49 protein-coding genes are annotated in these 53,076 nt (G+C 59.4%); 33 read left to right on the forward strand and 16 right to left on the reverse strand.

Going from position 1 to position 53,076, the window contains the following annotated elements; translation table 11 throughout:
* Positions 1-201: 201 nt before the first annotated feature.
* The 7 genes from dnaA (at position 202) to gyrB (ending at position 9,022) form a co-directional block, all read left to right on the forward strand.
* Positions 202-1,704, forward strand: coding sequence for a chromosomal replication initiator protein DnaA (gene dnaA / locus GC177_01910; GenBank protein MBI1274709.1), 1,503 nt, complete (start codon positions 202-204; stop codon positions 1,702-1,704).
* A gap of 3 nt (positions 1,705-1,707) precedes the next feature.
* Positions 1,708-2,451 carry a hypothetical protein gene (locus tag GC177_01915; protein ID MBI1274710.1) on the forward strand — a complete coding sequence of 248 codons (744 nt, stop codon included), beginning with the start codon at positions 1,708-1,710 and terminating at the stop codon, positions 2,449-2,451.
* 51 nt (positions 2,452-2,502) lie between these two features.
* Positions 2,503-3,165, forward strand: coding sequence for a M48 family metalloprotease (locus GC177_01920; GenBank protein MBI1274711.1), 663 nt, complete (start codon positions 2,503-2,505; stop codon positions 3,163-3,165).
* A 38-nt stretch (positions 3,166-3,203) separates the two neighbouring features.
* Complete coding sequence (locus tag GC177_01925) at positions 3,204-3,872, forward strand: hypothetical protein (protein ID MBI1274712.1); 669 nt, start codon at positions 3,204-3,206, stop codon at positions 3,870-3,872.
* Positions 3,873-4,095: 223 nt separating this feature from the next.
* Complete coding sequence (locus GC177_01930; protein ID MBI1274713.1) at positions 4,096-5,193, forward strand: DNA polymerase III subunit beta; 1,098 nt, start codon at positions 4,096-4,098, stop codon at positions 5,191-5,193.
* A 9-nt stretch (positions 5,194-5,202) separates the two neighbouring features.
* Entirely contained in the window at positions 5,203-6,387 is a 1,185-nt protein-coding gene (gene recF / locus GC177_01935; protein MBI1274714.1) for a DNA replication/repair protein RecF, read from the forward strand.
* A gap of 193 nt (positions 6,388-6,580) precedes the next feature.
* Complete coding sequence (gyrB, locus tag GC177_01940; GenBank protein MBI1274715.1) at positions 6,581-9,022, forward strand: DNA topoisomerase (ATP-hydrolyzing) subunit B; 2,442 nt, start codon at positions 6,581-6,583, stop codon at positions 9,020-9,022.
* Here gyrB and GC177_01945 read toward each other — a convergent pair.
* Positions 9,019-10,491 (reverse strand): hypothetical protein, encoded by a 1,473-nt coding sequence (locus GC177_01945; GenBank protein ID MBI1274716.1) that lies wholly within the window; start codon positions 10,489-10,491, stop codon positions 9,019-9,021. The two genes, gyrB and GC177_01945, sit on opposite strands and share 4 nt — an antisense overlap.
* 105 nt (positions 10,492-10,596) lie before the next feature.
* On the opposite strand from GC177_01945, the gene GC177_01950 reads away from it, so the two are divergent.
* On the forward strand, positions 10,597-12,048 hold the full coding sequence (locus GC177_01950) for a S8 family serine peptidase (protein ID MBI1274717.1): 1,452 nt from the start codon (positions 10,597-10,599) through the stop codon (positions 12,046-12,048).
* On the opposite strand, the gene GC177_01955 is transcribed toward GC177_01950, so the two are convergent.
* A complete protein-coding gene (locus GC177_01955; protein MBI1274718.1) occupies positions 12,049-13,575 on the reverse strand; it encodes a hypothetical protein in 1,527 nt (508 codons plus the stop codon).
* A gap of 87 nt (positions 13,576-13,662) precedes the next feature.
* Between GC177_01955 and GC177_01960 the strand changes: the two genes are divergently transcribed.
* The 3 genes from GC177_01960 (at position 13,663) to GC177_01970 (ending at position 16,510) form a co-directional block, all read left to right on the forward strand.
* Positions 13,663-14,397: a hypothetical protein gene (locus GC177_01960; GenBank protein MBI1274719.1), complete on the forward strand. Its 735-nt coding sequence runs from the start codon at positions 13,663-13,665 to the stop codon at positions 14,395-14,397.
* 296 nt (positions 14,398-14,693) lie between these two features.
* Entirely contained in the window at positions 14,694-15,449 is a 756-nt protein-coding gene (locus GC177_01965) for a hypothetical protein (protein ID MBI1274720.1), read from the forward strand.
* A gap of 467 nt (positions 15,450-15,916) precedes the next feature.
* Positions 15,917-16,510, forward strand: coding sequence for a hypothetical protein (locus GC177_01970; GenBank protein MBI1274721.1), 594 nt, complete (start codon positions 15,917-15,919; stop codon positions 16,508-16,510).
* Here the strand turns inward: GC177_01970 and clpB are convergent.
* Positions 16,507-19,095 (reverse strand): ATP-dependent chaperone ClpB, encoded by a 2,589-nt coding sequence (gene clpB / locus GC177_01975; protein ID MBI1274722.1) that lies wholly within the window; start codon positions 19,093-19,095, stop codon positions 16,507-16,509. The two genes, GC177_01970 and clpB, sit on opposite strands and share 4 nt — an antisense overlap.
* Positions 19,096-19,233: 138 nt before the next feature.
* Here clpB and GC177_01980 point away from each other — a divergent pair, with 138 nt between their 5' ends.
* The 4 genes from GC177_01980 (at position 19,234) to GC177_01995 (ending at position 23,150) form a co-directional block, all read left to right on the forward strand.
* A complete protein-coding gene (locus GC177_01980) occupies positions 19,234-20,856 on the forward strand; it encodes a hypothetical protein (protein ID MBI1274723.1) in 1,623 nt (540 codons plus the stop codon).
* A gap of 87 nt (positions 20,857-20,943) precedes the next feature.
* Positions 20,944-21,726, forward strand: a complete 783-nt coding sequence (locus GC177_01985) for a hypothetical protein (GenBank protein MBI1274724.1) — start codon at positions 20,944-20,946, stop codon at positions 21,724-21,726.
* 30 nt (positions 21,727-21,756) lie between these two features.
* A complete protein-coding gene (locus GC177_01990; protein MBI1274725.1) occupies positions 21,757-22,368 on the forward strand; it encodes a hypothetical protein in 612 nt (203 codons plus the stop codon).
* Positions 22,308-23,150, forward strand: coding sequence for a DUF3108 domain-containing protein (locus tag GC177_01995; GenBank protein ID MBI1274726.1), 843 nt, complete (start codon positions 22,308-22,310; stop codon positions 23,148-23,150). Before GC177_01990 ends, GC177_01995 begins: the two co-directional genes overlap by 61 nt.
* Here GC177_01995 and GC177_02000 read toward each other — a convergent pair.
* The 3 genes from GC177_02000 to GC177_02010 are packed head-to-tail and all read right to left on the reverse strand — an operon-like array spanning position 23,134 to position 24,983.
* Positions 23,134-23,721, reverse strand: coding sequence for a phosphoribosylglycinamide formyltransferase (locus GC177_02000; protein ID MBI1274727.1), 588 nt, complete (start codon positions 23,719-23,721; stop codon positions 23,134-23,136). The genes GC177_01995 and GC177_02000 overlap by 17 nt on opposite strands.
* On the reverse strand, positions 23,718-23,924 hold the full coding sequence (locus tag GC177_02005) for a hypothetical protein (GenBank protein ID MBI1274728.1): 207 nt from the start codon (positions 23,922-23,924) through the stop codon (positions 23,718-23,720). Before GC177_02005 ends, GC177_02000 begins: the two co-directional genes overlap by 4 nt.
* A 15-nt stretch (positions 23,925-23,939) precedes the next feature.
* Positions 23,940-24,983: a phosphoribosylformylglycinamidine cyclo-ligase gene (locus GC177_02010; protein MBI1274729.1), complete on the reverse strand. Its 1,044-nt coding sequence runs from the start codon at positions 24,981-24,983 to the stop codon at positions 23,940-23,942.
* 263 nt (positions 24,984-25,246) lie between these two features.
* Between GC177_02010 and GC177_02015 the strand changes: the two genes are divergently transcribed.
* The 5 genes from GC177_02015 to GC177_02035 all read left to right on the forward strand — a co-directional run bounded on the left by GC177_02015 (position 25,247) and on the right by GC177_02035 (position 30,789).
* Complete coding sequence (locus GC177_02015; protein MBI1274730.1) at positions 25,247-26,854, forward strand: DUF2066 domain-containing protein; 1,608 nt, start codon at positions 25,247-25,249, stop codon at positions 26,852-26,854.
* A 21-nt stretch (positions 26,855-26,875) separates the two neighbouring features.
* Positions 26,876-27,991: an AI-2E family transporter gene (locus GC177_02020; protein MBI1274731.1), complete on the forward strand. Its 1,116-nt coding sequence runs from the start codon at positions 26,876-26,878 to the stop codon at positions 27,989-27,991.
* A gap of 147 nt (positions 27,992-28,138) precedes the next feature.
* Positions 28,139-28,831: a hypothetical protein gene (locus GC177_02025; GenBank protein MBI1274732.1), complete on the forward strand. Its 693-nt coding sequence runs from the start codon at positions 28,139-28,141 to the stop codon at positions 28,829-28,831.
* Entirely contained in the window at positions 28,816-29,352 is a 537-nt protein-coding gene (locus tag GC177_02030) for a hypothetical protein (GenBank protein ID MBI1274733.1), read from the forward strand. Before GC177_02025 ends, GC177_02030 begins: the two co-directional genes overlap by 16 nt.
* A gap of 111 nt (positions 29,353-29,463) precedes the next feature.
* Positions 29,464-30,789 carry an aminotransferase class I/II-fold pyridoxal phosphate-dependent enzyme gene (locus GC177_02035; protein ID MBI1274734.1) on the forward strand — a complete coding sequence of 442 codons (1,326 nt, stop codon included), beginning with the start codon at positions 29,464-29,466 and terminating at the stop codon, positions 30,787-30,789.
* A gap of 2 nt (positions 30,790-30,791) precedes the next feature.
* On the opposite strand, the gene GC177_02040 is transcribed toward GC177_02035, so the two are convergent.
* Genes GC177_02040 through GC177_02050 form a run of 3 tightly spaced genes read right to left on the reverse strand, consistent with a single transcriptional unit; the run spans position 30,792 to position 33,376 of the window.
* Entirely contained in the window at positions 30,792-31,193 is a 402-nt protein-coding gene (locus GC177_02040; protein ID MBI1274735.1) for a hypothetical protein, read from the reverse strand.
* 36 nt (positions 31,194-31,229) lie between these two features.
* A complete protein-coding gene (locus GC177_02045; GenBank protein ID MBI1274736.1) occupies positions 31,230-32,267 on the reverse strand; it encodes a hypothetical protein in 1,038 nt (345 codons plus the stop codon).
* Positions 32,268-32,272: 5 nt separating this feature from the next.
* The gene (locus GC177_02050; GenBank protein MBI1274737.1) at positions 32,273-33,376 is read right to left on the reverse strand and encodes a prepilin-type N-terminal cleavage/methylation domain-containing protein; all 1,104 of its coding nucleotides are present in this window, start codon (positions 33,374-33,376) and stop codon (positions 32,273-32,275) included.
* Between the two features lie 109 nt (positions 33,377-33,485).
* On the opposite strand from GC177_02050, the gene cpaB reads away from it, so the two are divergent.
* The 9 genes from cpaB to GC177_02095 all read left to right on the forward strand — a co-directional run bounded on the left by cpaB (position 33,486) and on the right by GC177_02095 (position 43,670).
* Complete coding sequence (gene cpaB, locus GC177_02055) at positions 33,486-34,709, forward strand: Flp pilus assembly protein CpaB (GenBank protein MBI1274738.1); 1,224 nt, start codon at positions 33,486-33,488, stop codon at positions 34,707-34,709.
* On the forward strand, positions 34,706-36,064 hold the full coding sequence (locus GC177_02060) for a hypothetical protein (protein ID MBI1274739.1): 1,359 nt from the start codon (positions 34,706-34,708) through the stop codon (positions 36,062-36,064). Before cpaB ends, GC177_02060 begins: the two co-directional genes overlap by 4 nt.
* Before the next feature lies 1 nt (position 36,065).
* Positions 36,066-36,653, forward strand: a complete 588-nt coding sequence (locus tag GC177_02065) for a hypothetical protein (protein MBI1274740.1) — start codon at positions 36,066-36,068, stop codon at positions 36,651-36,653.
* Between the two features lie 24 nt (positions 36,654-36,677).
* Positions 36,678-37,892, forward strand: a complete 1,215-nt coding sequence (locus tag GC177_02070) for an AAA family ATPase (protein MBI1274741.1) — start codon at positions 36,678-36,680, stop codon at positions 37,890-37,892.
* Positions 37,893-38,243: 351 nt separating this feature from the next.
* Positions 38,244-39,560, forward strand: a complete 1,317-nt coding sequence (locus tag GC177_02075; protein MBI1274742.1) for an ATP-binding cassette domain-containing protein — start codon at positions 38,244-38,246, stop codon at positions 39,558-39,560.
* A gap of 12 nt (positions 39,561-39,572) precedes the next feature.
* Positions 39,573-40,544, forward strand: a complete 972-nt coding sequence (locus GC177_02080) for a hypothetical protein (GenBank protein MBI1274743.1) — start codon at positions 39,573-39,575, stop codon at positions 40,542-40,544.
* Between the two features lie 9 nt (positions 40,545-40,553).
* Complete coding sequence (locus tag GC177_02085) at positions 40,554-41,537, forward strand: type II secretion system F family protein (GenBank protein ID MBI1274744.1); 984 nt, start codon at positions 40,554-40,556, stop codon at positions 41,535-41,537.
* Positions 41,538-41,607: 70 nt separating this feature from the next.
* The gene (locus tag GC177_02090) at positions 41,608-42,930 is read left to right on the forward strand and encodes an MFS transporter (protein MBI1274745.1); all 1,323 of its coding nucleotides are present in this window, start codon (positions 41,608-41,610) and stop codon (positions 42,928-42,930) included.
* Positions 42,931-42,974: 44 nt separating this feature from the next.
* The gene (locus GC177_02095) at positions 42,975-43,670 is read left to right on the forward strand and encodes a hypothetical protein (protein MBI1274746.1); all 696 of its coding nucleotides are present in this window, start codon (positions 42,975-42,977) and stop codon (positions 43,668-43,670) included.
* A 166-nt stretch (positions 43,671-43,836) separates the two neighbouring features.
* Here GC177_02095 and GC177_02100 read toward each other — a convergent pair whose 3' ends face one another.
* Both GC177_02100 and priA read right to left on the reverse strand, forming a co-directional pair.
* Complete coding sequence (locus GC177_02100) at positions 43,837-44,064, reverse strand: hypothetical protein (protein ID MBI1274747.1); 228 nt, start codon at positions 44,062-44,064, stop codon at positions 43,837-43,839.
* 66 nt (positions 44,065-44,130) lie between these two features.
* Positions 44,131-46,113, reverse strand: coding sequence for a primosomal protein N' (priA, locus tag GC177_02105; GenBank protein ID MBI1274748.1), 1,983 nt, complete (start codon positions 46,111-46,113; stop codon positions 44,131-44,133).
* Positions 46,114-46,193: 80 nt separating this feature from the next.
* On the opposite strand from priA, the gene fsa reads away from it, so the two are divergent.
* The 4 genes from fsa (at position 46,194) to GC177_02125 (ending at position 48,512) form a co-directional block, all read left to right on the forward strand.
* On the forward strand, positions 46,194-46,847 hold the full coding sequence (gene fsa / locus GC177_02110) for a fructose-6-phosphate aldolase (protein MBI1274749.1): 654 nt from the start codon (positions 46,194-46,196) through the stop codon (positions 46,845-46,847).
* 12 nt (positions 46,848-46,859) lie between these two features.
* Positions 46,860-47,549 (forward strand): DUF484 family protein, encoded by a 690-nt coding sequence (locus GC177_02115; GenBank protein MBI1274750.1) that lies wholly within the window; start codon positions 46,860-46,862, stop codon positions 47,547-47,549.
* Complete coding sequence (locus GC177_02120; GenBank protein MBI1274751.1) at positions 47,550-48,167, forward strand: hypothetical protein; 618 nt, start codon at positions 47,550-47,552, stop codon at positions 48,165-48,167.
* 96 nt (positions 48,168-48,263) lie between these two features.
* Positions 48,264-48,512: a hypothetical protein gene (locus tag GC177_02125; protein ID MBI1274752.1), complete on the forward strand. Its 249-nt coding sequence runs from the start codon at positions 48,264-48,266 to the stop codon at positions 48,510-48,512.
* A gap of 22 nt (positions 48,513-48,534) precedes the next feature.
* Here the strand turns inward: GC177_02125 and GC177_02130 are convergent, their stop codons facing one another.
* The 5 genes from GC177_02130 to rpoN all read right to left on the reverse strand — a co-directional run.
* Complete coding sequence (locus GC177_02130; GenBank protein MBI1274753.1) at positions 48,535-48,807, reverse strand: hypothetical protein; 273 nt, start codon at positions 48,805-48,807, stop codon at positions 48,535-48,537.
* Positions 48,808-48,820: 13 nt separating this feature from the next.
* Positions 48,821-49,483: a hypothetical protein gene (locus GC177_02135; GenBank protein MBI1274754.1), complete on the reverse strand. Its 663-nt coding sequence runs from the start codon at positions 49,481-49,483 to the stop codon at positions 48,821-48,823.
* A gap of 181 nt (positions 49,484-49,664) precedes the next feature.
* Positions 49,665-49,892: a hypothetical protein gene (locus tag GC177_02140; protein ID MBI1274755.1), complete on the reverse strand. Its 228-nt coding sequence runs from the start codon at positions 49,890-49,892 to the stop codon at positions 49,665-49,667.
* Positions 49,893-50,056: 164 nt separating this feature from the next.
* Complete coding sequence (recJ, locus tag GC177_02145) at positions 50,057-51,859, reverse strand: single-stranded-DNA-specific exonuclease RecJ (protein ID MBI1274756.1); 1,803 nt, start codon at positions 51,857-51,859, stop codon at positions 50,057-50,059.
* Positions 51,860-52,038: 179 nt separating this feature from the next.
* Positions 52,039-53,076 (reverse strand): RNA polymerase factor sigma-54 (gene rpoN / locus GC177_02150; protein ID MBI1274757.1); only part of this gene is annotated, 1,038 nt, incomplete at its 5' end.

Raw genomic sequence — 53,076 nt, forward strand, 5'->3', positions numbered from 1 at the left:
CCTCATTGCGTCGCAAGACGCAGGAGGCAAGAACATGGTGGCAGCCGTGAGCGCGGCGCGTACGCCGCTGCCTCATTGCGTCGCAAGACGCAGGAGGCGAATACAACAAAAGAGGAAGTGCCCATGCATGGCGCTTCCCGCATCGAATAAACATAATCCCTCAGGCGCCGCCTGTGGGTGGATGGGGAGGATAACAGACCAATGAATGCACAGGCCCTGGCTAAACGCGACGCAGTGGGTGAAACCGTGGAGGAAGCCATTTCGCACACCATCCCATCTCCTGCAGCCCCCATCAGCGGAAACAGCCAGTGGGAGAAAGTCGCCGGTCGCCTGCGCGCCCAGTTCGGCGAGGCCACCTTCCGCAGCTGGCTGAAACCGATTGAGTTCAGCGGCCTGCGCAGCGGCACCGTGTCGCTGGCCGTGCCCACCCGCTTCATGCGCGAATGGGTGCAAACCCATTATCAGGATGCGCTGCTCCGCGCCTGGCAGACCGAGGACGCCACCGTCCGCGCCGTGGATGTCTTCGTCAAGCCCGCCGCCTTCGACAAGGGGCGTCAGATTACCCCCAATGTCCCCCCTTCCTCTTCCGCCCCCATGGTGGAAGACATACCGGTTCAGCCCGCCACCTACGCGTCGCGCCCCGCCATCCATGTGGTTGATGCCGCCGACACGCCATCCTCCATCCAGCTCGATCCGCGCTTTACCTTCGACAATTTCGTCGTCGGCAAACCCAATGAGCTCGCCTACGCCGCCGCCCGCCGCGTGGCGGAATCCAACAGCGTTTCCCCGGGCGGCAACCCGCTCTTTCTCTATGGCGGTGTGGGCCTCGGCAAAACGCACCTCATGCACGCCATCGCGCAGCACATCCGCGTCACCAACCCGCGCCGCCGCGTGCTGTATCTCTCCGCCGAAAAATTCATGTACGAGTTCATCCGTTCCCTGCGTGACAAGAACACGATGGAATTCAAAGAGCAGTTCCGCTCCGTCGACGTGCTGATGGTGGACGATGTTCAGTTTATCAGCGGCAAGGATTCCACGCAGGAGGAATTCTTCCACACCTTCAACGCGCTGGTGGACCAGAACAAGCAGGTGGTCATCTCCGGCGACCGCTCCCCGTCTGATCTCGACGGCATCGAGGAGCGCGTGCGCTCCCGCCTCGGCTGGGGCCTGGTGGTGGATGTCCATGCCACGACCTACGAACTCCGCCTCGGCATCCTCCAGTCCAAGGTGGAAAAACTCGGCGCCTCCGTCCCGCGTGAGGTGCTGGAATTCCTCGCCCACCGCATCACCTCCAACGTGCGCGAGCTCGAAGGCGCGCTCAACCGCGTGGTGGCCCATTCCACCCTCGTCGGCCATGGCATCGATCTGGAATCCACCGGCCATGTGCTGCGCGATCTGATCCGCGCCAACGACCGCAAGGTGACCGTGGAAGACATCCAGCGCAAGGTTGCCGAGCATTTCAACATCAAACTGGCGGACATGTATTCCGCCCGCCGCAGCCGCATGGTCGCCCGCCCGCGTCAGGTCGCCATGTTTCTGGCCAAGCGCCTTACCACCCTCAGCCTGCCGGAAATCGGCCGCAAATTCGGCGGCAAGGACCACACCACGGTGATGCATGCCGTCAAGCGCATCGAGGAACTCTGCCTGGAGGACCCCCACATCCGCGAGGATGTCGATCTGCTTGAAAGGCTGATGCAGTCCTAAGCCATGAGCCTGACGCTGGCATCGCTGGCCGGGCGTGTAACGGAGCTTGGCACGAGAACGCCAGCCGAGTGGTTCGACCTTTTTCAGGCAGGCGCGGAAAATACCGCGGGCGATGAATGGGATGACCGCGCGCTCGATTACCTGGCCCTGCTGCACCTGTTGCCGGACGATCTCTTTCACGAATTCTGGGCGGAATTGCCCGCCACCCTCCAGGCCGCATTGTCCAACCCCGATCACCAGCTGGACCGCATGCTGAAAAACGCCCCGCGCGACATGGGCATCATTTTCAGCCGGATGGATGAGGAGGACCGCAACCAGTGCCGCCAGAGCATGAGCGCCATCACCGGCATGATCGAGTCGCGTCAGGATGCCGCTGCCATCATGACCACCTGCCGCGAGCTGCTGTTGCACGACATGGTCGATGATGAGGAAGACACCCCCGATAGTGACGATGATGAGGAAAAATACCCCGACGACCCCGAGGATTACCATTGGGGAGAATCCGAAAGCCTGGCCACCTTCTGGGTTGTGCTCGACAAGGAGGTGATCGACTACCTGCCCGCCCTCGCGCTGATAAAGGACTGGCTGCACGGCCGCCCCATCCCCGCCGATCTGGCGGAGGAAATCACCGGCAGCATCGATCTGGAGGAAATCGGCTCACCACCCGCAGGCGGCATGGAAGCCGCCCTGGTCGCCTCCAGCCTCCGCCATCTGAACGAAACCTGCCGGAATTACACTCAACCATAACTGTCACATAGCGCTGCTATAAGGCAGATTGAAACAATTCCGTGAGTGAACATGGCCGTTCGCATATCCCAGAATGTAATGACCGTGTTGCGGACGGTGGATGCCATGGCCCAGGCCATGGAACAACCTTGGCCGGACCAGATCGAAGTGGTGGAAAACGCATCCCCCATGGCCACCAGTTACGAAGTGTTCGGCTACACCCTGTCCGTGCCGGAAGTGCTGGTGGAAAATCTCCCCGAAGAGCATCTCGACGCCATCATCAGCCATGAAATGCAGCATCAGGAAGACGCGGATGCGATGCAGATGGTCAATGTCACCGTGCAGGAAACGCTCATCCCCATGGTGATGAAGGCGCAGGACCTGTTGAAGGAGGGCAGGGAAAAAGAGGCCCGCACCATTTTACGCGATGCAAGGTTTCTGGCCATCCACCTTATCGCCATCAACAATGAGGCGGAGGTCCGCGCCAGCACCAATGCCGCCGAATTATGCGGGTTTGATGCCATGAAAGGCGCCTATGCCAATATTTTTCGTCTGGCCTATCCGAAAATGGCGGGTTTCGACGATGACGAAATCATCCATCTAGTATCGATGGAAACGCTGGAAGTGAAGCGCTCCATACCCCCCTATTACCGGGCAGAATTTTACGATATGCCCTTTTTCCAGATATTGCACAGGGTGGCCGAGCGGCTCCCGCCCGATGACATATGCCTGTAACCATCCACGGTTAAGATGGTTCATCCGGAAAGATTCTTATGGCCAACACACAGCAATCCCTGCGCGATATCCAGACCGTTGCCGAACACCATGCCCATCAGCGCAGCATCGATATCCGTCCGCGGCTGATGCCCATGCGCGGTGCGCCGCTGCATGCCATCGGTGTCGATAGCCTTGATGAAGGGCGAATAGGTTATCCGGAAAGCTGCCTGGCACTTTCGCCGGATGAGCAGGGAAGCCTGGCGTTGCATGAGGTGGTGCATCTCGGCCAGCATGACCGCCTTATCGAGGCGCAAATGCATCTGGCCAATGCACGTGGGCTGATCAAGGCGATCACCCGAGCTCAAAAAGGCAAAAGCGACGAAGATCCAGCTGCATTGACCCGGCAGGCCAATGCATTCATTGATTCCGCTACGGCCATTTTCAATCAATGCGAACTGGAAGCCAACAGAGCTGAAATAGAAGTCTATGGATTTGAGGTGTTTTACTCCGCGGCATTGAAGGTCGTGCGTTCCGCCAACCCCGATCTGGCCGGGCAGGATGACGTAACCGTGCTTGCCCTGTCCATCGACCGTCATCGCGAGGAAATAACCCATCAGCGCGGTGATATTCAGATTGCTGCGAAAAACAGCGCGGGCGCCGATCTTTCCCTGCAGGAAATCGTGGTGATGCTTGCGCATGAGCAGGGCGTCGATATCGGCCTTTAAGAATTGTGCCGTTGCAGCAAACCAGCATTTGACGCCCCGTTTAATTCGGTTAAAATCAGGTTAAATCGTCATGGCGCGTGGGCAGAATACAGCCTTATAACCAAGCCGCGCCGGATTTGTTTCGCTTTCAGGAGGCCCTTTTGTTTTTAGGAGATTTTGCGTGAACACTGCCCAAGCCGTTAAGCCATCATCCAGCCAGGCTTTTCAAATCACCATTGAGCGCATGGCGCTGTTGCGCGCGCTGGGGCATGTTCAGGGCGTGGTGGAACGTCGCAACACCATCCCCATTCTCGGCAACGTGAAGCTGGATGCCAAAGGCGGCCAATTGACCCTGACCGGCACCGACCTTGATGTCGCCGTGATGGAAACCGTTCCCGCACAGACCCAGGCCGAAGGCCAGGTGACCGTGCCGGCCCACATGTTCTACGACATCGTGCGCAAGCTGCCCGATGGCTCGCAGATCAGCCTCACGCTGGATTCCGCCACCAGCCGCGTATCCGTGGTTGCCGGCCGCTCCAGCTTCTACCTGGCATGCCTGCCCGTGGAAGATTTCCCCGTGATGGATGCCGGTAATTTCGATGCGCGTTTCGTGCTCGCTTCCTCCGAATGCGCCGAGCTGGTGGACAAAACCCGCTTCGCCATTTCCACGGAGGAAACGCGCTATTACCTCAACGGTATTTACCTGCACAGCATGAAGGATAACGGTGTGGAGCTGCTCCGCGCGGTTGCAACCGACGGCCACCGTTTGGCCCGCATGGAAATCCCCTTGCCATCCGGCGCGTCCGATGTTCCGGGCATCATCATCCCGCGCAAGACGGTGGGCGAGCTGCGCAAGCTCATGGATGAATCCGACCAGGATGTGACCATCGAAGTGTCGGAAAACAAAATCCGCTTCTCCGCCGGTGCCATCACGCTGGTTTCCAAGCTTATCGACGGCACCTTCCCGGATTACGAGCGCGTGATCCCCAAGGAGAATGACCGCCTGCTGGAAATCAATGCCAAGGTGCTGCGTGAGGCCGTTGACCGTGTCTCCACCATCGCGTCCGACAAATCCCGCGCCATCAAGCTCATCTGCTCCAACAACGCGCTGACGCTTCTGGCCGACAGCCAGGACCATGGCGAAGCGCAGGAGGTGCTGGAAGTCGACTTTCAGGCCGAGGAAGTGCAGATAGGCTTCAACTCCCGCTACCTGCTCGAGATGCTGTCGCAAATCGAGGGTGAGACGGTACAGTTCGCCTTCTCCGATTCCGGCTCTCCCGCCGTCGTGCGGGACACCGGCACCATGGGCGCGCTCTATGTCATCATGCCGATGCGGGTCTGATAGGCACCTGTGACCCCGACGGAAACCACCAGTGACCATGCGGTAAAAGGGGAGGTTGCGCCCTCGGCGCTGGCTATTACCCGGCTCGTGATGGAGCAGTTCCGCAATTACGATAACCTCGACCTCCAGCTGGAGCCGTTGCCTGTGCTAATTGCCGGGCAAAACGGCATGGGCAAAACCAACCTGCTGGAGGCCGCCTCGCTCCTCGCACCCGGCAAGGGCCTGCGCAGCGCCAGCATCACCGAGCTTCAGCTTGCCAACAGCGCCGCCAAACCCTGGCAGGTGGCCGCCGAGGTCACGGATATCGACGGCAGCCACTGGGTTGCCACTGCCCGCAATGCGGAAGGTGAAAACGATACCCGCCGCGTGAAGATCAACGGCGCCTGGCAGCGCGGCCATGCCGGGCTTGCGGATATACTCGGCATTATCTGGCTGACGCCCTCGATGGATGGCATGCTTTCCGGCAGCGCCAGCCCCCGCCGCAAATATTACGACAAGCTGGTGGCGGGCTTCGTGCCCTCCCACAGCGCCGAAACCGGGCGTTATGATTACCTGATGCGCGAGCGCAACCAGCTTTTGTCTCAGCCCGGCAAGCCGGACCCAAGCTGGCTTTCCGCCATCGAGCAGAAAATGGCCGAATCCGCCGTCGCCATTGCCGACCACCGCCTTCAGGTCATGGAACGCCTCCAATCCGCCCTGCAAAACCTGGCCGATGCCTTCCCCAAAGCCATCCTTTCCATCGAAGGCGAGGTGGAGCAATCCCTCCTGACGGGTGAAAAGGCCCTGGCCGTGGAGCAAAAACTGCGGGAAACCCTGCAAAATCAACGTTCTGACGATGCCCGGAGCGGCCGCACCCTCTCCGGCACTCACCGCAGCGATATGCGGCTGAATTTTCCCGGCAAAAATCAGCCCATGGAGGCATGTTCCACTGGTGAACAAAAGGCGCTCATGCTATCACTGACCATGGCGGTGGCTGAGGCCCGGACAGTCTGGGACAACAGGCCGCCCCTGGTGCTGCTCGACGAGGTCGTCGCCCACCTGGATCGTCATCGGCGCGAAAGCCTGTTCACCACGCTTTCCACCCTCGGCGCCCAGGCATGGATGACCGCCACCGACGCCGAAACCTTCGCCCCCCTGAAAGACAGGGCGCAGCTTCTGCAAGTCGACCAGGCCAGCATCACCCGTCTGTGGTAAGCCACGGCGTTTCCATCGGGAATATGGGGCTTTGCCCCATGCCCCACCAAGGGCCCAGGCCCTTGGATCCCGGTATTTCTTTAGACCCCCATGAATGGGGGTCTAAAGAAATAATGGGGTTCTAGGGGCCTAGGCCCCTAGCAGGGTACGGGACGGAGTCCCGTATTCTTGACACAAACACGAGGGACTACCAATGGCGAGGGAAGCAGTGGCCAGGCAGGAAGATGCGGAATACGGCGCAGGTTCGATCAAGGTTCTGAAGGGCCTGGATGCGGTTCGCAAACGCCCGGGCATGTACATTGGCGATACGGATGACGGCTCCGGCCTGCACCACATGGTCTATGCGGTGATGGACAACGCCATCGACGAGGCGCTTGCCGGGCATTGCACGGAAGTGTTTGTGAGTTTGAACGCCGATGGTTCCGTGACGGTGCGCGACAATGGCCGCGGCATTCCGGTGGACATCCACAAGGAAGAAGGCGTCTCCGCAGCCGAGGTCATCATGACCCAGCTTCACGCGGGCGGTAAGTTCGACCAGAACTCCTACAAGGTCTCCGGCGGTCTGCACGGGGTAGGGGTGTCTGTGGTCAACGCGCTTTCCACCACCTTGAAGCTTCGCATCTGGCGCGGCGGCAATGCGCATTACCTGGAATTCTCCAACGGCGTGGCGGTGGAGCCGCTAAAGGTCGTCGGCGAGGCTGACGGCATGCGCGGCACCGAGGTCACCTTCCTGCCGAGCCCGGAAATCTTTACGCAGACCATCTTCGATGCAGAGACGCTGGAGCGCCGCTTCCGCGAACTCGCCTTCCTCAATTCCGGCGTACGCATTCTGCTGGAAGACCAGCGCGGCGAAGATACCAAGCATTGGGAGTTTTTCTACGAAGGCGGCGTTGATGCCTTCGTGCATTACCTGGACCGCAGCAAAACGCCGCTCGCGCCCTCCATCCGCGTCTTCGGCGAGAAGGACGGCATCACGGTGGATTCTTCCCTGCAATGGAACGACTCCTACCGCGAACATGTGCTCTGCTTCACCAACAACATCCCGCAGCGCGATGGCGGCACGCACCTCATGGGCTTCCGCGCCGCGCTCACGCGTGTGGTGAACCAGTATGCCGACAGCTCCGGCATCGCCAAAAAACAGAAGATCGACCTCCAGGGCGAAGACATCCGCGAAGGCCTTACCTGCGTGCTTTCCGTAAAAGTGCCCGATCCGAAGTTCTCTTCGCAGACGAAAGACAAACTCGTCTCCAGCGAAGTACGCCCGGTAGTGGAAAACCTCGTCGGCGAATCGCTGAACCGCTGGTTTGAGGAACACCCGGTCGAAGCCAAAGCCATTGTCGGCAAGGTTTACGAAGCCGCCAGCGCGCGCGAGGCCGCCCGCAAGGCGCGTGAGCTCACCCGCCGCAAATCCGCGCTGGAATTCTCCACGCTGCCCGGCAAACTTGCCGACTGTCAGGAACGCGACCCCGCCAAAAGCGAACTCTTCATCGTAGAGGGCGACTCCGCAGGCGGCTCCGCCAAACAAGGCCGCAGCCGCCAGAACCAGGCCATCCTGCCGCTGAAAGGCAAAATCCTGAACGTCGAACGCGCGCGTTTCGACCGCATTTTGGATTCCGCCGAAATCGGCACGCTCATCCAGGCGCTCGGCACCGGCATTGGCAACAGCGAGCAGGGCGGTGACTTCACCGTGGAAAAACTCCGCTATCACAAAATCATCATCATGACCGATGCCGACGTGGACGGCGCGCACATCCGCACGCTGCTGCTCACCTTCTTCTATCGCCAGATGCCGCAGATCATCGCCGGCGGCTATCTCTACATCGCCCAGCCGCCGCTCTACAAAGTGCGCCGCGGCAACAGCGAAACCTACTTGAAAGACCAGCTCGCGCTTGAGGATTATCTGCTGGATGCCACGCTGGACGAAGCCGTCCTCACCGGCCCGAACGGTGAGCAGCATGCGGGCAACGCCTTGCGGACAATGCTGCTCGGCGCTCGCCAGTGGGCAGCCAGTGTCACACGCGCCAAACGCCGCCTGCCGGAAAACGTGCTGGAACTCGCCGCCCTTGAAGGCTTGCTGGACCCCGCCGCGCTCACCAACCCTGCCACGTTGGAAAAAACCGGCACCGCACTCGCCGAACGCCTGCGCCTGCTGGAAGTGGAGCCCGATGCCGTCGTCTGGAAAGCTGCCGTCACCGATCAAGGTCTCCAGCTCAGCCGCACCACCCGCGGCGTGACGGATCACTACCATCTCGATACCGCATTGCTCGCCTTCAACGACACGCGCAACTTCGCCATGCAGGTGCCTGCCATGCGCGAATGGTTCACCGGCCCGATGAGCTTCAAACGCAAATCGCAGGAATTCACCGCCGGCACCCCCGCGCAGCTTTACAACCAGCTGATGGATGTCGCGCGCAAGGGTCTCACCGTGCAGCGCTTCAAAGGTCTCGGTGAAATGAACCCCGACCAGCTCTGGGAAACCACGCTCGACCCCGATGCACGCACCCTGCTGCAGGTCGGCATTGAGGATGCCGAGAAAGCCGAAGATGTTTTCTCCACCCTCATGGGCGATCTGGTGGAACCCCGCCGCGACTTCATTCAGACCAACGCGCTGAACGTCGTCAACCTGGATATCTAGGCAGCATGCCCCGTTGCCATTCCGGCGCGGGCCACTTCCATGTCGCAAAGGGTCTGCACCCATTCCTCTTCCAGCACCGGGATGGTCCCCGGGCAGGATGCCTCAATAAGGCGCAAAGGCGCCAGCAATTCGGTATCGATGGGCGTTGTATGGATAGCCTTGATCGCCAACTTGACAAATTCATCGATGAAAGCAGCCTGCGCATGCAACACCTGCGCAGGGTCATCGGTATATTTTAGCATGCCCATAAGGTTGCCAAATGCCTCGCCCCAGGTGTTTCCATGCGGCGTATCAATGGTGCAAGGCTCTGTGCGCAGCGGATCGCACCCCAGCGTATAATGCCGGTGAAGCGACATGATAAAAAACACCTCGCCAAGCAGCAGTCCCACTTCCTCGCCGGTTAGCGGTTGTTCTACCGGGCTGCTGGCCGCATGAATAGCGCCGATGGTGGCGCGGATGTCGGCGCGTTCCTGGGAATATTTATCTCCCGCATTGCAGCTGAGCGCGCGAAGAATGGCATGATAGACTGGCCATTGGTAATAGAGCTTGCCGTCCTGCGCATGGGTGGAAAAGCGGCCCACATCACCAATCTCTACCTCTGGAAGGCATGTGCCCAGGCTGGTTGCAATATCTTCCAGCCATTCCAGCAGGGGCAGGGCAAAGCTTGCCGCTCCAACCCCAGGGCCATAAATGGCATTAAACACCTCCCGGTCATGGAGAAAGGCAACATGCTCGGCAATGCCTCGGCGGGTGGGGTAGGGAAATGCTCCATCCTGCGGCCAGTCCGGCGGAAGTTCTCCTTCCGGCAGCAGCTGGCAATGGGCCGCCATCTCCACCATCCGGTCAAACCGGCGCTGAAAATCATTCAGCGGCTGAACCCAGCCCATGTCCATATCTGGGTAAAAGGCCAGATCAATCATGGGATTATCCGTACTCAGCTTATCCAGCTCTTCCCTGCGAAAAAATCCGAACAGCAAGGCTGCGTGGTTACCCTCAGCCAGGTAGTTCCAAAAGCTTATTCTCAAGGTGGCAAGCTGCGTAGTCGGCGCACCGTTTGCGCACATGGCTTCCATCTGCCGCGCGATTCTGATCAGCGGGCGGATGTCATTATCGGGATATTCTCGGCGTTGAAACGTAGTGGAAAGACTGTTTCCCTGGCGGAAAAGCTCCGCATACTCGCTTTCGCTGAGGGGCTCGTCCCAGAACGCGTCATATCCTTCCGAAACCCACTCCTTCAGCATGGGAATGATCTGTTTCCCCATATAGGGAAACAGTGTCTTGAAATAAATCAGCCTGAACATGGACGGTTCCTGCGCGGCAAACACCCGGTGTATGGGCCACAGGCCTTCCGTGTTTTTCGTGGTCACGTCATGCGTGGCCAGCTTGCTTCTTCCGTCGGCCAGGCCCGATCGGAGAAGCCATAACAGCATGGATGTAAGCGCTTTAGGCTGCACAAATTGCCCCATCATGAACAGCGGCACCCTACCAAGCGATGATGACTGTTTTTTGACGGTAAAACCGCTCGCCATTTGCCAAACAGCCGCTAGAATCAAAGAAAAAACAGGGATGGTATCATGACCGAGGCAGACGTTGCCCTGGTGCAGGTGGAATTCGCCAAGCCGCATTGGCCGAGCATGCACGCGCCCGATTCGGGAAGTTGGGCGGTCTATGACGGCGCGCAGCATCACGCCGACTATCTTGAAAAACTACAGGCCAAGCGGCCCGAACGGGCGCATCGCATCAGCGATTACATGGCCCATGCCGAGCAGGTCGGCACGGTGCTGATTCACGCATTGCAGCGGCAGGACGGTTTTGAGGCCTCCCAGCCCTATTACCTGGCCATGGATGCCACCTTAACCGACCACCGCGAGCTGGCCCGCGGCATCGTGGGGGATATTGAGAAGGGCCTCGGCCGATTGTGGGATTCCATTGCACAGGAAGATGGCCGCGAGCGCAAAAAACGCGCCGTGTTCAACATGAGCGCGGGTATTTTCGATTTTCAGTCCCCCAGCCGCGAACTCACGCATGAAAGCTTCGAGGGCACCTTAAGGCAGCTTTTCAGGCTGGTGACGGACGACATGCTCTTTGTCCGCGCCGCCGGCAATTACATGCATAACCCCGAAGTGGAAACCGGCCAGGAAGGCGTCATGAGCGCGGGCCTTGGCAACGTCATCACCATCGGCGTGGGCGATGAGCAGGAGGGCATCTACCCCGAATCCGCCGTGGGGGATTTTGCTGTGGATTGCTATGTGCGCCCGGCCAACGGCTGGCACGCCACCTCCTTTGCCGCGCCGCGTATGGCCGGTTTTGCGCGCGCCCTGATGAAGGCATTTCCCGATGTGCCGAGCCATTTCATCAAATCCGCCATCATCCGCTCCGCCAGGCGGCCGGATGTGGATTATGGTGAGCAGCTGAACGCCAATGGTTTTAAGGATGAAGACGAAACCGTGCTGATGATGCCGGAAAAGTGCCTGGCTTGGGGCAGCCGGGGCGGGGCGGGCTACGTCGCCATCCCGGACGATCCCGCGCAATATCCCGCCACCGCCACTTGGCAATTGCTGGAATCCTGGCGCAATTACTCCCTTCCCTCCATCGATCAGCAGGCGCTGGAAAGTCCCACGCGTTTCGCATGTGAGGGCGGCCAGTGCAGCGCCTTCGTCACCCAGTCCCTCAGCCCTTTCAACACCATGCTGGCCTTTCACGTGCGCTCCCTGACGGGGGAGAGGCTGGACGGCCACACGCTGGGCATCACCCTTATCAGCCCGGAAATAAACGGGCAGAGCACGCGCATTCAGCTCAAGCGCCCCGGCACGGATTTCGATCGCGGCAGCCTGTGCAGCTCGGCCTTCATAGGTGAAAACACCGCCGGCCTCTGGCAACTGGAGGTCACCGGCATGCCGCCCCACGCCACCGTGGAAGCCGACATCCGCTTCAGCGGCGTTCCCTATCGGGAAGATCCCACCTGGCAGCGCACACATGAAATGGCATCACATATGTCCGAAAGAGTAATGGAACATTCCGCCTGATCAAAGCGTTGGTGTATCCGTATCCATCGCAGCCTGCTGCGTCATGGCTGCGCCAATCACATCGCCTTCCAGCAGCCCGGGTATTACGTCCGGAAAATGCTGATGAAGTAATAACAAGGGGGCGGCCAGCTCCGGCGGGGCGGCATCGGTGGCGATGAAGTTTTTCACGAGCTCTGCAAGATCGTGGAGATAGTCTTGGTTCTGCAGCAGCACGTTATGCGGGTCTTCGCTGAGGCGCAGCGCCTCCACAAGCCGGTCGCTGGCTTCAAACCAACTGATGCGCGGGTTGCTCGGCAGGGATTCCACCAGCATGAGCTTGACCCATTTGGGGTCCAGCCCGCAAATGCTTACCGCCATGAAGCAGGAACTCAGCAGCAGGATGATTTCATCGGCATCCAGCGGGTGAGCTTGTTCAGCATGGGCTTGATCAATATGGCGCAATGTCTCGAAAAATGCATTCGGGTCCTCACTGCGCAAAAAATGGTCGGCAATCAGCAACGCCTTAAGCGCTGCATTGCATACGGGCCAGTGATGATAGCGGCTGGTTGGTTTTGCTCCCACTTGCGGCAAATCGCCGATGATGGCTTCAGGCAAATCTGCGCCATGGACGTGAGCAATGACCTCCGCCCATTTCAGCAGGGGCAGGGTATACAGCGCGGCGCCAAAATTCGGGCTGAATATCGCGTTGAAGATATCGCCATTATTCATATATTGCGTCAGGTGCTGAAAAATATCGCGCCTGCTGGGGAACGGCAGCGGCCCGTCCATGGGCCAGTCATCGGGCAACTCACGGTTTGGCACCAGGGGGCAGATGGCGACACGGTGCACCATGTCGTCGAAGTTCCGCTCAAACGCATGGCACTCATCCTCTTCCTGCTCCACCCAGTCTGCCTGCGTGAAAATATCTTCCACATCTTCACGGAATTCGGGCTGCGCGAGTCTGCTCATTCTCTCCAGACGATGAACCCCATGCAGGATGACGTCGCGGTTCCCTTCGCCCAGATGCTTCCAGAACTCCATGCGCAAAGCGGAAAGCTTCTCGATATCTTCTGGGCTGCGTTCATCCCCGTTTTGCTGAATCAGCCCTTGCTGCAAGGCTTCAATCTCACGCGCAATGCCGACGGTCGGGCGTATGTCCACCGGCTCGCGCTGTTTAAAGCGGTTTATCACGCTCATGACATTACCGATGCCGAGTTTCTCGTTATCCGAATCAAACAATAAATCATATTCGTCATGGCTGAGGGGCTGGTCCCAGAATGGCTCGCCGGACTGTTCAATCCACCCCTTCATTGCCTCCGGCAATGTATGCTTGAAATAGCTGAACAGCGTCTGGAAATAGACCAGCCGCAGGATGGAAGGTTCCACGGAGTTGAACACATTAACGGCCGAAACCACGGCTGGCGCCATCTGTGGCGATGTATGCGCCACAAGCGTTTTGCTCAATTCTCCAGTTTGCGCGCCGAAGCGAAGCATCCATAACATAAAACGCGTTAAACGCATGGCATCAATGGTAGGGGCATCGTTCATGGCAACCTCAAAAGCAATGCAGCAGCTTACACAGCAGGCATTACGATTTATTGACAAATTAACACTATTCTCCGCACAGGAGTTTTCATGACCTTCGTAGCACGCAAACCCAAAGCCCGGATTGCTACCAGCCAAAGCCCGTGGATTGCTTCGGTTATCGAAGGAAGCTGCCATTTTGCCGACGAAGCCACCGCCCTCAAGCGGCTGGAGGCCATCAAACGCCAGTTTATCCTTTCAAAACATCAACCTGCGCAAGATTATCCCCGCCCGGCCTGCATTCTTTGGGTCAAAGCCTATGAGGTAACGGAAGAGGAGGCCGCCCAGGGCTATCTGGGCCATTACGCCATCCTGACCGTGGAATTGCCCAACAACAAGGGCCGTTCCCCCATTTCCATTACCAAGCTCCCGTCCGAACTGGCCATGCACCCGCAGAAAAAGCGGCCCAAAACCAAACACCCGGACTGGGGCTTTCACGTGCTGCGCGGCGTGCAGCAGGGCAGGCATTACCTCACATCACAAGAGGGGCAGCAGCAGCTGGAAATGCTGCATGACGAATTCCCCGATACCTCCATCCTCTGCACCCACAAGCTCTACACCATCATCTACCGCAAGGCCGACAATCCCAGGGATTCCATCCAGAAATGGGTGCTGACGGTGGAACCCACGCCCGAGGGCACCTTCACCATCAAGGCCGCCCCCAATAATTACAAAAAGCCGAGCACCCTCAAACCCGGCGAATCCACCGAGATCCGCCCCCTGGGCTATTTCACTGCCAAAGCGCAACTGGGCAAAAAACCGGGAAAACCCGCAGAAACAGCCTAGGTTAATTAATAAATTAACATTTTCAGTTACGATAATGGAACGATCCGTGACAGGTCTGTATCCATTTTAACGATCTTTCGCATGGCGGCGCCAGGCGCAAAGCCCGCGGCCCTATACCTGTCACCTGCCGCACGCCCCGCCATGCCTTTTCTTTGTCTTCTGTTTTCCCCTTCCTATTTCACGTTCGTGATGAGGGGTGAAGGCATGTTCAGCTGACTTGGCCCGTGAATCTCCACGACGGTCGGCTTTCGTCGAATTACGGTGCATTTCGCACCAGAAAGAACAAGAGCAATATCATGACTCAGTATCTTCCTTCCAAACGTCAGGTTGGTTCCTTTATTCTGGAGGTAATCGTTAAGGTTCCAGCCGTGCTGATCGGATTGATTCTCGCAATCCTGACTGGCATTGCCGTTGGCTTCAGCATCCTGATTAACCGTCGGGTTACAGGAGAGCGTGTATTCGGGTTGGCTCGTAGACTTGTGCTGTGGGACAATCAAATAACGTTCCGAGATGTCTTTACGATGATGACGAGTGCAACGATTCTTGTCCTCATCGGCATCCTTGTGCTGACACACCTCAACGTGCCGCAACAAGTGGCTCCCCCAGTGGATGCAACGGTAACCGGGCAAACGGCGGTAGAAAGTGGCATCAGTACGCTCGCCATCGGCGGTGATGTGAAAACATTGCCAGCAGGTGACGGACAGACGGTGTTGCCAGAAGCGACCCCAAATTACACGTTTGTTACCGAGCCTGCTGGTACGGTAACGATGGTGTCGCCTGCGGTTGACGCTCAAACTGTGCCGCAAGGTGCAAGTTTTTCTGTAGAGCGTGAAGCAGTTCGTATTGCCTGCAATATTCTTCAAGGTGCGAACGTAATACACGGCGAACCTTGGGGGCGTATTGGCTCTCTGGGATACCTTGATGGTCGTGGCCCGCAACTCCGCATCAACCCGCAAGGGCAATGCGAGTTCGTGCAGATCGTCAGCGGTATGTGGACGGCGATTGGCGCTACGGAGTTTCACTACTCTGTGGGCGGTCCCTACGCTCAATAGCAAGCATCATGTTTCTCTCCGATTCCGGCCATGATTACGAAAAGAATCGTGGCCGGAGCTGGGTGAGCAACAAGGGTTGTTCGCATATCAGGGCTACCCCCTGGGAAGGATTGAGGATTGAAATATTTGAATAGGGGAGCATGGCTCCTTCGGGGTTATACTAGCTACTATGCGCACGATGTGTGCATGGCCTTGTTGGTGTTGACCATCGTCGTATCCGGTGTCGCGTTCACCATGGGGCCAGGCCCTGTAGGGTGCGCCGTGCACCGGATTACATCACCCATGATGGGCCATTCCGTGGTCCAAAATGGGGAATGGTGCAACTTCACTCCCTAAGACCCACCCGGTCTGCCCTTAAACAAGGCAGCCGGGTTTCTTTTTGCCCAAAATATCCGCAATCTGTCATATGGCTGCAACAGATGAGATCCATAACCCTTGGTTCTATATCACAAGGCTAAATACCCATTATGGCACATAACAGCAGACTCGATAACGAAGCATTGGCAGAGCGGCTTGAGGCTGTCCTTAGCCACCATTATCCGGATATCGAACATCAGGTCGCCGTGCATGTCATGCAGGAAGCCGGTTATTTCGCGGTCACGGTCCCGCGCGGTGCTGAATCCATCTGCAAACACGAATCCCCCGAGGCCGCGATGGAAAACATCCTGGCCGATCTGGGCTTCGACTGGAACGAATACGGCGTGAACGAAATAGGCCGGGACGACAATGCGGGAAGCCACGATGACGACGGCCTCTACACCGAATATGTCAATATAGGCGTTCACATCGACATGACTTACTGGGACCGGTTCTTCGATTTCATCGACGTGCTGTACGGTGAGACACGGCAGGGCAAATCCAGGGAAAGATCCAGCCCTGACAACAGCCCCACACAGCTTGATAACGGCTATGTGTCAGACCATAACCTGTTCAGCGCCAACCAGACCGAGGCGGAACAGTCGCTCCGTCATCAGCAATTGCTGGATACGCTGAGGGCAAACCTTGAGCAGTGGCTGAATGTGGGTTCCGGTCCCAAGTCGCGGGGCGACTATCTGAACTAGGCCGCTTTCCGCTTATCGGTAACGAATTCCAGCCCGCTCTCACCGGCCGTCAGCTTCACCGCATCGCCATCATGGATCGTGCCTTCCAGCAGTCCGAGCGCCAGCTTGTCCTGCAGCTCGCGCTGGATCACCCGCTTCAGCGGGCATGCGCCGTAAACGGGGTCATAGCCCGCATTGGCAAGCCACTCATGCGCCTTCTTATCCAGCGTCAGCGTGATGTGCCGCTCTGCCAGCCGTGCCTCCAGCCGCTTGAGCTGAATATCCACGATGCCGTCCATATGCTGACGCGACAGATGGTGGAACAGGATGATCTCATCCAGCCGGTTCAAAAACTCGGGGCGGAAGTGCCCGCGCACCACCTGCATCACCTTTTCACGGGTGATCTCATAGGGCGTGTCCTCGCTTGCATTCACCAGAATCTCCGACCCCAGATTGGAGGTCAGCACGATCAGTGTATTACGAAAATCCACCGTCTTGCCGTGGCTGTCTGTCAAGCGGCCTTCATCCAGCACCTGCAAAAGCAGGTTGAACACATCCGGGTGCGCTTTTTCGACTTCGTCGAACAGCACCACCTGATACGGCCTCCTGCGCACGGCCTCAGTCAGCACGCCGCCTTCCTCATAGCCCACATAGCCGGGAGGCGCGCCGATCAGCCGCGCCACGGCATGCTTCTCCATGAACTCGCTCATATCCACGCGAAGGATCGCCGCCGGGTCGTCGAACAGGAATCGCGCAATCGCCTTGCACATCTCCGTTTTCCCCACCCCCGTCGGGCCGAGGAATAAAAAGCTGCCAATCGGCTTATCCGGGTCGGAAAGTCCCGCGCGGGAGCGCCGCACGGCGTTGGAAACCGCCTTCAGCGCATCCGCCTGGCCCACCACCGTCTCATTCAGCACCTCTTCCATGCGCAGCAGTTTATCGCGCTCGCCTTCCAGCATCTTATCCACCGGAATACCCGTCCAGCGCGACACCACACTGGCAATATCCCGCTCGGTCACGCTTTCTTTCAGCATCGTGCCGCCCTTGGCATCCTCGGCCAGTTTGATTTTCTTTTCCAGGTCGGGAATCACGCCATAGGCCAGTTCACCGGCTTTGGCCAGTTCACCCTGGCGCTGCGCCATTTCCAGGTCCTTGCGTGCCTGCTCCAGTTTGATTTTCAGGTTCTTGCTGTCATCGATGCGGCTTTTTTCCGACTGCCATTTTTCGGTCAGCAGACGGGCTTCCTCTTCCAGCGAGGCCAGTTCTTTCTCCAGCTTCACTAGCCGCTCACGGCTGGCTTCGTCGCCTTCCTTCTTCAACGCCTCGCGCTCGATTTTTAGCTGCATGATGCGCCGGTCCAGCTCATCCAGCGCTTCGGGCTTGCTGTCCACCTGCATGCGCAGGCGCGATGCCGCCTCGTCCATAAGGTCAATCGCCTTGTCCGGCAAAAACCGGTCATTGATGTAACGGTGGGAGAGGGTGGCCGCCGCGACGATGGAAGGGTCGGTGATGCGCACCCCGTGATGCGCCTCGTATTTCTCCTTCAATCCGCGCAGGATGGAAATCGCATCCTCCACCGTCGGCTCGCTTACGAACACCGGCTGGAAGCGCCGTGCAAGTGCGGCGTCCTTCTCGATATACTTACGGTATTCCGCCAGCGTCGTGGCGCCCAGGCAATGCAGCTCACCCCGCGCCAGCGCAGGCTTTAACAGGTTGGAGGCATCCATGGAGCCCTCCGCCGCACCCGCACCCACCAAGGTGTGCAGCTCGTCGATGAACAGGATAATCTCGCCACCCGCATGGCCGATCTCGTTCAGTACCGATTTCAGGCGCTCCTCAAATTCCCCACGAAATTTCGCCCCCGCCACCAGCGCGCCAAGGTCGATGGAAAGCAGCCGCTTTCGCTTCAGGCTTTCCGGCACATCGCCATTGACAATGCGTTGCGCCAGCCCTTCCACAATGGCCGTTTTGCCCACGCCCGGCTCACCGATAAGCACCGGGTTGTTTTTCGTGCGCCGCGCCAGCACCTGAATACTCCGACGGATTTCCTCATCCCGCCCGATTACAGGGTCCAGCTTGCCTTCCCGCGCCATGGCGGTGAAATCCTTGGTGTATTTTTCCAGTGCCTCATAGGCGTTTTCGGCATTGGCGCTGTCGGCCTTTTTACCCTTGCGCATGCCCTTGATGGCTTCTTTCAGCTTTTGCGGGGTAATGCCCTCGCTCGCCAGCAATTTGCCCGAGGGGGTCTCCTGCTCCAGCGCCAGCGCCAGCAGCAGCATTTCCGCCGTCACGAACTGGTCTTTCTGGATGTGCGATTCATTTTCCGCCGTGGTGAACACCTTGGCCGCGCCGGATGTCAGGCGCAGCCCACCCGTATCCCCCTGAACCTTCGGGATTTTTGCCAGTTCCTGGTTCAGCCGGTTCATCAGCACCTGCCAGTTGCCGCCCAGCCCATCGATCAGCCGCGCCGCCATGCCCTCGCTGTCGTCCAGCAGGGCCTTGAAGATATGCTCCGGCGTAAATTGCTGGTGCCCCTCCCGCAGCGCGATGGACTGCGCGGATTGCACAAAACCCCGGGCACGGTCGGTATAACGGTCGAGTTGCATATGTTTCTCTGGTTTAAATGAACAGGATAAGGATGATATTGGGAGAATGGCGCTAAATTTCAAGGCTGCCTTTTGCACCCGCTTCACAAAAGCGCCACAATAAGCCGCTAGAACCCTCCAAACCTCAACAATATCCTCATGTCCGAAAAACTAACACCCTTACAGCAATCCTATAAGGATTTCATGCGCAGGCTGCATGCCGCGGGTGATTTGCAGTATCTTCAGCAATTCGAGGATTTCGACGCTCTGAAGGATTTCGTCACCCACAGCATCGCCCGGGCCCTGCTGGTGGCCATGCATCGCGGCGACCTGCCCGAATCCAACGCCTACCTCTACCTTGCGCCCGAGGAAACCCCCCGCAAAATGGAGGATATGGCCCTCAAGGCGATGGAGCTGATGAGTCAGTTCACCACCACCTTCCACCAGTTCCGTGAAAATTACCCCGTGCTCGATGAACTGGAGCTGAAAGCGGACCTGGACTTGCCGGAAAACGAACTGACGCACAAGGCCATCGCCGTTGGCGTGCTGATTGACTGGCTGGCGGAATACAATCAGCCAAGGCACAAATATTTCAAACCTTATGACCTCAAAAACGCCATCCGCCTTGCCCGCGCCATGGATGCCGCCGATGACGCAATCGCCTTCTCTGACGAAGAGGACGACGATGAGGCCCTGACCTTTCCCATCAACGAAGATGTTTATGAGGATATGCTGGCCGAGTCCGCTTTCCTCAAGGAACGAAAGACCGATTCCATCAGCGCGGTCATCCACCTGAGGCAGGCCACGGACCTGTTGAAACGGTCGATAAACCTGTTTGAGCCTGACATGGAAACCCCGGATGACATACGCGCCACCGGCGAATATGCCCCCCTGACGCCCGACTGGCTGGATGACCCGGACCGTTTTACGCGCATGCGGCAGGCCTATGCGCAGACCGTCGGCAAACACATCAACCTCCGCAAGCTGGAAGCCGCCAGGGACATCGAAAGCCAGTCGCTCGAAAATCTGAGCGCCGTGCTGGAGGCCTTCCATGCCACCGCCTTCAATCTGCTGGACCCCGCGCTGGAAATTTTCAAGGCGCATGGGGATATTGCCGCTTTTGCCGGTGGCACCATGGCCCAGGCCTATCGCATTCAGTCCATGCGTGAGCAGAGCAGGGCGGGAAACCCCAGTATTCTCACGGCAATCCACGCTGGGGAAGATGACGGCAAGCCCTATCGCGATGCGTTCGCCCACAGCCTGCAACAGGCCTATAATTGCCTCGGCGCGCCGGAAACCGCGCTTACCGGGCTGGACGTGAAAGACGCCTTCCTCACCCTGTCCGCCTTCGCCACGGGCATCAGCATCGCCATCGAATGCTACGAACAGGTGCTCCATCAACGCCTTCACCGTCCGGATGCGGCCGATTATAAAGGCATTGGCGACCATGGCATCGCCCGCCTCTGCCAGTCCGAAACATTCATGAACGGCTTGTCACAGGCAAGCGATACGGAGCAAAAGGTTATCAACGCATCCGAAGCGCTGCATGCGCTTCATCTGGCAGGCGAAATGCTGGACAGCCCGGAAGCCGTGCTTGCCACCCAAACGGAGGATGACGGCACGCAGCCCAGCATGCCTTCTTCCGTGCTGCCGCTGCTCGAGCTCTACAGTGATGACACCGCCACGCGCGAGGGGCTGAACACCCTGATCCAGCTTGCGCAATTGTTCAACACCTCCATCGGGCAGGAAATCGGCACCTTCATCGGCGACTACACATCCTGACCGGCCTTGCGGCAGTGGGCCGCCGCTTCATGGAACTGTCACGCAAATGAGGTTTATGCATAAACCAAATCAAAAAGGGAGCGTTACATGGCGACGGATCAGCATATTCTGGAAGCTATCACAGCCTTCAAAAAATCCGCCGAACGGCTCGGCGCCAAAGAAGGTGTGGATGCGTTCGACGCATTGATGATGGCCGCCGACAGCGTCGTGGAGGATTGGGTCGTTACCTCGCCGGACGGCTATGACGATGATGAGGAGATTGAGGACGATGAGGATCTGATGGTGGAGGATGAATCCTCACCCGTGCCGGAAGACATCGCCGAGAACGAAGACCTCAACGCGTTGCTGGAAAGCGCCGAGAAAGCAAGCAATGCGGTAGTGCATCTCATGCAGGCGGAAGCGCTGCTTTCGGCGGCCTCGCCGGTTGACCTACCCGCCTTGCGGCAGGACCTGCTGGATATCGGCACCTTCCTTTCCCGCAACCTGTATGAAATTTACCAGAAGCTCCAGAACAGCCTGCTGGATGAAGTGAGCCTGCTGCAGGCAGGTTCCCGCATCAATCTCGATATCATCATGTTCAAGGAAAGCGGGCACATGCCCAAAAACCTTCACGGCGATGCGGCCGAGATAGCGGCCTTTGATCTGCTCGAGAAAATGGACCAGGAAGCCCGTGAACATGGATTGCTTGATGAATCGGCGGAAGCCACGGAAACCGGGTGGGATTTCCAGACGCCTCAGCTGGTGACCGATCTCAAGCCCGTGCAGAAAAGCCTCACGGCCGACCTTGATGAGCTGCGCCTGTGGCTGGATGTGGTGGAATCCTTCAACACCCACATCGCCCCCATCCTGGCCGAAACCTATCGCGGATGATAAATTCATCCGGCATATACGGAGTTTCCGATGGTGGACATACCGTTGCTGATGTCTGCGCTGAATGCGCTGAATGAATATGCCTATGAAGGGCAGTCCGCTCTGGATAGCCTGGCGGAGGATTCCCTCATGGTGGCCGAAAACCTTGCCGCCGAAGAGGACGACACGCCCGAGCTTCGCCATTGGCAAGGCTACATAGAAACCCATCTGCAAGGCCAGACGGCCATGTTTGCCACCATCCGTGCCGCACAGGCGGGAGAAGCGGTGGATGCCGCGCAATTGCGCGATGCCTGCCTGCGTATGGGCAGGTTTATTGAGGACGACATCCACAACACCCGTCAGAACATCGCCTTCTCCAACGACGAGATCGGCCATATCGAACGTTTCGGCACGCCCATGGCCTTCATCGCCTCCATCATGGCGGAGCTGGAGCCATACGAGGATCTCGACGTCATCGGCCGCGCGGCCGAGGCAATGTTCCACCCCGATACCGTGCTGACCGATGCACAGCGGACGGCAAAAACGGAAAAACACATCGAGGACGACATAAAAACCATTGAAAAAGATACGGACCATCTGGCATGGCTGGTGTCGTTGCGGCAGGAATGGCAGCGAACCATTGCACCGCTTCTGGTGAAGTAAAAAGAAGTAAAAAAGGAAATCCTATGAAGAAGTGGCGCCCCGTTCTGGGCATGGCCCTGTGCTGTTGCATCATGCCTGCCCACGCTGCCCAGCAGGGTGATTTCAGCGCCTACTGGAGCGGCATTCCCATCGCCAAATTCTCCCTGAGCGAAACCGACTCCGGCAACGATGCCCGCCTTGGCAGCTACATCAAAACGCGCGGTCTGGTGCAGTGGCTTTCGCCCTTCACCAACGCTGCCTCCGCCCGGATAACCTGCGACAAGGCCGAAAAATGTCAGCCCGCGGGCTTTGAAAGCACCACGAAGATAGACGGCAAAACCAAGCGCGCCATCATTCGCTACAGCGAAGGCGGCAAATTGCCCACCCGCATCGAGGACCCCAAATTCCCCAATGACGACCCGCCCGGCCAGCGCACCATGCCCACGCCCGAGCAACGGCACGATGCCGTGGACGGCCTTGGTTTTCTATGGCAGTTGCGTCGCAATCCACCCAAAATCGGCGAACCCGCCAAAAGCTGGAAGCTGTTTGACAGCAAGCGGCTTTACCATGTCACCGCCCATGCGTCCGATCTGGCCTGCCCGATGAAAGGCTGCCCGCCCAGCCACGCGGTGGAGCTTCACATAAAAGCCGTCGCCGGTTTCAGCGAAAAGGAAAATAAACGCTGGAACAGCAAACCCATGGACCCCGTCACCATCTGGTTCACCAGCGACAAGGAAGCCACCCCGCTCTTCATGCGCGGCAAATTCATGGGTGGCGTGCTAACGGTCAAACCGGCCGATTAGCCGTCTCAATAAGCGTTTTTAATGCCTCCGGATAAATCCGGTGCTCCTGCTCCAGCACCCGTGCGGCGAGTGTCTCCGGCGTATCACCCTCCAGCACGGGTACGGATGCCTGGGCGAGAATCGGCCCGCTATCCAGTTCCGCCGTCACCAGATGCACCGTGCACCCATGTTCCTTCACCCCGGCTTTCAGCGCCGCCTCATGCGTGTGCAGCCCTTTGAAGGCAGGCAGCAGGGAAGGGTGGATATTGATGAGCCGGTTCTGCCAGTGCTCAACAAAACCCGGCGTCAGCAGCCTCATGAAACCCGCCAGGCACACCAGCTTCACGCCCGCCTGTTCCAGCCGCTCCGTCATGGCGGCGTCGAAAGTCTCCCGCGTGGGAAAATCCCCATGCGCAATCACAGCGGTGGCAATGCCCTTTGCCTGCGCCCATACAAGCCCGGCTGCATCCGCTTTGTTACTGATGACAAGGGCGACACGCGCGGGATAATCATCCGCCGCGCAGGCATTCACCAGCGCCTGCATGTTGCTGCCGCGCCCGGAAATCAAAATGCCAATGGGAAGTTTGCTCATATGCGAAAAATCAGTTTCACCATCAGCCGCAACACGGTGAGCCATACGGGCGACCAGAGCCAGATGGTCGTGCCGTCGCCCGGGTGCTTCAGCAGCAGGTCATAAAAAAATTGCCGCGCATTGCCATGGTCAGTGCCAAGCCATTGCACCACCATGTAAATGAATACGGCCAGCGTATTGAGACTTAGCAGGCGGTTCCACATCACACCCTCCTTCTGTTATGCCACGGTCACCGCTTCCGCGCCGCGCGTGGTAATCTGGCCGAGGGAGAAGGGCGCTTCGCCATGGGCCTTCAGCACGCCCGTCACTTCGGCTTCCTTGGCCGCTTCCACCACCAGCACCATGCCCACGCCGCTGTTGAAGGTCAGCCACATATCGCGGTCGGAAATGCCGCCCGCCTCGCGCAGCCATTCAAACACCGGCAGTTTCGGCAGTGCGCTCCGGGTGAGCCTGGCGCCCAGTTCCGGCGTCAGCACCCGTGGGATATTTTCCAGCAGCCCGCCACCCGTGATATGCGCCAGCGCCTTCACATGCCCGGTCTTGATGGCCGCCAGGCAGGGCTTCACATAAAGCCGGGTCGGCTCCAGCAGCGCTTCGCCCAGTTTTTTGCCCGGCAAAAACGGCGCGGGGGACTGCACGTCCAGCCCCTTGTCCTTCATGATCTTGCGCACCAGCGAAAACCCGTTGGAATGCACGCCCGATGACGGCAGGCCGATCAGCGCATCCCCCGGTGTGATATTCTGCCTGCGCGGCAGGATGCGGCTGCGCTCCACCACGCCCACGCAAAAACCCGCCAGGTCGTAATCCCCGTCATGATACATGCCCGGCATTTCCGCCGTCTCGCCGCCCACCAGCGCGCATCCGGACTGTTTGCATCCTTCGGCAATGCCCGCAATCACGCTCGCGGCCTCCTGCACCTTCAGTTTGCCGGTGGCGAAATAATCGAGGAAGAAAAGCGGCTCCGCTCCCTGAGCCAGCAGATCGTTGACGCACATGGCCACCAGGTCGATGCCCACCGTATGGTGAATGCCGCTGTCGATCGCCAGCCTGAGCTTGGTGCCCACCCCGTCCGTGCCGGAAACGAGAATAGGGTCCTGATATCCGAGCGCTTTAAGGTCAAACAGCGCGCCGAATCCACCAATCCCGTCCATGGAACCCACCCGGCGCGTGGCCGCCGCCAGCGGCTTGATGGCATCCACCAGGGCATTGCCCGCGTCGATATCCACACCCGCTTGTGCGTATAACCCTTTGCTGGCAACCATGGAATCCTCACTTCACGTTTTGAGTCGTTTTACTGAATGATGGGATGGATATGCGAGGAGATTTGGTTCAGTGATACAAGGCTTATTTTTCCGCATAGGATGCCTATGTGGAAGAAATAAGCCTTGTATCACTGGACCCAATATACCGCATAGCATGTGCCATCATTCAGTAAATCGACGATTAAGTCTGTACAAGCCCGCATCAGGCCGTAAAATATTTGGAAACGGAACGGCGTATAGCACGGGCAGGGGCAGTAAACTACATGGAAATCAGGGCGATTTGCAGCAAAATCTGGCATTGCGCGGCCTTTGCCCTGCTGGCGCTGGCGTTCCTGGCCCATTCCGCCCTCGCGTGGGATGCCTACACCGCCCAGAAGGTTGAAGGCTTTGCCCAGGGCGCCAATGCCACCGAGGCCCGCGCCAAAGCCATGGAGCAGGCCGAGAAAAAGGCCTTCGAGAAAATCGCTTCCCAGCTGCAGCTGGGCGATCCGGGCAAATTCTCCAACCTCTCGTCGGACCAGATCAGCCGCATGGTCTCCGGCTATGAGGTGGTGGAGGAACAGCCGGGGCAGGGAACCTACCGCACCGTGGTGCACATCACCTTCAGCCCGGCACAGATTCGCGCCGTCACCGGCGTGACCCCGCGCCCCATCGCCCCGCCGCCGGAAGTCGTGGCCGCCGAGGCTGAAGCCAAGGCCAAACGCGCGGCCGATGCTGCGCAGAAAGCCGCCCAAACGGCCAATGATGCCATGCCGAACGACAAGGCAAAAGCCGACATGGCCGCCTCGGTCGCCGAGGAAGCCAAGAAAATGAACGAGCCCGGCACCCCGCTCGCCAGGGCGACCGAGGCCGCCAAGGCAGAACTCGCCAAAAAAGGCCCGGCCAATGAGATTCCCACCCCCTCCGGCACGCCCATCCTGCAGGCCTCCCAGCTCACCAAGCTGGAGCCCGTGCACAAGGTAAAGGACGTGAAGGATAACGGCCCCGTTCCATCCCAGCCCGCACCGTTTGAGGAGTCGCACTCCCTGTCTTCCATGGAAGACACGATGCAAAAGCTCGCCGCGCCCAAGGCGCCGCCCCCGCCGCCGCCGCCGCCCACGCCGGAAAGCGCCCGCCGTATGGGCGTGCTGCTGTTGCCCGTGCTGCATGCTGGTGACCAGGCGCTTTTGTGGGAAGACACCAATGCCTGGCGCGCAGCCTGGCAGCGTCAGCCGCTGGCTTCCAGCCGCCCGGCGCTCATCCTCCCCTATGGCGATGCCGACGACGTCGCCCAGCTGGACCTGGGGCAAATCGAACGGGGTGACCGTTCCGGCCTGCGCCTGTTGAGCGCGCGCTACGGCGCGTCCGAGGCCCTGCTGATGGATGCCACCCTGGTCCGCCTCTCGGCGGGCAATCAGCTTCAGGTAAAGCTCATCCCGCTTGATATGGGCGTCACGCCGCGCATGGCGGCGGCGCAATTTGCCGTTTCCAGCGCCGAGCATCCCGGCAAACTGATGGACATGGCCGTGGTGGATTCCCTCAAGCGCATGAGTCAGCCCGGCAGCTTGGTGAAAATGGCCGAAGCCGCCGCCAAACGTGCCAGCGTGGCGCCTGCGCCCACGCCGGGCGCCAGCGGACAGCCGGAAAAAATCAAGGTCGTCGTACCGCTCACCAGCATGCTGCAATGGGTGCGCATCCGGCAGGGGCTGGAAAGCATGCCCGAGGTTGGCCGGGTGGAGATCATCGCCATGTCTCCCAGCCAGGCCGACATATGGGTGGACTTGAAAACATCGGCGAATCAGTTTAGTCAGGCGCTTGGCGCACGCGGGTACGAATGCCTCCCGCGCGAGGGCTATTGGATTTTGAAGCCTGAAACCGCTGCTTCGCGATAAGCAGCTTTCCTGGAGCCACGCATGCCCGCAAAATCTTCCAGCCAAACCAAGACGCGCCTGCCCTGGTGGGGCGTTGCCGCCTTCTGGATCGGGCTTGCCCTGGCGGTCATCTGGCTGCTCGGCGCGTTGAAATCCATCCTGCTCCCCTTCGTGGCGGGCACGCTGCTGGCCTATTTGCTCGACCCCTGGGTAGACCATCTGGAAAAACGCCGCTGGAGGCGCTCAAGCGCTACGGCGGTGGTGCTGGGCGGTGTCTTTACCCTCTTTGTGCTGGCCATGGTGCTTATCCTTCCACCGCTGGTGGAGCAGCTTGGCAATTTTGTCGCCGCCCTGCCCGAGATGGTGGATAAAATCCGTCAGCTGATGGACGAGCCCTTGCAGCAGGCCATGGATAAGATCCGCGCCACCGGCTATGTCGGCGTCAGCAAGCAGCTGGGCACGGCCATTTCCTCCCAAGGCACCAAAATCGCCGCAGTGATGACCGAGATGGTCGGCGGCCTTTGGCATTCCGGTCTGGCCTTTCTGAACATCCTGTCCCTGCTGCTCATCACGCCGCTGGTTGCCTTCTACTTCCTGCGCGATTGGGATGTGATGAAAGCCAAACTGGACGAGCTGCTGCCGCGCCGCCATGCCGATACCGTTCGGCGGTTGATGCATGAGTCCGACTATGTGCTTTCCGGTTTCATCCGCGGGCAGATGAACGTATGCCTGATTCTCGGCGTCTATTACGCGTTGGCGCTCACCATCGCCGGGCTGCCTTATGCGTTGCTCATCGGCCTGGTGGCGGGCTTTCTGGCGTTTATTCCCTATATCGGCACGGCCACCGGCCTGCTCACCGGCATGGCGGTGGCCTGGTTCCACGCACACAACTGGCAATATGTCGCCGTGGTGGCCTGCATTTTCGGCGCCGCCCAGCTGGTGGAAGGCAATTTCCTGACGCCACGCATCGTGGGTGAGAAGGTCGGCCTGCATCCGGTATGGGTGATGTTCGGCATGCTCGCGGGCGGCGCGCTGCTCGGGCTCGTCGGGGTGCTGATCGCCGTGCCGACCGCCGCCGTCATCGGCGTGCTGGTGCGTTTTGCCATCGCGCAATACAAGCAAAGCCAGCTTTACCTTGGGGAAGGCCGCCGTGGCTAGGGGTAAGACTCATAAACGCCACCATTTATGTGCGAGTGTCCGTTTGAGAGATGGGCGCTCAAGGCGCGCAGGGAATAGCTGGAACCTATTTACAAGCGCCTTGAGCGCTCAGATCCAAACAGACGCCGCACAGAAATGGTGGCGTTTATGAGTCTTACCCCTAAGCAGATGGCCTTTGAATTTTCGCATGTGGCGAGTTACCGGCCGGACGATTTCATCGTCAGCGAGGGCAACCGCGAGGCCTATGCCTGGGTGGAAGGCTGGCCGGAAGCCTGGCCCACCTACGGCCTGGTCATCACCGGCGCCAAGGGCACGGGCAAAACGCACCTGGCCCATATCTGGGCGGCGCACAGCGGCGCGCGCTGGCTCGATACCTCCATGCTGACGGGCGACCTTCAGCAACTGCTGCAGCGTCATCGCCGCTGGGTGCTGGACGGGCTTGAAACCTGGCCGGATCTCTACAGCGAACCCGCCTGGGAACAATTGCTCTTCCATTTCCTCAACCTGCTTTCCACCGTGGATGGCTCACTGCTCATCACCAGCACGGTGGCGCCCGCGCACATGCGCATCAACCTGCCGGATCTCGCCTCGCGCCTGCGCATGCTGCCGGTCGCCAGCATGGAAAGCGCCGATGATTCCGAGCTGGCGCAACTGTTGCTCAAGCTGCTGCACGACCGGCAGTGGCATCTCTCGCAGGAGGCCGCCGCGGCGCTGCTATCCTGTGCCGAGCGCACGCCTTCCGGCGTGCAGTCCGCCGTGGAACTGCTGGAATCCCGCCTGTCGGCCAAGCCGCCGCGAACCATCACCCCATCCATGGTGCGTCTATGGCTCGATGCCTGATCCGCAGGGTAGCGTTACTACTCATGTTCATGCTCTCTGCACCGGCATGGGCGCAAACGGACAAGGCGGCGGTGGAGCTTCCCGCCTTTGATGAGAACATGCTGCCCGCGGCTACCCCGGCAAAAGCACCCGCGCCTGTCGCTTTGCCGGAGGAAACCAAGCCAAAATCCAAACCCGCCGATGACGAGGAAGAAGCCACCGAGGATCCCTCCAACAAGGAGATCAATGCCGCGCTTCTCTACGACATGTGCAGCGACGACCGCCCCGCGAGCCTGAGCCAGTGCCATGCCTATCTTGGCGGCCAGTGGGAGCTGATGAGCTGGATGGGCCTGAGCAATTTCAACATCTGCCCACCTAGGCAGGGTGTCACGCTGGAAATGCTGCGCCAGCTTGTCGTCCGCTGGCTGGAAAAAACCCAGGGCGCGGAGGCGCTTCCCCGTGCCGAGGCCTTGATGCGCACCATGCGCTTTTATTACGGCTGCCCCCAGTCACGCGCCACGGCAAAACCGCGCCGCAAGTGATTGCCGCGCAAGCGCATTTTCGCTGCGCCGCAACATGGTTCCGTCACAAAACTTTCACTGGCGGAACCATTCCGAAAGAGTAGATTTTCCCCAAATTTTAGGGGAGTAACCATGGTTGATATCGCAGAACATCTGACCAGCGTGGGTGGCTCCAAAACCCGTGGGTTCAATGCCGCGGTCAAGCCCTTCAGCAAAAAAGACTATACGCTGACCCTCGGTGAATTCACCGAACCCGCGCCGGATCACATCCGCCAGGCCGTGGCCCATGCCGCCCTGTCTGACCCCACCACCTACACCAATCCCCAAACGGCCGATCTCACCAAAGAGCTGCTCACCTATAACGGCCATATTTCCGGCTTCCGCGGAGAACCGGCCTATACCGCCGCCAACGTCACCACCGGCGCCGGCGCGGTCAACGTTCTTTTCAACCTCGCCCAGGCGGTTCTCAACCCCGGCGACTTTGTGCTGATCCCGAGCCCCAGCTGGGCTACCTATTTCGATATTGCCAAGGCTGCCCATGCGTCGCCGATCGACATGCCCTGTACGGCCACCGACAACTTCAAACTCAGCGCCGCAAAGCTTCGTTGCCAGTTGCAGGAATGTAAGGAGGACTACGGCACGCTCCCGAAAATGCTCATCCTCTCCTCACCCTCCAACCCCACCGGTGCCGTCTATTCCGAACAGGAATGGAAGGACATTGCCAAGGTCATCTGGGAGGAGGACCCCGAGCACAAAATGCTGGTGGTGACGGACGATATCTACGCGCGCCTCGTATTCGGCAGTGATTACAAAAGCCTGCTCAGCGTTGCGCCTGAACTGCAGGAGCAGGTCGTGATGGTCAACGGTCTCTCCAAATCCCACCGCATGACCGGCTGGCGCTTCGGCTACGGCATCGGCCCTGAGTCGATCATGAGCAAGGTGAATGCGCTCTCCTCGCTTAACATCGGCAATGTGGACACGCTCGCCCAGGTGGCTGCGCTGGCGGCATTTCGGGATTCGAACAGCTATCTTTCCCGTGGCGAGGTCGAGCCATTCTTAACGGAGATGCGCGACAGCCTTGCGCACAACATTCCGCTGGTGGCAAATGCCCTCCGCAATATCACCGTGACCATGGACGGGCAGACCATCCACCCGTTTGAGGTAGCATTGCCAGCGGAAAACGACCCCTACGGCGCCTTCTATGTCTTTGCCTCCATCGAGCCGCTCGTCGGTTCTTGTGTGGAAAGCACCGGCACGCGCGGCAAATCGGACTATGTCGCGGCGGATTACAATTTCGCCATTGCGCTGGCTAAAGAGACGGGAGTAGCCGTCATGCCCGGTTCCTTCTTTGGCAGCGGCGGGGAGGATCACATCCGCATCATGGTGGCGAAAGATCCGAACCTGCTTGAACAGGCAGTGAAGGAAATGGAACGCTTCGTCCAGCAGCTCGCGGCCTAGCGCTAATATTTGCTGTCCACCGCCCGCCAGCAATAATCGATATTGTCTTTTGTGTGTCGGCCCAGCTGCTTGTCCAGCTCGGCCTGCTGCTCGGGCGTCAGCGCTGCGCGCAGCCGCGTCACATCCTGCTGGGCAGGCAGGTAACCTTTCCACACGGCGATCTGGTAATAATGCGCCGCCAGCACCCGGTCTCCCCGGCTTTCCGATTCGCGCGCCAGCGCCACGGCATTGAAGCGCGGCCACAGGCATTTTTCTTCGTATTTCTGGAAATATTCTTCCTGCGCCAACTCTTCTTCCGCCTTTTGCATAAAGGCGAAGGTTGCCGCGCGGTAGGTCACGCTCACCGGGTCGCAGGCCATCAGCACCAGCGTGAGGGGAAACAACAGATAGTTGCGCCGTTTCATAAATTCATCATAGCACAGATCAAAACAAAACGCAGCCTAGGGCTGCAGCATGCAAAGCCTGGCGATCGCCAGCGCCATCTGGGTCTGCGTGTCCGCGCAAAGCGGGTCGATCGCGCTCTGGCCCGCATCCTCATCCACGCAGCCGATCGGCCCGAGCGGCGGGTTCACCAGGGAGATATAATCCTTCGTCGCGCGGGATGCCATCAGGCACACGTCATAATCCACAATGCCGCCCGCCAGCCTGATCACATCCTCCCGCATGTAATAACGCACCACGTCGTCGAAATTGGTGCCGCGTGAGAGCTGGTTATAGGTAAGGCCGAAGCTCAAGGGAGCATTCGCCGCCGGGTGCGGGTTAAGCCCGGCATTGGCGACTTCTTCCGGGCGGGCCGCCAGAAAAGCGACCCGCTCACCTGCGGGAAGATAAATCCTGTCGCTATTGCCGCTGGCGTTCTGAAGCGGCCATGCGCCAACGCCGTTAGTACCATGGCTGATCAGAACAAACGCCGCCCCGCGTGGCACCGCTCCGCCGGTAGCGCTGGTTCCATTGGTCAGCGTCACACCGCCATCGCCATTCACCACCAGCCTTCCGTCATTGGCGGGTTGAATGCCAGGTGCCACAGGCGATGCTGTAAGCTGACTAGCACTTGTGATGAAGCGCTCATCCACCACATAGGTGACCCGCCGATTCCATCCATCCAGCAACGCTTCATCGGATAGGCCGAGCGTAATAATCGGCACATTCCCAACATAAAAATTCACCGTACCCACTGTAATGCGCAGCGCCGTGCAATTCGCCCCGGTCGCTTCCACGCCGTATTGTGCACTCCCCAGCCTGCCCCAGCCCTGGGCCGGGCAGGGCAGCCGCCCCTGCTCATGAAAAAACGCTCCCATCGCTTTTTCGATGGCATCCATCCGGCTGTTCGTCATTTCCAACTTGGCCGTTTCCCCGGCCTTGGTGCCCAGGCTGAGCAGGGCGGAGGCCACCAGCCCCATCACCAGCAGCACCATCGCCGTCTCGATCAGCGAGAAGCCGCGTATGTCAGACGGTGTATGTGGGTGCGTGTTCATCATGGGCATCAATAATAAAGGCATCGTTCGGCAATCTGTTTGGCAAGGTCAAGCTGCCGCGTCATGCAGGCCATGTTGCGCGGCGCCGTTTCATAAGCCGCTCCCGTGGGCGGGTCCACATAACCCGCATCCCACATGCCGGCATTCAATTCACAGCCCATGGGCCCTTCAATCGCCGCTTCTTCCCCTGCCGTCGTATCCAGATCGCGCCGGTTGCGCGGTGGCATCAGCACGCGTTTGGCAATCCCGCATACCTCGTTCTGAATCACCCCGCCCGCCTGCCGCACCAGTTCCCCTTTTTTCATGTAATGCACAATATCGTCATACACGCCGGATCTCATGGTCTGGGCAAAGCGCTTGTCTGCAGCCGCGCCCGCGCCGCCGCTCCAGCGGTTGCGTGCGTTCAGCAGCTGCGCCGCGTTGGCCGTGGTGGTGGCAATGCGCGCCGTGCCTTCCTTATTCCACGCGCCCTCGCCATTTTCACCGTGGCTGATAAGCACCATCACGGCATTGCGGGAACGCGCCCCCGCACCGGTCGCCATGGTAATGCCGTCATCCACCTCCAGATAATCGGCGGCATAAAGCGTATTGCCCTCAAAATTCGCCGCAAAATTGATGCGGTCGATAAAGCGTTCCTCCACCACATAGGTAAATCGACGGTCCCATCCGTCGATCATCAATTCGGGTGAAAGATTGAGCGTCTGCGTTGGCACCGCCCCGGCGAATGCCCCCGGCACACCCGCAACGGTGATTTGGGTATTGGCCGTGCAATCCTCCAGCCCCAGGTTAGGGTTGGCTGCTCCGCCTGCGTTAAGGCGCGGCTGGCGTGGGTCGGCAGGGCAGGGCAGGCGGCCGTTCATGCGCACAAACAGTGCAAATGCCTCTTCCACCATCGCCATTTTATCATAGCTCTGTTTAAGCTTGGCCTGGCTGTTCTGGCTGCTGCCCATGCTGAGCGCCATACCGGCCATCGCCGCGATGATCACGATTACAATGGCCATTTCCACCAGGCTCACCCCTTTTTGGCAATGCATCGCGGGCTTCAGGCGGAAAGCCGGGCGGGGGCAAACATCACGCGGACGTTTCATAAAGCGCTTGTCCGGACAAAACATGGTAGACCACTATAGGGTTCAACAGCTTAATGAAGCATGAAGAATGGGCAAAATCGGCTATCTATATATAGTAGCCGGTTAAAACTTCCTAAACATGCCGTAATGGGGCATGCAATTTAGTTATTGTGGTTATTCCGTAATTTGTATACTATATCTAGTGTATACACAGGTGCGGGTTAATATGCGTGTTTTAGCGCCAGTACTCCTAATAGTAATTGCCATTGGTGCGTTTCTGTTTTTCCGGAGCTTTTTCGGCGGTGCCGAACAGCAGAAGGAAAAAGTGGTGGTGGTTGAAAAACCTGTGGTCCAGGTTCAGGAGGTGCCGACCGTGGATGTGGTGGTGGCCCGTCAGGCCATTCCCGTGGGTTCCAAAATCAAGGCCGAGATGCTGGACAAGCAGCCCTGGCCGAGTCATCTGGTGTTGCCCGGTTTTGTGGTGAGCGATGGCAAAAAGGATAATGACATTACCGGTCTGGTGGCCCGTGCGCCCTTCCAGTCCCGCGAGCCGCTGATTCGTACCAAGCTTGCCAACCCGAATGATCCGAGCTTCCTCGCTGCTGCCCTGCCGGAAGGCAAGCGCGCCATCACCGTCTCCGTGGATGCGCTGTCTGGCGTTGCCGGTTTCGTCTTCCCGGGCGACCATGTGGACATGCTGATCAATCAGCCCGTGGTGCTCGGCCCGGTTGATCCCGATAATCCCACCGGCGCCAAGTTGACCGAGCAGATCGTCGAGGTGCTGGTTCCCAATGTAAAGGTGATTGCCATCGATCATGCCGCCGCCGTGGATACGACCCAGGGCATCAAGGTGCCGTCCACCCTGACGTTGGAAGTGACCCGCGCCCAGGCGCAAAAGATCAAGCTGGGTGAGCAGCGCGGCAAGCTGGTCATGGCGCTTCGCCCGTTCGAGAAGGAAGAGGACGACAAGGAGCTGCCGCGCCCAACCACCCAGGCCGATCTCTCCCGCACCGTTCCGCCTTCTTATTTCCCGGTTCTCTATCAATCTGAGGTTCAATACCCCACCGCCATCATCAATCCCTTCGCCGCTGCCGGCAAGGAGGTCACGGAGATCTGGGGGCGTCAAAGCAACCCCACCATGGCCAAGGATATCGAGCAGCGTCTGAAAACGGGCGGTGTGGCCAGCGCGGTGCAGGGCGCTTCGGAATTAATGAGCGCGGTTTCCGCCCCGTCCCCGACGGTGGCGAGGCCAACCACCCCGACCAGCCAGCCGTCCGGCGGGGAGGGTGGTCGCAAGGATGCGCCTGAAAGCAAAGGTTCCACGGTAATCATTTACCGCGGGGTGGCCATTGAGGAAAAAGAGGTCCCGACGCCATGAAGCAACGGATGATGAAGCAGCGGTTTCTTGCGTGGGTCCTGGCGGCGGCTCTTTCTGTGCCGGGCCTTGCCATGGCGCAAAGCGCCATGAAGCCGGAAATGACGGTGCCGATGCACCGTTCCGAGTTGCTGGTGCTGCCGGAGGATGTGGAAGAGGTTGCCGTGGCCGACCCCAACGTGGCGGACGTCGCCGTGCACGGGTCTCGCCGTATTTCCGTGATTGGCAAGGAGCTCGGCAAAACCGACCTTCGCGTGTTCGACGGCAAGGGCAACCTGCTGATTGAATCCGCCGTGAACGTGACCTACGATGTGGCTGAAATCCGTCGCGTGGTGAAGGGGCTTTTCCCCAATGAGAATGTCGGCATCGAGCTGGTAAACAACAACATCGCCATCACCGGTGCCGTTTCCGACGCGGAGACCTCCTCCAAGGTCGTGCGTGTGGTGGAAGAGTTCATGTCCAATGATCGTGTGGGTGATCAGGATCAGACCAAGGTCATCAACCTGCTCCAGGTTCGCAGCGGCCAGCAGGTAATGCTCCGTGTGCGTGTGGGTGAATTACAGCGCACCGCGGCCAAGGCGGTAGGCATCAATCTGGATGCCGTGAAAAACGTTGGCAGTTTTGGCTTCATTCTGGATGGCACGGCCGTTGCTTCCGGCAACAGCACGCTTCAGGTGGGTTTCAACTCGGGTGAAGCCAGCCTTACCGGTGTGCTGGATGCACTGGAAAACGAAGGCCTGCTGAAAATCCTGGCCGAACCCAACCTCGTTTCCATGTCCGGCGAACGTGCCGAATTCCTGGCGGGCGGTGAATTCCCGATCCGCGTGCTTCAGGGTAACGGCGCCGTCAGCGTGCAGTTCCGCGAATATGGTATCGGTGTACAGTTCACGCCTTATGTGTTGACCGCCAATCGCCTGCGCCTCATCGTGCAGCCGGAAGTCTCCTCCATCGACCGCGCCGTGGCGCTGGAAGACGGCACGCCGGGCCTCGTCTCCCGCCGCGTGAAAACCACCATCGAAATGGCCCCGGGCGAAAGCTTTATGATCGCCGGTCTCATTCAGGACCAGATTGAAACAAAGGTGAACGAAATTCCCGGCGTCAGCGAAGTGCCGGTGCTGGGTGCTCTCTTCCGCAACACCCGCACGGACAAGACCGAGCGCGAGCTGGTCATCGCCGTGACGCCTTACCTGGTGGACCCCACGGCCAGCGGCGATATTCGCCTGCCGACGGATGACTTCCGCCCGGCCTCAATCATGGAATCCTTCTTCTATGGCGCGCTCGGCTCGCTGCATGGCGATGCGATGCGCATTTCGCAAACCCCACGGGTTGAAGGCCCGGTTGGCTTCATGGTGGATTAATATGATGATGCGCCGCCTGACATCTGCATTCCTGGCCACCGCTGCGCTGGCGGCTCTGGTTGCCTGCGAGGACATCCCCTCGGCTGCCTTCCGCAACCGCACCGGCCCCGAAGCCCTGCTTGACCGCTCCTCCGAGATGGTCAATCTTGACCTTTCTGCCCCCGGCGTGCTGGACCAGCTGACTCAGTGGCTGGGCGACGACCAGCCAAGCCATGCCGAGCTTTATTGCGACCCGGCTGAAGACACCTGCGCCCGCGCGCAAGGCATCCTTGATCAGTTCAACGTGCCGGTTGTGGTGCAAAAAGGCGAGGCCTCCGGCCGCATCGCCCTGGTCTATGAGCGCGTTCTCGCGCGTGATTGCGACAACCGCTACATTGACAACCCCATCAATCCCTATAACCTTCCGCATCCCACCTTCGGATGTTCGGTCGCGGTTAACCAATTACAGATGATTTCCGATAAGAATCAGATCGTGGCGCCTGCGCTGTCGGATTACCCCAGTGGTCATAAGGCGGCTCAATCGCTGCAAAAATACGAAAAGAAAAGCGAAGAGCAGGCTGAAACATTTGGCACGCTCATCGCGCCCTAATCCCACTTGTTTGAGAAGGCTGGCATGACCACGCCCATTCCATTTCTAGCCATCGTGACTGCCGAGCAGCATGGTGAGCTTGCCCATCAGGTTGCTCGCTCGCTGGGATACAACCAGGCCGAGGTGATGATCGGCAGCCCCGCTGCCGCAGCGCAGGCGCTTTCGGCAAGCGGCCGCTCGCCGCGCTACCTTATGCTGGAGGTAGGCCCCCGTTCGCTTGATATATTGGCCGAGATCGACCAGCTCGCGGAATTCTGCACGGTTGAAACCAAGGTCGTCGTCCTCGGCACCACCAACGACATCCGCTTCTACCGTGCCCTCATTCAGCGCGGCGTGCTGGAATATTTCGTTCTCCCCGCCGATGCCACCGCCGTGCGCGAGGCCTATGTGTCCCAGGGGGCGGGGGGCGTTTCCAAAGCCAAGGTCATCACCTTCATGAGCGCGGCTTCCGGCGACGGCGCCAGCACGGTCGCCCTGAACACGGCCTATGCGCTGGCCAAATTCGGCGGCTACACCACCGCCATCATCGACATGGACTTCCAGTTCGGCATGATCGCCCGCAACCTGGACCTCACGACCAATTTCGGCATCAAGGAATTGTTCGAGCACGTGGACCGCACCATCGACGATACCCTGATCGACCGCATGATGGTGAAATATGACGGCATCCTCGACATCATGGCCGCGCCCAACGATCTTCGTCTCTGGCCGGATGTCCCGCCCGAGGTCATCCGCCAGCTCATCACCACGTTGAGCCAGCGTTACGATTATGTCCTGATCGACCTGCCGCACATCTGGTCCAACTGGCTTGCCGCGGCTTTGACCTGTTCCACCAAATCGGTGCTGGTCGCCCAGCTATGGCTGCGCTCCGTCACGCATACGGCCCGCCTGCTCGGCGTCTGGCAGGATGTCGGCATCGGGGACGACAAGATCGTCTCCGTCATCAACCGCAGCGGCGCAAAATTCAAGGAAGCCGTCACCGCGCGTGACTATGAGAATGTCTGCCGCCGCAAGATCAACTTCTTCCTCGGCAACGACATCAAAACAATTGTGGCCGCCGAAAATGAAGGAAAAACAGTTCTGCAGGTGGGACAAACCCCAATCGGCCAGCAGTTCAAAGATTTTGCCGATCTGCTCGCCGGCAAACAGGCGCGCGGCTCTGTTACGGAAAGCAATTTACTTAACCAAAATGCAACCAGGTCCGGCCTATCGTTGGGGGGCTTATTCAGCAAAACCTGACGGATGGCCCCAGAACATGCCTGTGGTCATGCGTCTTAACCGGTATGATCCATGTCCTTTGGCAAACGCATTTTTGGTAATTCAGACACACCGGAGCCTGCCGCTCCCTTAGCTGCCGCACCCGCTGCGCCGCAGCCGCCCGCTCCCCCTGTTCCTCCCCAGGCCTTGGCAACGGCTGCCGCGCCAACAACGCCTGCCGTCCCGCAACCCAATGGCGCACCATCCGCTGCCGCACCGGTGTCTCCTGCGCCACCATCCGCCTCTGCGCCCTCCGTGCCTGCCCAGCCGCAAACCAGCACCACGGTCCATGGCGTGCAGCAGCCAAGCCCGCAGGCCGCGGCCGATGCCCCCATGGCGCAATACACCAACCCCCGCCTGGAAACCCGCGATTACAAGGACGCCAAATGGCAGCTGGTCGAGATGATGCTCGAAAAGTTGGACTTCAAAGCCGTCGAACGCCTCCCCGCCGAGCATAAACGCGATAAGATCCGCGCCACCGCCACCGCGCTTCTGCCGCAGCTTCCCACTCCGCTGAACGCCGAGCAGCACGAGCTCCTCAAAAGCCAGATCCTCGACGAGATTCTTGGCTTCGGCCCGCTGGAACCGCTGATCCGCGATGTCGATGTGTCCGATATCATGGTCAACACCGCCCAGCGCATCTACATCGAGAAAAAGGGCAAGCTCTTCAGCACCGACCTGACCTTCGTCGGCGAAAAGCACCTGCTCAACACCATCCAGAAAATCGTCTCCCTCGTCGGGCGCCGCGTGGATGAATCCAGCCCGATGGTGGATGCGCGCATGCCGGACGGTTCGCGCTTCAACGCCATCATCCCGCCGCTTTCCATCGACGGCAGCCTGGTATCGATTCGTAAATTCAAAAAGAACAAAATGCCGCTCTCCGGCTACCTGCAATATGGCTCCATGACGGCCGAGATGGTCAAATTCCTGGAGATATGCGGCAACATCCGCCTCAACATCCTCGTCTCCGGCGGTACGGGTTCGGGTAAAACCACGCTGCTCAACGCCCTTTCCGGCAATATCGATGTCACCGAGCGCGTCATCACCATTGAAGATGCCGCCGAATTGCAACTGCACCAGCCTCACGTGCTGCGTCTGGAAACCCGCCCGCCCAACTCCGAAGGGGTAGGTGAGGTCACCCAGCGCCTGCTGGTGAAAAACGCGCTGCGCATGCGCCCCGACCGCATCATCCTCGGGGAGATTCGCGGCGACGAGGTGATCGATGTGCTCGCCGCCATGAACACGGGCCACGAAGGTTCCATGGCCACCATCCACGCCAACAACCCGCGCGATTGCCTTTCGCGTCTGGAAAACCTGATTGCGCTTTCCGGTATTCAGCTTCCGCTCAACGCCATGCGTGCGCAGATCTCCAGCGCCATTCACGTCATCTGCCAGCTCTCGCGCATGCGCGACGGCCGCCGCCGCATCACCCATATTGAGGAAGTGGTCGGCATGGAAGGCACCACCATCACCACGCAGCTGCTGTTCGGCTACAAGCCCGGCCCGATGGGCCCCGACGGCGTGCTGCAGGGCGAGTTTTTCTACACCGGCATCAAGCCAAGGTTTTACGAGCAGGCGGCCTATTTCAACCGCGCGCGCGACCTGGATGAATGCCTCAGGGCGGCGAAGGCATATGAACGTGCGTACTAAGGAAATCCAAGCATGACCGCGACCCTGTTGGCATTGGCCTGTACGCTCGGCATTGTGCTGGCCGCGATGGCGCTGTTTCCTCAGGTATTCGGCGGCAGCAAGCGCGAGCGCACCAAGGCCGCGCTCGCAAAAATTAGCGAGGAGAATGTCGGCCTTGCCGGAATTGATACCTCCGCCGCGCTTCGCAGCGATAACTTCTCCGACAACGAACGGCTCGACGCCATCATGCACAAAATCCCCGGTATGGGCGAGATTGTGCAGATGCTGCGCAAAACGGGCATGAACATCAACCCGCTGATGTATCTCATCGGCGTGGTCATCATGTTCCTGCTCATCAAGGCTTTCACCGGCTTCATGGGGCTGGGCATCATCGGTGTCATTCTTTCCGCCGTCGGCGCCTGGATGGCGGGCAAGGCCTTCCTCCGCAACCGCATCGAAAAGCGAGAAGAGACCTTCCTCAACCAGTTCCCCGATGCCGTGGACATGGTGGTGCGCAGCGTCCGCGCCGGTCACCCCTTCAGCGCGGCCATGCACATGATTGCCGAAAACATGGAGCCGCCTGTCTCCACCGAGTTCAAACAGGTGCTGGACGAAGTCGCCTACGGCCGCACCGTCTCCGACGCCCTCAACCGCATGGCCGAGCGTGTGAACGTGCCCGACGTGCGCTTTTTCGTCGTGGTCATCAACGTGCAGCAGGAAACCGGCGGTAACCTGGGCGAGGTGCTCTCGAACCTTTCCAATATTCTCCGCAAACGCAAACAGATGCGCCTTAAAATTAAAGCGCTGACGTCGGAAGCCCGTATGACCGCCTATATTCTCGGCGCTTTGCCGCTTTGCGTCATCGGCGTGCTGCACCTTGTCAGCCCCAATTACCTCAAGCCGCTGTTTGAGAATCAGGTCGGCAAATTCATCCTCGGCCTGGCGCTGATCATGATCGGCAGCGCCTTTGCCGTGGTGAAGAAAATGGCCAAAATCGACATTTAGGGAACCACCATGTTCAGCAGCATTTTATTACCGGCGCTTTTGACATTAGGGGTGGTGTTGATCCTGGTGTCCATCTTTGGCCGCAAAAACGAGCAGACCAAGAAAGTCCGCATGAGCCGCATCGCCGGTCAGCCCGCCAAAGCCCGCACGGGCGGTGAGGGCGAATACATGCAGGAGGAAAGCGGCTACGAAGAATACGACCAGTTTGAAAGCCGCAGCAATCTTTCCTACACACTCGAGAAATTTCTCGGCCTTGTTGGGGTGGATTACAAAAATTTTGAGAAAGAGATTCGCACCAAGTTCGACCAGGCCGGCCTGAGCATGACCATCGGCGGCCTCATCAATTATGTCTTTTTCAAGAAATTCGGCCTCGCCATCGGCGTGCTGGTGGCGCTGCTGTTGCTTTCCAGCGGCCCCAAGGCGGGTGCCATGAGAATGATCACCTTCCTGATTGCGGGCATCATCGTGCTCATCGGCTGGAAGGGTGCCGACGGCTACCTGAAAAACCGCAAGGAGAAGCGCCAGTACATCCTCCAACGCTCCTTCCCTGATGCGCTGGATCTGATCCTGGTCTGCGTGGAAGCCGGCCTCGCGCTCGATGCCGCCCTCTCACGCGTGACCAAGGAGCTCGACAGCGCCCACCCCGAAATCACCAAAGAGCTTAACAAAACGCGCATCGAGCTCACCCTGCTGAACGACCGCCCCAAGGCGCTGCACAACCTCGCCGAACGCACCGACATGGTCGCTTTCCGCGCCCTCGTCAGCGCGCTTCTGCAATCCGAGAAATTCGGCACCAGCCTCACCGACACGCTCCGCGTATTGTCGGAGGATTTCCGCAACACCCGCATGCTGGTGGCGGAGAACAAGGCCAACCGTCTGCCCGCGCTCATGACCATTCCGCTCATGGTGTTCATGATGCCCGCGCTGGTGATGGTGCTGATGGGCCCGGCTATCATCATGCTCATGCACAGCTGGGGCGGGGTCGGCAAATAAGCGCCGCTCCGTCATTGCGAGCCGCGCCGCAGGCGTGGCGTGGCAATCCAGCCACCCCCTTCACGATGCCATGGCACGACCGTGGCAATCCTCTATAATCCCCCCCATGAAAAAACTCGTGCCGATTTCCGCGCTGCTGGGCGCCTTCTTTGTCCTGTGCCTTGGGCACGGGCTGCAAAGCGTCCTCGTGCCCGCGCGCGCCACGCTGGAGGCCTACGGCACCGGCACCATCGGCATCATGATGTCGGCCTATTTCGTTGGTTTCATGACCGGCACCACCGTCGGCGCGGCGCTCATCGGCAGGGTAGGGCATACGCGGGTCTTCGCCTCCGTGGCGTCGGTGGCCGCCGTCACCATGCTGGGTCTGTCGCTGTCGTCGCAGCCGCTCCTGTGGATGCTGCTTCGTTTTGCTTACGGCCTTTGCATGGCGCATGTCTTCATGGTGATTGAAAGCTGGCTCAATGCCATGTCGGACAAACAGAGCCGCGGGCGCATCCTCTCCGTTTACATGATGGTGAATTACGCAGGCGTCATCGGTGGGCAATGGATGATAGGCCTGTCCGAGCCCTCGGGTTTCGCGCTCTTCGCCGCTGCCGCCATTTTCATGTGCCTGTCGCTTCCTCCCTTGCTGCTCAGTGTGGCCTCCGCCCCGAGCCATCAGGGGCCGCTGGAGCGCTTCGGCATTCAGGATATGTACGCCGCATCCCCGCTCGGCACCGTGGGCATGATTCTCACCGGCGCCATGAGCGGTGCTTTCTGGGGCATGGCCGTGGTCTATGCCATGAAGCTGGGCTTCACGGCGGAGCAATCCTCCCTGTTCGTCAGCTTCAGTTACATGGGCGGCCTGGCCATGCAAATGCCGCTTGGATGGCTGTCGGATCGCATCAGCCGCCGTTACGTCATCGCCCTTGCGGCGGGCCTCGTGTGTCTGGGCTCAACCGGGTTATTTCTGTTGGCCCTGGTGTCGGAGCCTTTAAGCTGGCACGGTCTGCTGCTGCTGCTCGGCGTGGTATTCGGCATGGGCTTCCATCCGCTCTATTCGCTACTGGTAGCGCATGTGAATGATTTTCTTCCACCGCAGCATTTCGTCAAGGCCGCCGCTGGGCTGCTGGCGCTTTACGGCTTCGGCGCCATTGCCGGTCCATTGGTAGCCGGGCAGATGATGCAATGGTGGGGCCCGCAGATGCTTTTTCTGCTCAGTGGTCTGGCCATGGCGGCTTTGATGTTGCTCTGCCTGTGGCGCATCATCATCAGCAGGCCGGTGCCCATCGCCACCAGCGATCCTTTCATGCCAGCCGTCCCCACCGGCATGCTGGCATTTGAAATGGATCCCCGGGGCGAGTCTGACGGCAGTGAAAAGAAGCGCAAACGCAAAAAAGGGAGCAAGGGATGAAAAGCTGCTGCGGGGAGAGTGGGTTTCACACAAGGCGCTGGATCGTGGCGCTCGCATTTGCGCTGCTGGCCATCCAGTTCAGCCTCCACAACATGCTGGAGCCCTACAAGCCCCGCCTCACCATCGTGGAGCCGCCGCCCAGCGAACGCACCGCGCAAATCGAATCGCTCGGCGACAGCCAGTTTCATTTCCGCTCGCTTGCGCTCACGCTGGAAAATAGCGGCGACACCTTCGGCCGCGCCACCGCGCTGAACCGTTATAATTACGCCAATGTCTATGCCTGGCTGCACCTGCTGGATAAGTTCGACATGCGCTCCAACGTCGCGCCGTCGCTCGCCGCCTATCTCTATGGCTTTTTGAACGATCCGGAGAAAGTGCGCTACATGATGGACTACCTGCTGGAACAAGGCCGCAGAGACCCGAAAACTAAATGGTGGTGGCTCTCCCAGGCCGCCTACATGGCCAAGGAAAAACTGAAGGACGACGACCTCGCCCTGAAAATCAGCTACGAGGTCGCCAATTCCGGCGCGCCCAACATGCCCCTCTGGGCCCGCCAGCTCCCCGCTTTCATTTTAGAGAAACAGGGCAAGCGCGAAGCCGCCTACGAGTTCATGCAGAAATTCCTCGCCGAAAAAGACAAAATGAGCCCCGGCGAGTGGAACTACATGCGCTATTTCCTGAAAGACCGCCTGCACATCATGAATACCGATGAGCTCACTCCGGGTGCGACCTACGAGTAATTAGTAAGAGACCCCCTCACCCCACCCCTCTCCCGCAAGGGGAGAGGGGGCTTAATCAGCCGTTTTCTCTCTAAACTCACACAAGCATCTACTGAACTCCCTCTCCCCTTGCGGGAGAGGGGTGGGGTGAGGGGGTCTCTTGAATAAACATCGCGCCGCTACGCCATCATGTCCCACTCTTACACCACACATAAGTCGGCGGCATAAAGGTAGGGAACGCACACCCCGCCAGCCGGTTATGCGTCGCCTCATCCGGGTTTTGATAATCATACGGCGTCACATGCTTTACATCCGCCGGAACGGCCTGGTCGGGATGATAGGTATAATGCCCCGGCGGCCTGCTGCACGCAGCCAGTACCAACGCCGGCAGAAGATAGATGAGACGCACACGCATAAGGCCGCTCCAACCATCTGGAAGCGCAGCATAAACCAAAAATCATAAAAAGGCTCACATAAACGCTTACATGAAGGCGATGGGGTCGATATCCACCTTCACCTGCACACTGGAAGGCACCGCGCACCCGTGCAGCCACTGCGCCAGCGCCGGCTGCAATTTCGCATTCGCCGGTCCCTGAAGCAGAAACCGCATCCTATATTGCCCCCGCAGCCGGTAAATGGGAGCAGGGGCGGGCCCAAGCAGCCGCACCGGGGCCGCAAACCGCGCCTTCGCCGCCATCTCCCGCGTCAGCTTCACCAGCTTCGCCTCATCCGGCCCGGCAATGATCACCGCCGCCAGCCTCCCATAAGGCGGAATGCCCGCGTCCTTCCGCATCGCCGCTTCCTGTTGATAAAACCCATCCCGGTCATGCGCCTTCAACGCCTGAAACAGCGGATGCTCCGGCTGATGCGTCTGAATCATCACCAGCCCCTTCTTCGCCTCTCGCCCCGCACGCCCGCCCACCTGATGCATCAGCTGGAACGACCGCTCCGCCGCCCGTGGGTCCGCCCCGCTCAGGCTCATGTCGCCATCCACCACGCCCACCAGCGTGAGGTTGGGGAAGTGAAAACCCTTCGCCGCCATCTGCGTGCCGATGAGGATATCCACCTTGCCTTCCTCCAGCTCACCAATCAGCTTCGCCGCCTGTTCCGGATGCTCGATATGGTCGCTCGTCATCGCCGCCATGCGTGCCATCGGCCACAGTCGCGCCACTTCCTCCTCCAGCCGCTCCACCCCCGGTCCGCAGGCGGCGAACTTATCCTCCGCCTGGCACTCCGGGCACGTCTTTGGCACCGGTGCCTTGTGCCCGCAATGGTGGCACTGGATATGCGGGTATTTCCCCGCATGCATCACCAGCCACGCGCTGCAATGCGGGCATTCCAGCCGGTGCCCGCAGCCCCGGCACAGCACCAGCGGCGCGTAACCCCGCCGGTTCAAAAACAACAGGCTCTGCTCGCCCTTTGCCAGCCGCTGCGTAATCGCTTCCCGTAAAGGCGGCGACAGCCAATCCCCCCTCGGCGCAGGCGTCTTGCGGTTATCGATCAGCATCACATCCGGCAACGTCGCCCCGCCATGCCGCTCCGGCAAGGGCAGCAGCTGATACTTGCCGCTTTCCGCATGGCTCAACGTCTCCAGCGATGGCGTGGCCGACGCCAGCACAATCGGGCAGCCTTCCTCTTTCGCCCGCGCAATCGCCATGTCCCGCGCATGATAAATCACACCCTCTTCCTGCTTGAAGCTCCCGTCATGCTCCTCATCCACCACCACCAGCCCAAGCCGCTTGAATGGCAGAAACATCGCCGACCGCGCCCCAACCACCAGCTTCACCTCGCCGCTGGCCACGCCGCGCCATGCCTGCTTCTTCACCGCCATGCCCACGTCGGAATGCCACACCACCGGCGCAAACCCAAACCGCATTTCCCACCGCGCCATCCACTGCGTGGAAAGCCCGATCTCCGGCAGCAGCACCAGCACCTGCTTCCCTGCCGCCATCGCCGTCTCAATCGCGCGGAAATACACTTCCGTCTTGCCCGATCCGGTCACCCCGTCCAGCAGATGCACGCCGAATTTCCCCGTCGCCACCGCCTTCTCCAATTCACCAACCGCTTCCCGTTGATCCGCCGAAAGCTCCGGCCGCGCCACCATCCCGCCCTGTTGCTGAGGTAACAGATTCTTGCTCGCCCGCTTCGGCAGTTCCAATGCCTCACCCGGTGTCAGCGCCAGCTTCACCACGCTTCCCAGCGGCTGCATCGTATAGGCCGCCATGAACGCCAGGAATCGCCGCATCGCCAGACTCACCGGCGGGCAGGGGAACACCCCCAGCAGCGGCTTCACCTTCTCTGGTGCGATATCCGCCTCGCCAAACCCCATTACGATGCCCGCCAGCTTCTGCCGCCTGAATGGCACCAGCGCCACGCTGCCTTCGGTAATCTCCGTATCCGGTGGAATACTATAGTCAAACACGCCATCCACCGCTGGCCCCGCGACGGCAATTTTAGCGCTCATGGTTACGGGTGTTGTCACAGGGTTCGGGAACCGTTAAGGAATAGATGCATCATTTAATAAGCTGCTTTGGGAATACACGCATGAAATTCTTTGTCGATACCGCCGATGTGAAGGAAATCAAAGACCTGGCCGCCAGCGGCCTGCTCGACGGCGTCACGACCAACCCCTCCCTCATCGCCAAGTCCGGCCGCGATTTCAAGGAAGTCATCGCCGAGATCTGCGCCATCGTCGACGGCCCCGTCAGCGCCGAAGTCATCGCGCTGGATGCCGACACCATGATCAAGGAAGGTAAACACCTCGCCAAAATCGCCAAGAACGTCACGGTAAAAGTCCCCCTCACGCCGGACGGCCTCAAGGCATGCAAAGCCCTTTCCGATGAAGGCATTATGATCAACGTCACGCTTTGCTTCTCCGCCGTGCAGGCGTTGCTGGCCGCCAAAGCGGGCGCTACCTTCATCTCCCCCTTCGTCGGCCGTCTGGATGACATCGGCCAGGACGGGCTGGAGCTCATCGCCGACATCGTCCAGATCTACGAGAATTACGATTTCGATACCGAGGTGCTCGTCGCCTCCGTCCGCAACCCGGTGCATGTGCTGGAATCCGCCAAGATGGGCGCGCATGTCGCCACCCTGCCGCCATCCGTGCTGCGCCAGCTTTTCAACCACCCGCTCACCGACAAGGGGCTGGAAGGTTTCGTCAAAGACATCAAGGCCGCCAATATCAAAGTTTTATAGTTAAGAGGTTCCGTGCCAAAGCAATCGTCAGATCAGCCAATCGAAGAAGCGGTGGAAACCTACCTGCGGGCGAACCCGACCTTTCTCGCCGCCCGCCCCAAACTGATGACGCAATTGCTCGAAGGCATGACCTCCCAGAACGGCAACGTGGCCGACCTGCAGCGCTTCGCGCTCACAAGGTTGCGCGATGAACTGGAAGAAAGCCACGAGGCCCTGGCCGAACTCGTCGTCCTCAGCCGCGACTACCTTGCGCAGCTGGAGCAGGTCCACCAGCTCGCCGTGCAACTGATGATCGCCGAAACGCTGGAAGAGATGCTCGACGCCCTTTCCGAAATGCCCTCCAGCTCCCTCGTCGATGCCGTCGTGCTGGCCGTGGAAGCCGACATCGCCAAGGAACTCCCTGCCATCGAAAGCCCCATCAAGCCCGTGCCCTCCGGCACCGTGGCCAGCTGGCTCGGCGAAGGCCTCGCCCGCGCCGAGCAGCTCCCCCCGCCCGACAACACCCTTTTCGGCCCCGCCACAGGATTAGTGGACGGCTTCGTCCTCATGAAGCTCGACGTCCCCGCCATCGGCCGCCCCGCCATGCTGGGCTTAGGCGCCCGCGACGCCAGCTACCTCGCCGGCTTCCACGGCACCGCCCTCTGGCGCTTCCTCGCCCGCGTAGTCGAACACCGCCTCAACGCCGTCTGGCCGCGGAAGTAAATGCTCGATTCCATCATCGGTTTTCTGGTGGGAATAAGCAAATGGTCATCCATCAATATCCCCTTCAATATCTGGTTCTATCTGGCTTACGGCGTAGCGCCGCTGCTGGCCTTCACAACAACGCCCAGCGCAACCGGCAAACGCAGGATCACCTGCCTTCTGCTTGCCGTTGCGATAACTTATCCATCTCTGACCTTGATGAATTTCACATGGGTACAAAATTCATACCGCGAATTTCGTGAATGTCAGGAGCCATTCTCTGAAAACATAACATGCCCCAAGCCAGTCGGCGGAGGACGTAACTATATTTTCTATCCGTTGTTCGGTTGGGTATTCGCCGCCGTCTATGTCGGCCTGTGGGAGGCGATATGGCGCATATGGCACAGAAGAAAAATCAAACAGCAGCAAATCGCTATACAAGGTAGGAAAACAGGCAATGTAATGATAGCTGTAGCAATCCTGCTCCTGATAGTTATGCCGCTGGTGGTATACGTCACAATGCTTTTCAGTGCGCACATGCATATCGGCATACTCATCATCCTGATTGCGGTTCCACTGATTATCTCCAGAACCCGCCTTACAGATAAGCGCTCAAAAAGAGTGCACGGCAAAGTATAGCAGGATAGCGGTCATTGCTGATCGACTCCCTGTACTTGCTTTTACTGCCGCCTGCTTTTCACATTTCTGATAACCTACAGCCTGCCGTTGCTGGCTATGCAGATAACGTCAACACCCTGGCGCATCTACTGGCACTGGCTGGCATGCGGCTGGTTATGGAGCATCATGTATATCGGCTGGTGGGAGCTTGCCTGGCGCTACCGCCACCGTGACGCCATACTCTCGCTCCGCAAAGGCATCGGTGATGATTGGTTCAGCAACCTGATCGTGACATTTTCCTGCTACGCCACCCTGTTTCTCGCCGTCACCATCACCGTGCTGGCATATATCTGGAACACCCACTGACGCTACTATTGCCGGTGAACATTCAGCCTTTCACAATGGCTTCAGCAATTCGCCGTAAAGCATCTACCCGACGACTCACACCTTGCTGCGACAAATCAAAACTTTGCATCCACACCATAGTTACAACTGCAAGGACTGAATCCATATTCATCTCCTCTTTAGACAGCTGACTTACAGCGTTAGCAATGCTTGTGGCTTCATCCTCATATTCATCAAGGGGCGCACCAGCTTCGATGAGGCCTTCAATGTCCTCATCAATAAGTAGTGAGTTAATATGCGATAATATATTGCTCATGTTTAGAGTTCCCTTATTGCTTGTGGCGCCAGAGCGTAATTACTTTACCTGCGTTTCTTCCTTCCATTTCCATAATTACGGTTACTCCGTTTTGTCCGCGGTAATGTATTTGTTTAGTTCCATATTTGCCTGTTTTAGCAAGAAAATTTCCAGTTTCTTTAGCAGATCTAATCGCATCTTCAATTTCTTGCGAAGATATATTTCGCTGTGAAATCCGAATCACACCATGATTGGTTAAAGAGCCAGGTTGTGAAGGGGCGGGTGACCTTGAGGTGCCTTTAATTAACTGTATGGCTAAGCGTATTGCTTGTGATCCCACTTTTAATATAGGAGCCAAAATTAATTCTGGATATACAGCTTCAATTGGCGGGTCATCTATATCCTTAACACTACGATAATAATCCTCCGCCCAACACCTGCACCCCGCGGCCTCTCCAGGGTGCCCCGTCTTCGGCGGTTTGCTCCAGGCGAAAATCTTGCCGTCATTGGCCGCATGTTCCGGGCGCACATGCGTATCGCCTGCCGTGTGCCAGATGTAATGTGTAGTCGGGTGGTCGCCCTCCAGCGCGGCCTCCACATCCTTCGGCAGTTTTTTGTTGCGCCCATGCTCGCCGTAATGCTTCACGGCTTTCAAAAATACGGGCGTATGCCCCCCACTTGGCGTTTGAGTTTCCATTTTCCACCCCTTTGTTGCAGCTTGACGCCAGTCAGGCTGCAAGCAGCGCGACTGAGCGCCGCGCCTAATTGGCGCGTAAACCTGCTCAAAGAGCAGGCCCAAAAATGCATCATCTAACCTTTGTTAGATGATGCATGAGCAGAAAATACCATCAAGGGTTGAACCCGCGAAGAGGGGTTTGCTAAATAATTTCCGTAAACCCCACCCGCCGCGCCGCCATCGCATCACCCGCATAGCCGCCCGCATCCACCACCACCTTCACGCCCGCCTCACGCGCCGCCCGCACCATCTCCCACACATACATCGCCCCCAGCACACGCAACAGCCCCGGCGCCGTCCGCACCTCCCGCGCCCCCGCCGTCAGCTCTGCCTCCACGTCCTCGATGCTGCCGATGATACTGTGCTGCATGGTTGCTCCTATGCGGGGGCGTTGCCCCCACACCCCCACCAAGGGTCTAGACCCTTGGATCCGTATTTCTTTAAGGATACCCCACAAAGGGGGGTATCCTTAAAGAAAAAGGGGTACAGGGGCCTGGGCCCCTGGCAGGGCGCGGGACAGCGTCCCGCATACCATCACCCAACCAGCGCAATATCATCCACCAGCATCTCGGCCGAGGTGGTGCCCTGCCAGTGGTTGAGCCGCAGCTTGCCGGCCAGGTGCACGGTTTTGCCGGGCAGGGTGGGGAGGATGCGCTCCAGCTCCGTATCCTTGATGCGGAAGGCCATCGCCTTCAGGCGGGCTTTGTGGTTGGTCTGGTGGTCGGTGACGATGAGGCGGGCATGCTCGCCGTTTTTCAGCGTGTCTGCCACCAGCACACGCGCATGCGGAATGACGATGGTCGGTTCCGGGTTGCTGGTGCCGAAGGGCGCGGCCTTGGCAAGCGTATGTACCAGGCTTTCCTGAATGCCGTTGGCGGCGATTGCCGCATCGATATAAAGCGGCGGCACATCGCCCAGCGCATCCACCGCTGCGCCCATGCGCTCGCACAAAAATGCATGCAGGTCGTCCAGCTTCTCCGCCTTCACGGTGAAGCCGCCCGCCATCGCATGCCCGCCGCCTGCTTCCACCAGCCCCATCGCTTTCGCTGCATGAATCGCCGCGCCGAAATCCACCCCCGTCACCGACCGCGCCGATGCCTTGCCGATGCCGTTCTCAAATGCGATGACGGCGGTAGGCCGGTAATACCGCTCCTTGATGCGCCCCGCGACAATGCCGATTACCCCCGGGTGCCAGCCCTCGGCATGCGCGAAAATCACCGGCATCTGGCTTTGTCGTTTCGCCACCTGATCAAGCGCCTGTTCCAGCACCATCGCCTCAATGGCCATGCGCTCGCGGTTATAGCCGTCCAGCTCCGCGGCCAGCACCATCGCTTCGCCCACATCCTCGCAGCAAAGGATATCCGCGCCGAGGCTGCTTTTCCCCACGCGCCCGCCCGCATTGATGCGCGGCCCCAGCACAAAACCCAAGTGATAAGCCGTCATCACCTCCTGCACGCGCCCCACATCGCCCAGCGCCCGCAGCCCGATATTCTGCCGCTGCGCCAGCACCTTCAACCCTTGTGATACCAATGCGCGGTTCAGGCCCTTCAGCGGCACCACGTCGCACACCGTGCCGAGCGCCACCAGGTCCAGCAGCTGCATCAAGTCCGGCACATGCCTGTCTGCAAAAAACCCGCGCGCACGGAGTTCCCGCACCACCGCCACGGCGAGCATGAAACTCACGCCCACCGCCGCCAGATACCCCAGCACCGGTGCGCCATCTTCCATCAATGCATCCGCGCGGTTGGGGTTCACCACCGCCACCGCCTCCGGCAGACGCGGCTCACCCATATGGTGATCCACCACCACCACATCCATGCCCAACTGCTTCGCATGGGCCAGCGGCTCAAAACTCACCGCCCCGCAATCCACGGTGATCACCAGCTTCACGCCCTGCGCGGCGAGCTTATCCATCGCCCCGATCGTCGGCCCATAGCCTTCCGCAATCCTGTCGGGGATATACACAATGGGTTCCACACCCACCCCGCGCAGCAATCGCCGCAGCAATGCCGACGACGTCGCCCCGTCCACATCATAATCCCCGAAAATCGCAACCTTCTCGCCCGCCTGCACCGCATCCGCCACGCGCTTCGCTGCTTTTTCCATATCCGCCAGCACAAACGGGTCCGGCATCTGCTCCTTCAGGCGCGGCGACAAAAACCCTTCCGCCTGCTCCAGCCCAACCCCGCGCGCGGATAAAATCCGCCCCACCATCTCCGGCACGCCCAGCCGCTGCGACATCGCCAGCGCCAGCCGTTCATCCACCCCGCGCAACATCCACTGCCGCCCGTACAATGACCGGCTAACACCCAGAAACGCCCGCTCGTCGTAGATCATCCGCTGCATGACTATCTCCCGGTTGGTGACGCGGGGGCGTTGCCCCCACACCCCCACCAAGGGTCCAGACCCTTGGATCCATATATTTCTTTAAGGATACCCCGCAAAGGGGGGTATCCTTAAAGAAAATGGGGTACAGGGGACTAGTCCCCTGGCAGGGTGCGGGACAGCGTCCCGCGTCAACCCAACCCGGCCGTAATCTTACGCTGACGCCGCCGTTCAACCGAGGAACCGATGCCCATCGCCTCACGGTATTTCATCACCGTGCGGCGGGCGATGTCGATGCCCATGGCTTCTAACGCTTCGGTGATGCTGTCGTCGGAAAGTGGCTTGTCGGCCGGCTCATTGGCAATCAGCTTTTGGATATGCGCCTTCACCGCTTCGGAACTCAGCGCATCGCCGTCCTGCTCCACGTGCGAGGTGAAGAAATACTTCAGGTCATACGTCCCACGGGGGGAGGAGAGGGTCTTGCCCGTCGTCACGCGGCTCACTGTGCTTTCATGCACGCCGGTCACTTCCGCCACCTGCCGCAGCGTCAGCGGCTTGAGGTGCCGCACGCCGTATTTGAAGAACATGCTCTGCTTGGAAACAATCTCGGTCGCCACCGCAAGCAATGTGTTGGCCCGGCTGTCGATGGCCTTGATAAGCCAGTTGGCATGGTTCAGTTTTTCGTTCAGGAATTTCTTGGCCTCCGCCGCCCGCGCGGACCCCTCAATGCGCGAAACATAGCGCTGGTTGATGAGCACCTTCGGCAGCGTATCATGGTTCAGCGTCACGTCCCACCCGCCGGATTTATTTGCGCGGATGATCACATCCGGCGGCAGGATGGAGGTCTGCGAATCGCCATACTGCAACCCCGGCTTGGGGTCGAGCGTGCGGATGGTCTTCAGCATCTCGCCGAGCTTTTCCTTGCTGACGCCGCAGGCCTTCGCCACCTGCTCAATCTCACCGCGCGCAATCAGCTCCAGCTTTTCCAGCATCACGCCGAAGGCCGGGGTGAACTCGCCCTTATCCTTCAACTGCAGCGCCAGACACTCCGCCAGGTTACGCGCGCAAACGCCCGCCGGGTCCAGCTCCTGAAGCGCTTCCAGCACTTCCTCCACGTCATCTTCCTCACAGCCGAGCGTGGTCGCCACCTGCTCCAGCGGGCCGTTGATGCTCGCCACCAGCGCCGTCAGCGACACGACGACGTGCCACCCTCGCACCCGCTTCGCAAG

It is taken from the genome of bacterium (assembly GCA_016124905.1).
In the GTDB taxonomy this organism is placed as follows: Bacteria; Pseudomonadota; Alphaproteobacteria; order Rickettsiales; family RI-342; genus RI-342.

Coding starts and splice junctions, on each gene's coding strand:
- dnaA (MBI1274709.1), top strand. CDS start 202: ATGAATGCACAGGCCCTGGCTAAACGCGACGCAGTGGGTGAAACCGTG.
- GC177_01915 (MBI1274710.1), top strand. CDS start 1,708: ATGAGCCTGACGCTGGCATCGCTGGCCGGGCGTGTAACGGAGCTTGGC.
- GC177_01920 (MBI1274711.1), top strand. CDS start 2,503: ATGGCCGTTCGCATATCCCAGAATGTAATGACCGTGTTGCGGACGGTG.
- GC177_01925 (MBI1274712.1), top strand. CDS start 3,204: ATGGCCAACACACAGCAATCCCTGCGCGATATCCAGACCGTTGCCGAA.
- GC177_01930 (MBI1274713.1), top strand. CDS start 4,096: ATGGCGCTGTTGCGCGCGCTGGGGCATGTTCAGGGCGTGGTGGAACGT.
- gyrB (MBI1274715.1), top strand. CDS start 6,581: ATGGCGAGGGAAGCAGTGGCCAGGCAGGAAGATGCGGAATACGGCGCA.
- GC177_01945 (MBI1274716.1), bottom strand. CDS start 10,491: ATGATGGGGCAATTTGTGCAGCCTAAAGCGCTTACATCCATGCTGTTA.
- GC177_01950 (MBI1274717.1), top strand. CDS start 10,597: ATGACCGAGGCAGACGTTGCCCTGGTGCAGGTGGAATTCGCCAAGCCG.
- GC177_01955 (MBI1274718.1), bottom strand. CDS start 13,575: ATGAACGATGCCCCTACCATTGATGCCATGCGTTTAACGCGTTTTATG.
- GC177_01960 (MBI1274719.1), top strand. CDS start 13,663: ATGACCTTCGTAGCACGCAAACCCAAAGCCCGGATTGCTACCAGCCAA.
- GC177_01965 (MBI1274720.1), top strand. CDS start 14,694: ATGACTCAGTATCTTCCTTCCAAACGTCAGGTTGGTTCCTTTATTCTG.
- GC177_01970 (MBI1274721.1), top strand. CDS start 15,917: ATGGCACATAACAGCAGACTCGATAACGAAGCATTGGCAGAGCGGCTT.
- clpB (MBI1274722.1), bottom strand. CDS start 19,095: ATGCAACTCGACCGTTATACCGACCGTGCCCGGGGTTTTGTGCAATCC.
- GC177_01980 (MBI1274723.1), top strand. CDS start 19,234: ATGTCCGAAAAACTAACACCCTTACAGCAATCCTATAAGGATTTCATG.
- GC177_01985 (MBI1274724.1), top strand. CDS start 20,944: ATGGCGACGGATCAGCATATTCTGGAAGCTATCACAGCCTTCAAAAAA.
- GC177_01990 (MBI1274725.1), top strand. CDS start 21,757: ATGGTGGACATACCGTTGCTGATGTCTGCGCTGAATGCGCTGAATGAA.
- GC177_01995 (MBI1274726.1), top strand. CDS start 22,308: ATGGCTGGTGTCGTTGCGGCAGGAATGGCAGCGAACCATTGCACCGCT.
- GC177_02000 (MBI1274727.1), bottom strand. CDS start 23,721: ATGAGCAAACTTCCCATTGGCATTTTGATTTCCGGGCGCGGCAGCAAC.
- GC177_02005 (MBI1274728.1), bottom strand. CDS start 23,924: ATGTGGAACCGCCTGCTAAGTCTCAATACGCTGGCCGTATTCATTTAC.
- GC177_02010 (MBI1274729.1), bottom strand. CDS start 24,983: ATGGTTGCCAGCAAAGGGTTATACGCACAAGCGGGTGTGGATATCGAC.
- GC177_02015 (MBI1274730.1), top strand. CDS start 25,247: ATGGAAATCAGGGCGATTTGCAGCAAAATCTGGCATTGCGCGGCCTTT.
- GC177_02020 (MBI1274731.1), top strand. CDS start 26,876: ATGCCCGCAAAATCTTCCAGCCAAACCAAGACGCGCCTGCCCTGGTGG.
- GC177_02025 (MBI1274732.1), top strand. CDS start 28,139: ATGAGTCTTACCCCTAAGCAGATGGCCTTTGAATTTTCGCATGTGGCG.
- GC177_02030 (MBI1274733.1), top strand. CDS start 28,816: ATGGCTCGATGCCTGATCCGCAGGGTAGCGTTACTACTCATGTTCATG.
- GC177_02035 (MBI1274734.1), top strand. CDS start 29,464: ATGGTTGATATCGCAGAACATCTGACCAGCGTGGGTGGCTCCAAAACC.
- GC177_02040 (MBI1274735.1), bottom strand. CDS start 31,193: ATGAAACGGCGCAACTATCTGTTGTTTCCCCTCACGCTGGTGCTGATG.
- GC177_02045 (MBI1274736.1), bottom strand. CDS start 32,267: ATGATGAACACGCACCCACATACACCGTCTGACATACGCGGCTTCTCG.
- GC177_02050 (MBI1274737.1), bottom strand. CDS start 33,376: ATGTTTTGTCCGGACAAGCGCTTTATGAAACGTCCGCGTGATGTTTGC.
- cpaB (MBI1274738.1), top strand. CDS start 33,486: ATGCAATTTAGTTATTGTGGTTATTCCGTAATTTGTATACTATATCTA.
- GC177_02060 (MBI1274739.1), top strand. CDS start 34,706: ATGAAGCAACGGATGATGAAGCAGCGGTTTCTTGCGTGGGTCCTGGCG.
- GC177_02065 (MBI1274740.1), top strand. CDS start 36,066: ATGATGATGCGCCGCCTGACATCTGCATTCCTGGCCACCGCTGCGCTG.
- GC177_02070 (MBI1274741.1), top strand. CDS start 36,678: ATGACCACGCCCATTCCATTTCTAGCCATCGTGACTGCCGAGCAGCAT.
- GC177_02075 (MBI1274742.1), top strand. CDS start 38,244: ATGGCGCAATACACCAACCCCCGCCTGGAAACCCGCGATTACAAGGAC.
- GC177_02080 (MBI1274743.1), top strand. CDS start 39,573: ATGACCGCGACCCTGTTGGCATTGGCCTGTACGCTCGGCATTGTGCTG.
- GC177_02085 (MBI1274744.1), top strand. CDS start 40,554: ATGTTCAGCAGCATTTTATTACCGGCGCTTTTGACATTAGGGGTGGTG.
- GC177_02090 (MBI1274745.1), top strand. CDS start 41,608: ATGGCACGACCGTGGCAATCCTCTATAATCCCCCCCATGAAAAAACTC.
- GC177_02100 (MBI1274747.1), bottom strand. CDS start 44,064: ATGCGTGTGCGTCTCATCTATCTTCTGCCGGCGTTGGTACTGGCTGCG.
- priA (MBI1274748.1), bottom strand. CDS start 46,113: ATGAGCGCTAAAATTGCCGTCGCGGGGCCAGCGGTGGATGGCGTGTTT.
- fsa (MBI1274749.1), top strand. CDS start 46,194: ATGAAATTCTTTGTCGATACCGCCGATGTGAAGGAAATCAAAGACCTG.
- GC177_02120 (MBI1274751.1), top strand. CDS start 47,550: ATGCTCGATTCCATCATCGGTTTTCTGGTGGGAATAAGCAAATGGTCA.
- GC177_02125 (MBI1274752.1), top strand. CDS start 48,264: ATGCAGATAACGTCAACACCCTGGCGCATCTACTGGCACTGGCTGGCA.
- GC177_02130 (MBI1274753.1), bottom strand. CDS start 48,807: ATGAGCAATATATTATCGCATATTAACTCACTACTTATTGATGAGGAC.
- GC177_02135 (MBI1274754.1), bottom strand. CDS start 49,483: ATGGAAACTCAAACGCCAAGTGGGGGGCATACGCCCGTATTTTTGAAA.
- GC177_02140 (MBI1274755.1), bottom strand. CDS start 49,892: ATGCAGCACAGTATCATCGGCAGCATCGAGGACGTGGAGGCAGAGCTG.
- recJ (MBI1274756.1), bottom strand. CDS start 51,859: ATGATCTACGACGAGCGGGCGTTTCTGGGTGTTAGCCGGTCATTGTAC.